Source organism: Stenotrophomonas sp. GD03958 (assembly GCF_029839005.1).
GTDB classification, from domain to species: Bacteria; Pseudomonadota; Gammaproteobacteria; order Xanthomonadales; family Xanthomonadaceae; genus Stenotrophomonas; species Stenotrophomonas hibiscicola.
The window spans coordinates 1-56,462 of record NZ_JAOBZT010000011.1; the positions used below are offsets into that span (position 1 = coordinate 1).

Annotated in this window: 50 protein-coding genes, 1 tRNA gene and 1 pseudogene; 26 read left to right on the forward strand and 26 right to left on the reverse strand. The window is 65.2% G+C overall.

Annotated elements, in window-relative coordinates:
* The 3 genes from mscL to N5C25_RS05295 form a co-directional block, all read right to left on the reverse strand.
* Positions 1-365, reverse strand: a 365-nt coding sequence (mscL, locus tag N5C25_RS05285) for a large-conductance mechanosensitive channel protein MscL (RefSeq protein ID WP_279936566.1), incomplete at its 3' end; no start/stop codon positions are given.
* A 54-nt stretch (positions 366-419) separates the two neighbouring features.
* Positions 420-1,136: a fumarylacetoacetate hydrolase family protein gene (locus N5C25_RS05290; protein ID WP_019660190.1), complete on the reverse strand. Its 717-nt coding sequence runs from the start codon at positions 1,134-1,136 to the stop codon at positions 420-422.
* Positions 1,137-1,211: 75 nt separating this feature from the next.
* Positions 1,212-1,493 carry a hypothetical protein gene (locus N5C25_RS05295; RefSeq protein WP_019660189.1) on the reverse strand — a complete coding sequence of 94 codons (282 nt, stop codon included), beginning with the start codon at positions 1,491-1,493 and terminating at the stop codon, positions 1,212-1,214.
* A 178-nt stretch (positions 1,494-1,671) separates the two neighbouring features.
* Here N5C25_RS05295 and N5C25_RS05300 point away from each other — a divergent pair, with 178 nt between their 5' ends.
* Positions 1,672-2,007 (forward strand): Rieske (2Fe-2S) protein, encoded by a 336-nt coding sequence (locus tag N5C25_RS05300; RefSeq protein WP_251103478.1) that lies wholly within the window; start codon positions 1,672-1,674, stop codon positions 2,005-2,007.
* Positions 2,008-2,462: 455 nt separating this feature from the next.
* Here N5C25_RS05300 and N5C25_RS05305 read toward each other — a convergent pair whose 3' ends face one another.
* The 4 genes from N5C25_RS05305 to thiS all read right to left on the reverse strand — a co-directional run bounded on the left by N5C25_RS05305 (position 2,463) and on the right by thiS (position 6,173).
* A complete protein-coding gene (locus tag N5C25_RS05305; RefSeq protein ID WP_019660187.1) occupies positions 2,463-4,310 on the reverse strand; it encodes an SLC13 family permease in 1,848 nt (615 codons plus the stop codon).
* 27 nt (positions 4,311-4,337) lie between these two features.
* Positions 4,338-5,072, reverse strand: a complete 735-nt coding sequence (trmB, locus tag N5C25_RS05310; RefSeq protein WP_019660186.1) for a tRNA (guanosine(46)-N7)-methyltransferase TrmB — start codon at positions 5,070-5,072, stop codon at positions 4,338-4,340.
* The gene (locus tag N5C25_RS05315) at positions 5,072-5,866 is read right to left on the reverse strand and encodes a thiazole synthase (RefSeq protein WP_019660185.1); all 795 of its coding nucleotides are present in this window, start codon (positions 5,864-5,866) and stop codon (positions 5,072-5,074) included. Before N5C25_RS05315 ends, trmB begins: the two co-directional genes overlap by 1 nt.
* Positions 5,867-5,972: 106 nt before the next feature.
* Positions 5,973-6,173 (reverse strand): sulfur carrier protein ThiS, encoded by a 201-nt coding sequence (gene thiS / locus N5C25_RS05320; protein WP_019660184.1) that lies wholly within the window; start codon positions 6,171-6,173, stop codon positions 5,973-5,975.
* Positions 6,174-6,380: 207 nt separating this feature from the next.
* On the opposite strand from thiS, the gene N5C25_RS05325 reads away from it, so the two are divergent.
* The 3 genes and pseudogenes from N5C25_RS05325 to N5C25_RS05335 all read left to right on the forward strand — a co-directional run bounded on the left by N5C25_RS05325 (position 6,381) and on the right by N5C25_RS05335 (position 10,110).
* Positions 6,381-8,234: an autotransporter domain-containing esterase gene (locus N5C25_RS05325; protein WP_058982071.1), complete on the forward strand. Its 1,854-nt coding sequence runs from the start codon at positions 6,381-6,383 to the stop codon at positions 8,232-8,234.
* Between the two features lie 115 nt (positions 8,235-8,349).
* A tRNA-Gly gene (locus N5C25_RS05330) sits at positions 8,350-8,423 on the forward strand.
* Positions 8,424-8,529: 106 nt separating this feature from the next.
* Positions 8,530-10,110 (forward strand): annotated as a pseudogene (locus N5C25_RS05335) (site-specific integrase).
* 96 nt (positions 10,111-10,206) lie between these two features.
* Here N5C25_RS05335 and N5C25_RS05340 read toward each other — a convergent pair.
* The 4 genes from N5C25_RS05340 to N5C25_RS05355 all read right to left on the reverse strand — a co-directional run bounded on the left by N5C25_RS05340 (position 10,207) and on the right by N5C25_RS05355 (position 14,999).
* Positions 10,207-10,941: a hypothetical protein gene (locus N5C25_RS05340; RefSeq protein ID WP_279936567.1), complete on the reverse strand. Its 735-nt coding sequence runs from the start codon at positions 10,939-10,941 to the stop codon at positions 10,207-10,209.
* The gene (locus tag N5C25_RS05345) at positions 10,926-11,843 is read right to left on the reverse strand and encodes a hypothetical protein (RefSeq protein ID WP_251102897.1); all 918 of its coding nucleotides are present in this window, start codon (positions 11,841-11,843) and stop codon (positions 10,926-10,928) included. Before N5C25_RS05345 ends, N5C25_RS05340 begins: the two co-directional genes overlap by 16 nt.
* On the reverse strand, positions 11,840-12,847 hold the full coding sequence (locus N5C25_RS05350; protein WP_058981966.1) for a Fic family protein: 1,008 nt from the start codon (positions 12,845-12,847) through the stop codon (positions 11,840-11,842). The genes N5C25_RS05345 and N5C25_RS05350 overlap by 4 nt, the downstream gene beginning before the upstream one ends.
* A 1,006-nt stretch (positions 12,848-13,853) precedes the next feature.
* Positions 13,854-14,999 carry a hypothetical protein gene (locus tag N5C25_RS05355; protein WP_279936584.1) on the reverse strand — a complete coding sequence of 382 codons (1,146 nt, stop codon included), beginning with the start codon at positions 14,997-14,999 and terminating at the stop codon, positions 13,854-13,856.
* Between N5C25_RS05355 and N5C25_RS05360 the strand changes: the two genes are divergently transcribed.
* Positions 14,880-15,191, forward strand: coding sequence for a conjugal transfer protein TraD (locus N5C25_RS05360; protein WP_144435363.1), 312 nt, complete (start codon positions 14,880-14,882; stop codon positions 15,189-15,191). The two genes, N5C25_RS05355 and N5C25_RS05360, sit on opposite strands and share 120 nt — an antisense overlap.
* A 618-nt stretch (positions 15,192-15,809) precedes the next feature.
* On the opposite strand, the gene N5C25_RS05365 is transcribed toward N5C25_RS05360, so the two are convergent.
* The 3 genes from N5C25_RS05365 to N5C25_RS05375 form a co-directional block, all read right to left on the reverse strand.
* Positions 15,810-16,046: a hypothetical protein gene (locus N5C25_RS05365; RefSeq protein ID WP_144435362.1), complete on the reverse strand. Its 237-nt coding sequence runs from the start codon at positions 16,044-16,046 to the stop codon at positions 15,810-15,812.
* 71 nt (positions 16,047-16,117) lie between these two features.
* Complete coding sequence (locus N5C25_RS05370) at positions 16,118-17,011, reverse strand: lipid II-degrading bacteriocin (protein WP_279936568.1); 894 nt, start codon at positions 17,009-17,011, stop codon at positions 16,118-16,120.
* 522 nt (positions 17,012-17,533) lie between these two features.
* On the reverse strand, positions 17,534-18,403 hold the full coding sequence (locus N5C25_RS05375; protein ID WP_279936569.1) for a PoNe immunity protein domain-containing protein: 870 nt from the start codon (positions 18,401-18,403) through the stop codon (positions 17,534-17,536).
* A 114-nt stretch (positions 18,404-18,517) separates the two neighbouring features.
* Between N5C25_RS05375 and N5C25_RS05380 the strand changes: the two genes are divergently transcribed.
* On the forward strand, positions 18,518-19,675 hold the full coding sequence (locus tag N5C25_RS05380; RefSeq protein WP_279936570.1) for a hypothetical protein: 1,158 nt from the start codon (positions 18,518-18,520) through the stop codon (positions 19,673-19,675).
* A 92-nt stretch (positions 19,676-19,767) separates the two neighbouring features.
* On the opposite strand, the gene N5C25_RS05385 is transcribed toward N5C25_RS05380, so the two are convergent.
* A complete protein-coding gene (locus N5C25_RS05385) occupies positions 19,768-20,133 on the reverse strand; it encodes a hypothetical protein (RefSeq protein ID WP_251102890.1) in 366 nt (121 codons plus the stop codon).
* A 164-nt stretch (positions 20,134-20,297) separates the two neighbouring features.
* Here N5C25_RS05385 and rimK point away from each other — a divergent pair, with 164 nt between their 5' ends.
* The 6 genes from rimK (at position 20,298) to N5C25_RS05415 (ending at position 25,348) form a co-directional block, all read left to right on the forward strand.
* Complete coding sequence (gene rimK / locus N5C25_RS05390; protein WP_058982194.1) at positions 20,298-21,176, forward strand: 30S ribosomal protein S6--L-glutamate ligase; 879 nt, start codon at positions 20,298-20,300, stop codon at positions 21,174-21,176.
* A gap of 243 nt (positions 21,177-21,419) precedes the next feature.
* Positions 21,420-21,896, forward strand: coding sequence for a hypothetical protein (locus tag N5C25_RS05395; RefSeq protein WP_058981951.1), 477 nt, complete (start codon positions 21,420-21,422; stop codon positions 21,894-21,896).
* Between the two features lie 93 nt (positions 21,897-21,989).
* Positions 21,990-22,463: a hypothetical protein gene (locus N5C25_RS05400; protein WP_019660177.1), complete on the forward strand. Its 474-nt coding sequence runs from the start codon at positions 21,990-21,992 to the stop codon at positions 22,461-22,463.
* A gap of 8 nt (positions 22,464-22,471) precedes the next feature.
* On the forward strand, positions 22,472-23,149 hold the full coding sequence (locus N5C25_RS05405) for a response regulator transcription factor (protein WP_005410804.1): 678 nt from the start codon (positions 22,472-22,474) through the stop codon (positions 23,147-23,149).
* Complete coding sequence (locus N5C25_RS05410; protein WP_058981949.1) at positions 23,112-24,479, forward strand: HAMP domain-containing sensor histidine kinase; 1,368 nt, start codon at positions 23,112-23,114, stop codon at positions 24,477-24,479. The genes N5C25_RS05405 and N5C25_RS05410 overlap by 38 nt, the downstream gene beginning before the upstream one ends.
* Positions 24,480-24,961: 482 nt before the next feature.
* The gene (locus N5C25_RS05415; RefSeq protein ID WP_049413362.1) at positions 24,962-25,348 is read left to right on the forward strand and encodes a hypothetical protein; all 387 of its coding nucleotides are present in this window, start codon (positions 24,962-24,964) and stop codon (positions 25,346-25,348) included.
* Positions 25,349-25,473: 125 nt separating this feature from the next.
* Here the strand turns inward: N5C25_RS05415 and coaE are convergent, their stop codons facing one another.
* The 3 genes from coaE to N5C25_RS05430 are packed head-to-tail and all read right to left on the reverse strand — an operon-like array spanning position 25,474 to position 28,228.
* Positions 25,474-26,085, reverse strand: coding sequence for a dephospho-CoA kinase (gene coaE, locus N5C25_RS05420; RefSeq protein WP_279936571.1), 612 nt, complete (start codon positions 26,083-26,085; stop codon positions 25,474-25,476).
* A gap of 11 nt (positions 26,086-26,096) precedes the next feature.
* Positions 26,097-26,960: an A24 family peptidase gene (locus N5C25_RS05425; protein WP_021204211.1), complete on the reverse strand. Its 864-nt coding sequence runs from the start codon at positions 26,958-26,960 to the stop codon at positions 26,097-26,099.
* 8 nt (positions 26,961-26,968) lie between these two features.
* Positions 26,969-28,228 (reverse strand): type II secretion system F family protein, encoded by a 1,260-nt coding sequence (locus N5C25_RS05430; RefSeq protein ID WP_279936572.1) that lies wholly within the window; start codon positions 28,226-28,228, stop codon positions 26,969-26,971.
* Between the two features lie 361 nt (positions 28,229-28,589).
* On the opposite strand from N5C25_RS05430, the gene N5C25_RS05435 reads away from it, so the two are divergent.
* The 3 genes from N5C25_RS05435 to pilB all read left to right on the forward strand — a co-directional run bounded on the left by N5C25_RS05435 (position 28,590) and on the right by pilB (position 31,250).
* On the forward strand, positions 28,590-29,033 hold the full coding sequence (locus N5C25_RS05435) for a pilin (protein ID WP_010481507.1): 444 nt from the start codon (positions 28,590-28,592) through the stop codon (positions 29,031-29,033).
* A 125-nt stretch (positions 29,034-29,158) separates the two neighbouring features.
* The gene (locus tag N5C25_RS05440) at positions 29,159-29,509 is read left to right on the forward strand and encodes a hypothetical protein (RefSeq protein ID WP_279936573.1); all 351 of its coding nucleotides are present in this window, start codon (positions 29,159-29,161) and stop codon (positions 29,507-29,509) included.
* Positions 29,510-29,522: 13 nt separating this feature from the next.
* Positions 29,523-31,250 carry a type IV-A pilus assembly ATPase PilB gene (gene pilB / locus N5C25_RS05445; protein ID WP_279936574.1) on the forward strand — a complete coding sequence of 576 codons (1,728 nt, stop codon included), beginning with the start codon at positions 29,523-29,525 and terminating at the stop codon, positions 31,248-31,250.
* 173 nt (positions 31,251-31,423) lie between these two features.
* On the opposite strand, the gene N5C25_RS05450 is transcribed toward pilB, so the two are convergent.
* A complete protein-coding gene (locus N5C25_RS05450; RefSeq protein WP_134731295.1) occupies positions 31,424-32,797 on the reverse strand; it encodes a sigma-54 dependent transcriptional regulator in 1,374 nt (457 codons plus the stop codon).
* A 60-nt stretch (positions 32,798-32,857) separates the two neighbouring features.
* Positions 32,858-34,471, reverse strand: coding sequence for an ATP-binding protein (locus N5C25_RS05455; RefSeq protein WP_019660167.1), 1,614 nt, complete (start codon positions 34,469-34,471; stop codon positions 32,858-32,860).
* Positions 34,472-34,850: 379 nt separating this feature from the next.
* Here N5C25_RS05455 and sucC point away from each other — a divergent pair, with 379 nt between their 5' ends.
* From sucC to N5C25_RS05470, 3 genes are all read left to right on the forward strand, one after another.
* Positions 34,851-36,020 (forward strand): ADP-forming succinate--CoA ligase subunit beta, encoded by a 1,170-nt coding sequence (sucC, locus tag N5C25_RS05460; protein WP_005418614.1) that lies wholly within the window; start codon positions 34,851-34,853, stop codon positions 36,018-36,020.
* 24 nt (positions 36,021-36,044) lie between these two features.
* Positions 36,045-36,920 (forward strand): succinate--CoA ligase subunit alpha, encoded by an 876-nt coding sequence (sucD, locus tag N5C25_RS05465; protein WP_005418610.1) that lies wholly within the window; start codon positions 36,045-36,047, stop codon positions 36,918-36,920.
* 241 nt (positions 36,921-37,161) lie between these two features.
* Positions 37,162-38,796: an NAD+ synthase gene (locus tag N5C25_RS05470; RefSeq protein ID WP_058981933.1), complete on the forward strand. Its 1,635-nt coding sequence runs from the start codon at positions 37,162-37,164 to the stop codon at positions 38,794-38,796.
* A 113-nt stretch (positions 38,797-38,909) separates the two neighbouring features.
* Here the strand turns inward: N5C25_RS05470 and N5C25_RS05475 are convergent, their stop codons facing one another.
* Positions 38,910-40,112, reverse strand: a complete 1,203-nt coding sequence (locus N5C25_RS05475; protein WP_058981931.1) for a lipase family protein — start codon at positions 40,110-40,112, stop codon at positions 38,910-38,912.
* A 191-nt stretch (positions 40,113-40,303) separates the two neighbouring features.
* Positions 40,304-41,191: an outer membrane protein assembly factor BamD gene (locus N5C25_RS05480; protein WP_026347042.1), complete on the reverse strand. Its 888-nt coding sequence runs from the start codon at positions 41,189-41,191 to the stop codon at positions 40,304-40,306.
* Between the two features lie 113 nt (positions 41,192-41,304).
* Between N5C25_RS05480 and rluD the strand changes: the two genes are divergently transcribed.
* Genes rluD through N5C25_RS05500 form a run of 4 tightly spaced genes read left to right on the forward strand, consistent with a single transcriptional unit; the run spans position 41,305 to position 44,003 of the window.
* The gene (rluD, locus tag N5C25_RS05485; RefSeq protein WP_021204201.1) at positions 41,305-42,294 is read left to right on the forward strand and encodes a 23S rRNA pseudouridine(1911/1915/1917) synthase RluD; all 990 of its coding nucleotides are present in this window, start codon (positions 41,305-41,307) and stop codon (positions 42,292-42,294) included.
* Positions 42,294-43,064, forward strand: coding sequence for a peptidoglycan editing factor PgeF (gene pgeF / locus N5C25_RS05490; protein WP_058981929.1), 771 nt, complete (start codon positions 42,294-42,296; stop codon positions 43,062-43,064). Before rluD ends, pgeF begins: the two co-directional genes overlap by 1 nt.
* A 20-nt stretch (positions 43,065-43,084) precedes the next feature.
* Positions 43,085-43,591, forward strand: coding sequence for a DUF4166 domain-containing protein (locus N5C25_RS05495; protein ID WP_279936575.1), 507 nt, complete (start codon positions 43,085-43,087; stop codon positions 43,589-43,591).
* Positions 43,566-44,003: a thiol-disulfide oxidoreductase DCC family protein gene (locus N5C25_RS05500; RefSeq protein WP_279936576.1), complete on the forward strand. Its 438-nt coding sequence runs from the start codon at positions 43,566-43,568 to the stop codon at positions 44,001-44,003. Before N5C25_RS05495 ends, N5C25_RS05500 begins: the two co-directional genes overlap by 26 nt.
* A gap of 95 nt (positions 44,004-44,098) precedes the next feature.
* Here N5C25_RS05500 and otsA read toward each other — a convergent pair whose 3' ends face one another.
* The 4 genes from otsA to N5C25_RS05520 all read right to left on the reverse strand — a co-directional run bounded on the left by otsA (position 44,099) and on the right by N5C25_RS05520 (position 50,626).
* Positions 44,099-45,463 (reverse strand): alpha,alpha-trehalose-phosphate synthase (UDP-forming), encoded by a 1,365-nt coding sequence (gene otsA / locus N5C25_RS05505; RefSeq protein WP_058981924.1) that lies wholly within the window; start codon positions 45,461-45,463, stop codon positions 44,099-44,101.
* A complete protein-coding gene (locus tag N5C25_RS05510; protein WP_031269310.1) occupies positions 45,460-47,241 on the reverse strand; it encodes a glycoside hydrolase family 15 protein in 1,782 nt (593 codons plus the stop codon). Before N5C25_RS05510 ends, otsA begins: the two co-directional genes overlap by 4 nt.
* A 39-nt stretch (positions 47,242-47,280) precedes the next feature.
* Entirely contained in the window at positions 47,281-48,039 is a 759-nt protein-coding gene (gene otsB / locus N5C25_RS05515; protein WP_279936577.1) for a trehalose-phosphatase, read from the reverse strand.
* Positions 48,040-48,190: 151 nt separating this feature from the next.
* Positions 48,191-50,626, reverse strand: coding sequence for a TonB-dependent receptor (locus N5C25_RS05520; RefSeq protein WP_279936578.1), 2,436 nt, complete (start codon positions 50,624-50,626; stop codon positions 48,191-48,193).
* Between the two features lie 216 nt (positions 50,627-50,842).
* Here N5C25_RS05520 and N5C25_RS05525 point away from each other — a divergent pair, with 216 nt between their 5' ends.
* From N5C25_RS05525 to N5C25_RS05540, 4 genes are all read left to right on the forward strand, one after another.
* Positions 50,843-51,325, forward strand: a complete 483-nt coding sequence (locus tag N5C25_RS05525; RefSeq protein ID WP_251102881.1) for a DUF3574 domain-containing protein — start codon at positions 50,843-50,845, stop codon at positions 51,323-51,325.
* 36 nt (positions 51,326-51,361) lie between these two features.
* Positions 51,362-52,219 carry an SH3 domain-containing protein gene (locus N5C25_RS05530; protein WP_058982187.1) on the forward strand — a complete coding sequence of 286 codons (858 nt, stop codon included), beginning with the start codon at positions 51,362-51,364 and terminating at the stop codon, positions 52,217-52,219.
* 109 nt (positions 52,220-52,328) lie between these two features.
* Positions 52,329-54,047, forward strand: a complete 1,719-nt coding sequence (locus tag N5C25_RS05535; RefSeq protein ID WP_251102879.1) for a thiamine pyrophosphate-dependent enzyme — start codon at positions 52,329-52,331, stop codon at positions 54,045-54,047.
* A 737-nt stretch (positions 54,048-54,784) separates the two neighbouring features.
* A complete protein-coding gene (locus N5C25_RS05540; RefSeq protein WP_058981581.1) occupies positions 54,785-56,395 on the forward strand; it encodes a hypothetical protein in 1,611 nt (536 codons plus the stop codon).
* Positions 56,396-56,462: the final 67 nt, after the last annotated feature.

A 56,462-nucleotide genomic window follows, 5' to 3' on the forward strand; every position in this document is an offset into this window, starting at 1 on the left:
ACTTCCTCGGCCGGTGCGGCCGGTGCAGCTTCCTTCTTGCGAGACAGGCGGTTGATCGCCTTGACCACGATGAAGATCGCGAAGGCCACGATCACGAACTGGATCAGGGTGTTGATGAAATCACCGTAGCCGATCACCACCGCCGGAATCTCCTTGCCGTCGGGGCCGATCCGGGCCGGCGACAGCGTCCACGCCAGCTGCGAGAAGTCCACCTTGCCGATCAGCAGGCCAAGCGGCGGCATGATGATCTTCTCGACCAGCGCCGTTACGATCTTGCCGAAGGCCGCGCCGATCACCACGCCGACGGCGAGGTCGATGACGTTGCCGCGCATGGCGAATTCCTTGAACTCGGTGAGCATTCCCATTGTTGTTTTTCTCCGGTGGGGAAGTGGACAGCGCGCAGGGTAGCGCAGGTGACGTCAGCCGGCGATCACGCCGTGGCGCTCGGCCACGTTTTCCAGGCGGGCACTGAAGCGGTCGCCGGGCTTCAGCGCAGCCACCCCGGACGGGGTGCCCATGAACACCAGGTCACCGGCACGCAGCTGCCACAGCTTGGACAGCTCATGCAGGATCTCCGGCACGTTCCAGATCATCTGGTCGAGCAGTGCCTGCTGGCGCACCTCGCCGTTGACCTCCAGCGACAGGTTCAGCGCAGCCAGGTCGCCGACTTCTTCGGCGTGGACGATTTCGCTGATCGGCGCGGAGGCATCGAACCCTTTCGCGGCATCCCAAGGATGGCCCTTGTCCTTGGCTGCGGCCTGCAGATCGCGGCGGGTCAGGTCCAGGCCGACGGCGTAGCCGTAGACCAGCGCATCGGCGTCGGCGACGGCCAGCTCGCCGGCGGGCGCATCGCGACCGATCGCCACCACCAGTTCCACTTCGTGGTGCAGGTTGGCGGTTGCTGGCGGATAGGGGATGGCATCGTCGTGGCCGACCACGATGGCGTCGGCCGGCTTGCTGAAGAACATCGGGCGGCCGCGGTCATCGGCCGCCGGCACCGCCGCGCCCATTTCGCGGGCGTGGTCGGCGAAGTTGCGGCCGACGCAGTAGATACGGTGCACGGGGAAGCTGCCGCCACCGGCTACCGGTACACGCGGCAGGGCTACGGCAGGGATCACATCGGAGACATCGGACATGCGGGCATCCAGGAAGGGCGTGCCCGCAGTCTAGAACGCATGGCGCCCGCCGTCAGCGGGCGCGGAAGGCCTGGATCAGCGCGAGGCCGGCAACACCGGCTTGCGCACCACGCGGTACTCGCCCTCGACCACGGTCGGGTCGACCGGACGCGCGGCGCCCGGCTTGCGCGAGGCCAGCAGCTTCCATGCCAGGCCAACCAGGATCATCGCGGCACCGACGAACACACCGATGAACACCATCGCGGCCAGGATCGCCAAGCCGAGCAGGCCCACGGCAACGCGCACCAGCGGATGACGCGGCTTGCGCGGCGCGAACAGGGTGCGGAACTGGTTGAAGGCGGATGCGCGGTTGAACATGGCGGCTCGATAGGCTGGGATCAGCGAAATCAGAGTATCGGGACGCGCCACTGTCATTGAGTGAAAAACTCGTTAAATATAGCCTGTGCTTATTACGGATCAATGACTTGTGTTCATGTCACAGCCAGTCACCTGAGCAGGCATGCGACAATTCCGGTTTACCGTCCGAGCTTTCGCCATGACTATCGCAGCTGCCCTGATCGCCCTTGATGCCATTGCCGATGGCGCGTTTGCCGAGGTCGAAGCGGTGATCAATGGCGATGCCGAATCGCTGGTGCTGTACCGCGACGGCGCGCAGGTGCGCGCATTCCTGAACATCTGCCCGCACGCCGGCCGTCGCCTGGACTGGGCCCCGGGCCAGTTCCTGAAGAGCCGCGAGGGCCACCTGGTGTGCGCCGCGCATGGCGCCTCGTTCACGCTGGACAGCGGCGACTGCATTGCCGGCCCGTGCAAGGGGGACCGCCTGCGTGCGGTGCCGGTCGATATCCGCGATGGGCAGGTCTATCTGGCTTGAGGCCGGAAGCAGTCGAGCACGGCTCGACTCTACAAAAGCCGTGTCGACCAAGGTCGACACCCACCAGCAGCACAGAATGCCGTTTCGACAGTTCGCGGAAAACTGTCGAAGGCGGGGTGGGTCCGGTTGCGGGGGCGTGAGCCGCATGGGCCCGAGGCATGCCTCGGGCGGGTTGGGCAGGACGCCCAACCCCGGTCTTGCCGTGTGCGCAGGACTGCGCACACGAGCAAGCGGCGACCGAGCTTACATGGGTGAGGGCGCTTTGCTTGCGAAGCACTGCTTCGCAAGCGCCCGAACGCACAGCCGCCAGCGGCTGGGCCGGGCCCCGGAGGGGGACTTGCAGCGTCCCCCGCCACCGGACCCACCCCGCCATCCCACGGAATGCCAGCCTTTGACGTTGACGTTGACGTTGATTCTGCGGGTGCAGGGCGCAGCCCTGCCGATAAATCCAACCCTCAGAACATCAGGTTGATCATCAACACCACCACGCAGGTGTAGATCAGCGACAACGGTCCGCCGACCCGCCACATCTCGCGCGGGGTGTAATTGGCCGGGCCGGTGATCATCGAAATCACCGGGTTGGAGGCCGTCATCAGGTTGTTGGACGCCGACAGCGCCACGATCAGCGCGAACGCGGTCGGGTTGCCGCCCGCCGCCAGTGCCAGGTTCACCGCGATCGGTACCATCACGATGGTCGCGCCCACATGGCTGATCACCAGCGAGAACGCCGTGGTCAGCAGTGCCAGCGCCACCTCCAGCACCCACACCGGGATGCCGGTCGGCAGCTTGTCGATGGTATGGCCAGCCACCCATGCCGCCGCACCACTGGAGTCCATCGCCCAGCCGAGCGGGATCAGCCCGGCCATCATGAACACCGTTTTCCAGTTGATCGAGGCATAGGCCTCGTCCATGCGCAGCACGCCGGTCAGCAGCATGCCGGCCACGCCGGTCATCAGCGTCAGCGCGACCGGCAGCTTGCTGGTCAGCGCGATCAGGATGGTCAGCGCGAAGATCGCCATCGCAATCTTGAACTTGTGCGGGCGCTGCTCGCCGGTCGGATAGTCGGTCACCACCACGAAGTCGCGGCTCTTGGCCGCCTGTGCCAGGTCGGTCCAGATGCTGTGGAAGACCAGCATGTCGCCTGCACGCAACTGCACGTCGCGCACGTCCTCGCGGATCACCTGCTTGTCGCGGTTGATCGCCAGCAGGCTGATGCCACGCTCCTTGCGCAGGCGCAGGTCGGCCGCGCTCTTGCCGATCACGTTCGAGGTCGGCGGTACCACCGCCTCGGAAATACCGGCGCGGCTCGGGTTGAACAGGTCACCCAGGTGCTTCAGGCGCGAAGACATGCGCAGGAACTGGTTCTGCGCGAAATCGTTGATCTGCTGGCGCGGGCCCATCGCACCGAGCACGCTGCCTACCCAGATGCGCATCTCCGCCGGCGGCGCCAGGCGGGTGTCATTACCGGTTTTCAGGGCCAGCAGCAGCGGGGCGTCGTGCAGGTTCTCGGCCTCGCCCAGGGTCATGCCCACCAGCGGACTTTCCGCGCTGACCACCAGCTCGAACACATCGCCTTCGATGCCATAGGTCTTGGCGAAGTAGCTCTCGGTGCGTGCTGGGGTGACCCCGTCGTTGACCAGGGTTTCTTCCTCGATCAGCTTGCGGTCGCCGTAGTAGCGGAAGTACAGCAGCGAGGCGATCAGCAGTGCCACGCCAATCGGCAGCGGCGCGAACATGCGCAGCGGCTCGATGGTGGCCAGGCCGGAAGGCAGGTTGTTGTTGGCCGAGGCCAGCAGATCGTTCAGCAGGATCAGCGGCGAATTGCCGACCATGGTCAGCGCACCGCCCATCACGATCGCCGCCGAGATCGGCAGCAGCAGGCGCTGCATCGTCAGCCCGGTGCGCGCTGCCAGTCGCGAGGCGACCGGCAGATACAAGGCCATCACCGACGGGTTCTGCATGAAGGACGAGTTCAGGCCGGCGATGGCGGTGGTCATCATCAGCAGCCGCTGTTCGACGCCGTGGCCGCGCCGCAGCAGCCATGCGGCCAGCCGGTTCAGCGCCCCGGTGCGGTCCAGGCCCGCACCGAGGATGGTGGTGGCGATGATGCTCATCACCGCGTTACCGGAGAAACCGCCGAAGATCTCCTCCGGCGCGATCAGGCCGGTGACACCGAGTACCACCAGCACCACCAGCGCGACCACGTCGGCGCGGATGCGCTCGAACAGGAACATCGCCATCGTGAAGCCGACCAGCCCGAGCACGAGCTTCATGTCGTTGGTCAGCGTCAGCGCGGTATCCATGTGGGGCGCGGCGTCCTCAGGCGATCGTCAGGTGCGGTCGTACAGCAGGTCCCAGACGCCGTGGCCGAGTTTCTGGCCGCGGGTCTCGAAGTGGGTCTGCGGGCGCCAGTCCGGACGCGGCACGCTGCCACGCGGGCCGGCGCGGTTGACCAGGCCGGCAGTCGCGTCAAGCACGTCCCACATCTGCTCGGCGTAGTCTTCCCAGTCGGTGGCGCAGTGCAGGCGGCCACCCGGGCGCAGCTTGCGCACCAGCAGCTCGGCAAATGCCGGCTGCAGCAGGCGGCGCTTGTTGTGGCGCTTCTTGTGCCACGGGTCCGGGAAGTAGATGCGCACTTCATCGAGCGCGCCATCGGCGATCTCGTTCTGCAGCACTTCCACCGCGTCATGGTGGTACAGGCGCACGTGGTCGGCATTGTCCTCAGCCAGCGCGTTCAGCAACCGGCCCACGCCGGGGGCGTGCACTTCGATGCCGATGTAGTCGCGCGACGGATCGTGCTGGGCGGCGAAGCGCAGCGCGGCACCGTTGCCGAAGCCGATTTCCAGCACCTTGTGTGCCGGGCGGCCGAAGGTGGCATCCAGGTCACGCGGCTGGCCGGTGTAGTCGAGGCCGAAGCGCGGCCAGCGTTCGTCGAACGCGCGCTGCTGGGCGGGGGTGAAACGTCCCTGGCGCAACACGAAGCTGCGCACCTCGCGGCGGCCCTCGCTTACGGTGAAGGGCTTGGGTGGGGCCTTGGAGCCGGCGCTGTCAAAAGGATTGGTCATCAGCCGATCAGCCCGTCCACCGGAGAGGATGCGCTGGCGTAGCGCTTGCGCGGGATGCGCCCGGCCAGGAAAGCCTCGCGGCCGGCCTCGACTGCCTTGCGCATGGCAGTGGCCATCAGCACCGGGTTGCGCGCACCGGCAATGGCGGTGTTCATCAACACGCCGTCGCAGCCCAGTTCCATCGCGATCGCCGCATCCGACGCGGTGCCCACGCCGGCATCAACAATGATCGGCACCTTGGCGTCTTCGATGATCTGCAGCAGGTTGTACTTGTTCTGGATGCCCAGGCCCGAACCGATCGGCGCGGCCAGCGGCATCACTGCGGCGCAGCCGATCTCTTCCAGGCGCTTGGCCAGGATCGGGTCGTCGGAGGTGTAGACCATCACCTCGAAGCCGTCCTTGACCAGCTGCTCGGCGGCCTTGAGGGTCTGCACCACGTCCGGGTACAGGGTCTTCTGGTCGCCCAGCACTTCCAGCTTGGTCAGGTTGTGGCCGTCCAGCAGCTCACGGGCCAGGCGGCAGGTACGCACCGCGTCTTCGGCGGTGTAGCAGCCAGCGGTGTTGGGCAGGATGGTGAAGCGCTCCGGTGGCAGCACGTCCAGCAGGTTCGGCTCGCCCGGGTTCTGCCCGATGTTGGTGCGGCGGATGGCCACGGTGACGATCTGGGCGCCAGCAGCCTCGGTGGCCAGGCGGGTTTCTTCCAGGTCCTTGAACTTGCCGGTGCCGGTGAGCAGCCGCGAGCCATAGGTCTTGCCGGCGATCACCAGCGAATCGGGGGAGACGTGAACGTTCATGGCGCGATTATCGCCTATCCGCCTGAAGATGGGATCACGCAATGGCGTGCCGGCCGTGGATCGGCATGGGTAGTGCCGGCCGCTGGCCGGCAAACCCGGACAGGCCTCAGCCCCCACCCAGCGCGTGCACGATCTCGACAATGTCGCCTTCAGCCAGGACATGCTCGCGATGGCGGCTGCGGCTGACGATCTCGCCGTTGACCTCCACTGCCACCCGGCGCTGCAGCAGCTGCTCGGCCTCGAGCAGGTCGTGAAGGGTCGCCGAGGCGGGCAGGGTGCGGGGTTCGCCGTTGAGCTGGATGTTCATTCCTGCATTGTCGCTTATAGCCCTTCGTGATCGGAACGTTTGCAATTTGATCGGGGCGCCAGCTCCAGCACAGCAGGCTTCGGCGTGCTCAGGCGACAATCCATGCGGCGGCGCAGCGTGAGCAAACGGCGGCCCGGTGAAACCATTGACCGTGCGCCGGCGTACGTGTGCCGGATTCCAACCTATTTTCCCCACAGGAGTTCCTAGATGCAGCTCAGCAAACACCCGATCCGCTCCCTGATGGCGGCTGCGATCGCACTCGCCGCGCTGCCGGCCATGGCAGGCGAAAGTCCGTATTCCAAGGCCGTGTTCTTCGGCGACAGCCTCACCGACGCCGGCTATTTCCGGCCGCTGCTCGATCCGGGCGTGCAGCCGGTCACCGGCCAGTTCACCACCAACCCGGGTTGGGTGTGGGCACAGCAGGTCGCCAACTACTACGGCCTCAACGGGGGTGCCAACGGCAACGGCCAGAGTGGCGACAACTACGCCGTGGGCGGTGCCCGGGTATCGGTGGACGAGGCCGGTGGCCTGGGCGTGATTCCGTCGCTGAAGTCGCAAGCAACCCGCTACCTTGCCGCGAACGGTGGCAAGGCTGACGGCAACGCCCTGTACACCGTATGGGGAGGCGCCAATGATCTGTTTGCGGCCACCCGTGCGGCGGCAGGTGGCGCGTCGCAGGCCCAGGTGCAGGGCATCATCGGCGCAGCGGTCACCGACCAGATCGCGCTGGTAGGTGCGCTGAAGCAGGCTGGTGCCCAGTACGTGCTGGTACCGAACCTGCCGGATGTGGGCATCACCCCGCAGTTCCGCGGCCCCAATGCCGCCGCCGCCACCGCACTGTCGGCCGGCTACAACAAGGCGCTGTACGGTGGCCTGAAGCAGGCAGGCATCGAGTTCATTCCGCTCGATACCTTCAGCATCCTGCGCGAAGTGACTGCCAATCCGGGCATGTACGGCTTCACCAACGTCACCAGCACCGCCTGCAGGATCGATCCGAACAACTCCACCGCCAGCATCATCGGCTGCAACCCGACCAGTTACGTCAGCCCGGATGCAGCCAACACCTACCTGTTCGCCGACGGCGTGCATCCGACCACCGCCGGCCATCAGCTGCTGGGCCAGTATGCTGTCTCGGTGCTGGAAGGCCCGCGTCTGCAGCAGGTGCTGAGCCACTCGGCCCAGACCATCGGCCGTTCGCGTGCCGACCAGGTCAGCATGCACCTGGGTGGTCGCCCGGCCGATGGCCTGTCCTGGTGGGGCGGCGTGCGCGGTGACCTGCAGCGTTATGACCATGCCGACCTGTACGACGGCCTGGCGCCCGCCGGCCTGTTCGGTATCGACTGGGCACGCGACGGCATGGTGTTCGGCGGCTTCGCCGGCTTCGGCCGCCTCAACGCAGACTTCGGCAACAGCCGTGGCGACTTCACCCAGAAGGACACCACTGCCGGTCTGTTCGCCGGCTGGTATGGTGACCGCATCTGGATCAATGGCCAGGTCAGCTACACTTGGCTGTCCTATGACGTGAACCGCAAGGTCCAGCTGGGTCCAGCCACCCGCGAGCACGGTGGTTCGCCGGACGGCAGCAACCTGACCGCCGCGCTGAACGCCGGCTACGAGTTCGGCACCGAAGGCGGTTTCCGCCACGGCCCGATTGCTTCGGTGATCTGGCAGAAGGTGAAGATCGATGGCTACACCGAAAGCGCCGCGACCGGCACCCTGGCCACCGCACTGGGCTACGACCGCCAGAACGTCGATTCGACCGTCGGCCGCATCGGCTGGCAGGCCCGCTTCGATGGCGGCACCGTCAAGCCGTACGCGCAGGTGACCTACGACCACGAGTTCGAAGACACCAAGCAGGCCAGCGCATGGCTGCAGACCCTGCCGGAACTGGGCAGCTATCGCGTGCCGGGCCTGAACTTCGACAAGAACTACGCCACCGTGGTGCTGGGTGCCCGTACCGAGCTGTTCGGCCTGCAGAGCAACTTCGGCCTGAGCGCTTCGGCCGGGCAGAAGCGTGCCCAGGACGCGACGCTGTTCGCCAATTTCAGCGGCAGCTTCTAAGCAGAAACCAGGCGGGGCCGGATCCCTTTCGGGAACGAAAGGGCGCCGGCCCCGCTCTGATGCGGGGGCACCATTGCGCAACACCGCCCCCAGCGCATAGACTTTCCACCGCAACGCGGGCGTAGCTCAATGGTAGAGCTGTAGCTTCCCAAGCTACTGACGTGGGTTCGATTCCCATCGCCCGCTCCAATCAACACCGAGATCCGCGCTAAGTGTCTGGAGGCGCGAGGGTTTTTGGATTGGATAACGGCCTCTCAAACGACCTTCCTGGGTATCGTTTGAGGTATCGCCAAACATGCCAAAGCCATTGCTTTTGGCCAGACCAAGCGGGGTCTATGCCCGTTTTCTCGTCCCGAAAGACTTGCGAGCATTGGTTGGCTCGCGCTTCCTCGTTCGTCCGTTGCACGCTCCCTTCGGAGACGTGGCCAGGCTGGTCGCTGCCCGCATGGGCATGGCACTCTCTCAGGCATTCCAAGCATTGAGACAGGGGCAGGCGGTGGACATCGACGAGGTGTTACGCAGGGTGCGGCGGAATGGCGTTCAACAGCTGATCTTGAAAGGGATCACGTTCCCCAACGGCGCGGGCGTGACCGAGGTGTAGATCAAAACGCCGGAAGACATGGCGTTCTGGCGCGAGACCCTCGAAAAGATGGCCAGCGCCGATCCAGTAGAAAGCATCGGCCTGCTTCCTGAGCATTTTCTGCTCAAGCAGCAGGAGACGCATGCGAAGAGGGAGGCGACAGGTCGTTCGGTTGGACTGTCACTGTCTAAGGCCATCGAAAACCACCTGACGGATCTGACCAACGCGAAGTTGCAGCCAAAGACGATTCTGGAGAGCCGTCACACGTTGCGGTTGTTTGCTGGCGCGGTAGGGGAAGATCTGCCTGTGTCCGAGCTTGCGCAAGATCACGTGCGCGAGTTCTTCAGCGCAATTCGATGGTGGCCTTCGAATGCATCCAAGCGGCCTGCTTACCGAGGAATGCCGGTGCTGGAGGTGATGGCCTTGGCAAAGGCCAACGATGAGCCCGAGCCGGCCGCCTGGACCATCAAAAAGCACCGCCAGCGTCTGTCGGTGTTCTTTATCTCCTTGGTCGAGGCCAAGCGAGTGGAGGTCAATCCATTGGCAGGCGTTCGAGCGGTGGCGACCCCAGACGAAGAAGACAGGGGATCTCCCTTCACCGACAGCGAGTTGGGCGCCATTTTTGGAAGCGCGTTTGTTCCCTGGGCGTCGAAGTATCCGCATCGGTGGTTTGGTCCGATGCTCGGGCTCTACAGCGGTGCTCGGGTCAACGAAGTGGCTCAGTTGCAAGTGGATGACATCGCAACGGTCGATGGCGTTCCCGGATTCTACGTCCGGGTGGTGGCCAGGGGCCAACGGATCAAGGGCAAGCATTCGCGCCGTTTTATTCCCTTGGCGCAACCCGTGCTGGAGGCCGGGTTCCTGGACTACGTGCAGGAGGCCAAGGCCGCAGGCCATGTGCAGTTGTTCCCCAATCTCCCGAACAGCACCGGTCTGGGATTTGGCAGGCAGCTGTCACGCCAGTTTTCCACCTACATCAAGCGGCAAGGCGTCGAGGAAAAGGGGCAGGGCTTTCACGGTTTTCGCCACACCTTGGCCGATCGCCTCGACGCCGCAGGTGCGTCGCCAGCGGCCATCGGCGCGGTCACCGGACATGCTGCGGGGCAGACGGTTTTGGAGAAGCACTACATTCACCGCTCCACCCTGCCGGACCGCGTGGCGACGTTGGGCAGGTTCTCGCCTCCGGTTGTGTTGCCGCGCTATCAACCGGGGCAGTTTGACTTGGCGTTGCGCTCGGCCGAGCAGAAGCTGCGGGAAGTTGGTCGGCGTGGAGGAAAGAAAAAGGCCCCCAGCTGAGCGGGGGCCTTCCTGAAGCTGAACTGGAACTTCTACTCACTTGCTGGCGCTGGCGCTGGCGTTGAGCAGAGCGGTTACCGCTCTACAAGCCCATGCTTACTCCAGCGGGCGAGGAGAGCGCTCCACGCCGCCTGAGAACGTCTCCAGCAGCCCTGCCGCTCGCTTGTCTGCTGACAACAGTTCAGCGGTGCCAAGTTTCGGACGATCCAGCAGTTCCGAGGCCCTTGAGTCACCCAGCAGGTAGGCAACCTTGAGATACGCGGCGCTATCCACCAAGGAGCCGTGGCTGGGGTCGTCATAGTAGATCTTGGAAAGCCCGTAGTAGGCGAACAGGTTGCCTGATTTGGCTTGCTCATAGAGAAGCACGGAGCCTTCCGTGAACTTCCCGGCTTCCAGAGCAATTCTCTCCGCGTAGACAACGGCGGCCGGCCTATTGCCGGACGCTGCCATCTCTTGGAGGGATTGCAGGCTGGCGGCATGCAACTTGGCGTTCTCCTGTTCAGAGGGATAGCCATGCTGAATCAACCACTGGGCCTCGGCTGGAGAGCGGGCGCTCAGTGGGCCGGCGCTCGCACAGGACGGATCCACCGCAGGGCACAGCCTCTGCTGAATTTCGGCAGATCGATCGGCCGCGTTTACGCCGGCGTTGGAGGATGGCGTGGGCCGTGACGTCTCGCCTTCTGGTGTCTGGTCGCCCTGCTGGGCTTTCTGTTCAGTCGTTTGAACGTCCGCTGCGGGGGAGGACTTGTCCGCGCAAGCGGAAAGTGCGCAGGCAAGCATGGCCACGATTGCGAAGTTTTTCATGCGCTCACCTGTCAAGGAATTGAACATTGCTGTTGGTCCAGTTGCGTCCACCATGTTGAGCACTGGGCATCTTCAGAGACATATTTCCATTTCTCTTTCAGGGATTTCTCCAGCTCAACCGCACCTGCCCCTTGCGGCGTGATGTATTCCTCCACGGGCACGCCGTAGCGACGTGCCCATTCTACGAAGGTCTCGACGAGGCCTGGTGCCCCCACCTCATCGTCTATCGCCTTAAGGATGCCGAGACAGTATGACTCAGGAATGGTGATGTTTATGCCCGCCCTGGTCGCACTCGATGCTTGAAGCTGCTGTTCGCATGCATGCATAACCGCGTAGCGAAACTCCCCGGTCGCGCTGTCGAAGTCCTTTGTCAGGTTGGCGTAATTCTGGGTCTGGCGTTCCAGGGCGTCCTTCATAGAAGCCTGAGCGTTCGGATCAGGCGGCACGGTTCGACCAAACCCGTGCGTTCGGCCTTCGCTGAAGGAAATCGCCATCAGGACAGTGGACTTTGCCCCCCAAGAAGCGCCAGGCAAGCGATCTTTTGCGTAGCTGGCCCCCGATGGGAACGGGATGCGCGCAGGGCAGGAGGCGGGCTTCCTGGCAATGTGTTCTGCACAAACCCGCTGTTTCCAAGTGTCTGCTGAGGGGGGAGAAGAGTTGCCCCCACCACCACCTCCTTCGCCTGGGTCGTAGCCCCCAACTCCGGGAAGTGAGGGGGGATCCATGGGGGGGATGTAAGGAGGCGGTATCGCATCAACCGGAGGAAGGTTGGTCGTTCCTCGATCGTTGGTGGTGTCGGCCATGCCTGATTGGGCTGCGAGCAACGACCCGCCCACGATCAGCGATATGCGAAGAATGTCGCGGATCTGGCGTTTGAGGTTCTGCGATGTGGAGATGTCTTCGGGAGTTAACGTCGGTTTGTTCTTCATGAATCACCATCAGTCCTTGGGGGCTTCAAAGCGGGCGATGCGAGCTTCTTGCACGTTCCAATGCATGTTTGAATGGCTTCTTCGAGGTCTCTTTGGGAGGGGAGGGAGGATGCGGCGTAGGTCGAGGCAATTCGCCGGGCCAGCGGTGGGGAACAGTTCTCGCTGACGGCCCGCACGGCGTCTTCGGTCACGGCTCCTGTGAACAGCAGGGCGTCAGTTGCCCTGACGTCTAATTCTTTTCGTGCTTCTTGCCACACGGAGACTAGGGCGCGCGCCGCTGCCAGCCACCGCTCCATCCTTGCGGGCTCGGGCGTGTGCTGCCCGGTGAGGGAGGCGTCGTTCCACGAAGCAACGGTTGCCAACTTGTCAAACATCAGCAGCCAGCAAATGTAGAGCGGGAACAAACTGCGTTTGCGAGCGGCGAGCTTGATCAGCAAGGAACGTGTGATCCGTCCGTTTCCATCGGCCAATGGGTGGATCGTCAGCAGTTGGTGCGCCAGCGCCTCGTCGAGGTGCTCATTGCAGTTGGATTGGTGCTGGGAGAGGGTGGTCAGGAGATTGGCGAGCAGTGGATCGACGACCGCGACCGGTGGCAGCACGAGCACCGCCTCCTTGGGGCCTCGTCCTGCCACCCATGCGCGATCTGATCGAAGCGAGGGTGCCTGGAGGCCTGCTGCGGACGTCAGTGAGGCGATCAAGGCGTCGGTTGTGCGCAGATCCGCTGGGCTCAGGGGCGCGATTGCCTTGTGGGCTTTTTCAACGGCGCTGACGGGCAGCAGGAAGTCCCCGTTGTAAGCTTGGGAGTGAACCCGATTCAGTCGTGACGAAAGCAGCAGGAGCGGGTGAAGGTCCGGCTCCAGGAGCTTGGGCTCGTAAGCCTGCCTCAGCTCAAATGCTTCGGAGCGCAGTGGTTGGGGTTGCGAGACCACGACGCCGTGGGTGCCCCAGATCTGTGCTTCGCCCGCTGATCGGATCAGGGGAGGAGGAATGTAGTGCAGTGTCACGGCGCGTTCCAGGCGAGTGAGGTCCAGCGCGTGAGCGTGCACTGCCGTTCGTTACAGTCGTCACCGTCTTGGCTGAGGTGTCAGTGGTTTGCTTCTCCGCGCAAGAGATCGCAGGCCACGCTCAGCCGAGCTGCATGGCTCAAGGGGCGGGCGGGTGAAAGCGGAACTTGGGGAGAAATTTCGCCCGATCTGCTTTTCGAAAACGGGAAAAGCGTGCACAAGCTTTTCCTTAAACCCCAATAGCTTTGCCAAAGCCCCCCTGCTTTGCCCTTCGGCTGTCGGGTCCCCTCCGAGTCCCCTCCAGCCGAAGGGCAAAGTCTCCCCTGACCCCGCTGACTAAAGCGGTGGGGTGACTTGGCCCGTGCGTCGGTCCCGTGGCGGCGACCCCCAGCACTTCAGGGCGCGGTGATTCCCTAATCTGCACCGCTTCGACAGGTTCACGCGATCAGTCGCGCCGGGTCCGGGTCCTGTCACCCCCATGCGAGGGCGTCTCTCCGGTGTTGCTTTACTTTTCCCGTGCCCAGGCGCGTTTTTCCTGGGGCTTCTCCTAGCAACGAACCATTGGTAACGGGACCGCGAATGGGAGACGCTGCTGGGGCCAGATTGAGCACTCCCCAGTTACCATCGACATCTGCGTTACCTGGCTGGCGCGAGTTGCCAGGCCATACCGCGCCCTGTGTCCCCTCGCATTAAAACCGGTGCACGCTGGTGATGGTCAGTCCAAGCCCGCACTGGGCTCCCAGGATTGCGTTGTGCACCGCCGGTCACTCCACCGGCACCGTGATACGGCTACCAACGGCCTTTGAGCTGGACAGACTGTGAGGAGAGAAGGAGGAGAGGCTTGCGGTCCATCCAAGGCTTGCTAATGTGTGCTCAAGGGGCACTGCCTGGGCATGTCGTAGAGCTACCTACCTTGCTCGCCTCCGAGTCGATCAAACTCGGGGGCCGTGAACTCAAAGTAAAACGCCCCGGAGCTTTGTCAAGTCCGGGGCGTTTTCTTAGAAGATTACTCAGCTGCTTCTACGGCCCCCTCAGGCAAGCTAGCCGAATTCTTTGATCTTCTACCAGCTTTCAGGTTGATCTTCGCAAAGGTCGTTCCTAGATCTGGAACCTTGTCTACCGCGGCCTTAAAGGCATCAGAGTTGATGAGCTCATGCCATGGGCTTCCATGGGTTACATCTTCAACCAATCGCAAGGGCGCTTCCTCCAAGCGAGTTAGAGCGGAATTGAACAGCCTATTCTCGAAGTCCTCGTCGATGCGAGCTGCTTCCTTGCGATATCCTTCGTAAGCCTTCGCAACGGAGGATTTGTATCCGTAATCTTCTGCGATTCGGAAACGCTGACCGATCTGCTTTGTTGCGAGCCAAGCAAACCATAGTGGCGCTCCAACACTGACGACAGAAAGAATTATGTGAATCCAAACAATTCCCCAGTTGGGTGAACTGGAGCTCAGCGCATCGGTCAATACCCTTACCCGACTTGCACCAATTGCGGTGCCGCCGCCGAGCGCAACCAACAGGCCGACTACCCAGAACCTCATCGACCAAGCCATTGATTTGGATCGCTGGTCGAAAGCCCCTGCAAGTCCAATCGAGGTTGCGACGCGATAAGCCTCCTCCGTCTGCTTGACCAACTTATCTGCCTCAACAGATTTTTCGCTCATCGTCAGTAGCAACTTCTCTATCTCGTCCCATCTCTGCTGGATCTTTCCTTGCGTTGTGGCTGATTCCGTTGATAGCTTTTCGATCTGACTGCGCGCTTTGCGGAGTTCTTCCAGGTCTGTCGGCAAGGCGTCGGCTGCGTCTGACGCTTCATTGATTAGCGATATCTTTTTCTGAATTGACTCCATTTCTGGTGTCACCTCATCAAGACGCGCTTGCATTGCGCGCACGCGGCGCGCAATTTTTGGAGGCATTAGGCTTGGATCCGTAGCCTCCTGCCAAGAGAGCACAGGCTCCAGCGCCGTTTCAAGCCACGCAAGAGCAAGCGAGCTGTGGGGAACGTTGAGAAGCAAAAACTGAAGTTGGAGCGGATGATCGGAGCGCTGGCCAAGGAGCAAGCCAAGCTGCTGCTCGTCGAACGCGAAGAGCAACGCAAGCGCCGACGTGCAGAACTGAAGCAACGCGAAGCGGATCGCCGTGCTGATGCTCACCGGAAGATCGAACTGGGTGGTCTGGTTATCGCTGCCGGGGTGGACAGTTGGGATCCGGCAGAAGTTGTCGGAGGATTGTTGGTTGTAAGCGAGCAGCTGTTGCTACAACCGACCCGACGCAACGCTCTGCGCGAAAAAGGCATCGCCCATTTGGAGGCGAGGGCTGCCACTCGAAGGGCAGGGCAATCATGACTTGGACGCCATTACACGAGGCCGTGGTCATGGACGATGTTGCCGCGCTCAACGCTGCACTGGCCGCGACCATCTTTCCTGATCCGCGCGATCGCCACGGTCAGACACCGCTCCACATCGCCGCCCATCTGGGAAACGTTGAGGCAGTGTCCGCGCTGTTGCTGGCCGGTGCTTCCCCGAATGCACGTGATCGCCATGCCCAGACCCCGCTTCACTTGGCAGCACGCTCAGATCATGTTGGGTCTTCCGGACCCGCCGCGGCGGCTCTGGCGGCGCTGGCCGATGGGCGCCCCTGGACGTCCGTTCACGCCACTAGGTTCCTGGAGGCGTGGGAACGGCGTGACCCTGCCGCCACGTGTGCGACGCTCCTTGCCGTAGGCGCCGAGCCAAACGCTCCAAATTGCCGACACGAGACACCGATCGGTCTTGCTTATCCGCGGGCCATGAAGGCCTTCGTTCCCCGAGCCAACGGCAGTCCATTGGATCCCGCTTAGATGAGGTCATCCCGTGCGCTTCCGGCGATGCTCATAACGGCTTTGACAGCCCTGCAAGCCAGAGCGATGGCCGCTGAGAACGTCTCAGCGGCCATTGTGCCGACGGCCCCGCAGGAGGTGGTCGCTACGGAGAAAGGGCTTCCTTTGCTATGGAGAGCTCAACGCTGCCGTCGCAATCGATGAGGGCAATGTATTCTTTTCCGTTCGCTTGGAAGTTCCATCCCCACAAGCGGCTGTCCGCGTTGTAACGACGGGTGCCGTCGAGGAACGTTATGTCGCTGCGTGCTACGTCTTTGAGGGGAGGGAAAGTGTTGCCAAGAACGTAGTGGACGACCTGCTCTCTCTGCTCTTCACTGCTCATGTTGGGACAGTCTGCACGTGAGCAACCGGCTAACGCGCCTGCCAGGAGAGTGAGGAGAAGGAGCGGGGTCTTCACGGTCGGATGCCTTGGAAGTGCACGGTATTGCGACCCGTGAAGTTGATCTGATAGTTGGTCGTGCCAATCACATTGCTGATGGCTTGCAGGAACGAGGTGAGTGCTTCCTGGTAATGCGGGCGATTTGCTGGGTTTGCGTCGTAGGTATCTGGGTTGAGGCCGTAGTTTCCATCGAACGTGTAGGACCCGCCGTTGATGGTCAGCGTTCCCGTTAGTGTTCCTGAAACCCGACCAATCAAGCCTGCTGCATGGACATTGTTCGTGACGTGGTCAAAGGTGTTGTATATAAAGGGCGCCTCACTGAATTGATAAGTTCCGTCGCCCTTGCTGTGATCACGCAGGATATCCATGATCGGTGAGAAATCCGTGACTTGATTGAACAGGCCAAGGTTCTCAAGAGACACGGTCATTGGCTCCCCCTTACCGAAGATCCAGTGCGCTACGCCTTGGACGGCAAGAAATTGCGTGTCAAAGAGGTTGCCGCGCCAAGCCGGAGGCCAGCGCATCCCGTCCTCTACCCACGCCTGAACGGGATCAAGGAGGGGAACGCCGTTCTGCGACGTGGGAGTAGAGCCAGGCAATGCCCATTCTCTGTTTTCGCCAAGCCATCCACAGTAGGCACCGTAGCGGAAAATCTGCGCCCGCACGAAGTCTCCCGGCCGGTTGCTCATCACCTTGCAGAGCTCGTTCAACTGATCCGTGCCTTCGGTTGCCCAGATTCCATCGGAGTTGGCGAAGTGTGCTCGGATGATGATGGGCGGGGGAGTGCCTTCCTGCAAAATTGGGGAGCTTAAGGCGATCTCGTATTGGATGCCGCCAAAGCCGTAATAAGGGTCTGGCTGCGGGGGCGCAAACAGGGGAACGGTCGGAAGGGTAGGAATGTTTGACACGTCACAAGTCCATTTGGGAATGAGTCGCAATCGTATATCGGCGGGTGTTAATGGGATGTTGCAACGATTTAACGATCTCCTGCGTGCTCTTGCGAACTTGGTGCGTCATGCACAAGTGACCGGCCACTCGAACACGCTCGCTTTGGCGGTGTCGGCGGTTCTGGCACAGGGGGAGGGGGCTAGGCGTTCGCTACGTCAGAGGATCGGTTGCTGCTACGGACCGCTCGGAATCGAGACGCATTACGTCGACACTTGATAGCCCTTCTGCAACCCTGCTAGCCTTTCAGGTATCGTTTGAGGTATCGTTTTTTCAGTCGATTGTTTCATGGATTTCCTTTTGAAACAGTCGGTTGGGTGGGTTTGGGTTCGATTCCCATCGCCCGCTCCATGTCTCCAGGGTATTCACCCACGGCAGACGCGGCGTACTCGATGCACCACACCCAGCTCGAGCGTGTGGCAGCAGCGCCGCAATCTCCTCCTCAGTGTTGGGCTGTGGCCCCTTCGAACCATAGCTCGAGTGGCTTATGCGCCCGCTTGCGGCCGGGCGAAGTCCACCAGGTCGGAAGGATAGTGCGGGCAGGTGCGCAGCGCGGCATCGTCGCCGCCATACAGCACCACCAGCGCTGCTACCTCCAGCGCCCAGTAACCCCATGCATGCGGTCCGGTCAGCCGTCGGGTCCGCTTCTGAGCCTGGGGCGACAGTAGAAAGAAGTCACGGTAGTGCACCTGCAGGTAGCCGGTCAGCAGGGATGGAACGAACGCTTCACCGTCGCGCAACGGCGCGAACAGCTCGGCGAACGGGCGCGGATGGAATATCGCATCGCTGGCTTCGGCAAGGCCCAGTGCCGGTGCGCTGAGGTAGTCCAGCACGCGGTCGGTGTCGAAGCAGAGCACCTTCTCCACCAACGCTGGAAGACGGTCCTGCGCATCCAGCAGCACGCCCAGTGACAACAGCTGCAGGGCGTACTCGTAGTGCTGCGTTGTGCGCGGTTGCAACGGCGCGGCCAGCGCGATGTCGTGGCCCTGCTGTTGCAGGCTGTTCCGGGCAATGGCCAGCAAACGTGCATGCTCGAGCCAGAGTTCTGCAACGTCGGCATGCATCTGCTGCAATGCCGTGGGGGCGAATCCACGGTCGATGCCTTTCAGCAGCAGGTTGCTGCCGGTCTGGGCAACCGCTTCCCAGCCGTACGCATGTTCCAGCGCCGCATGCCCCTGCAGCGGTTCCTCCGCAGGGTCACCGCCCTTGCGCGCATGACGCGCAAGCAGGGCCATGCCCGCGTTCCAGTCTGCCTGCCAGTCCGGCAGGCGAAGCATGCGGCGCGGTACTCCCGGATCCTTGGCCAGTGCTCTCCATCGCGGTAGTACGTCCAGCAGCAGACTCCGGCGGTTCACGTCAGTCATCGTTCCATCATCAGGGAAAGTCTAGCGGCAATGCCGGTTCGACCCCCATTGCCTGGCACCGCGTTGAAGGTTTGAATGGTGCGCAATCGCAGTCACCATGCCCGCATGACCGTTGATCGAATCGCCCTCCGCCGTTTCACCCAGTGGCTGCCGTTCCTGGTCCTGGTCGCCATCTGCGTGGCCTGGTGGTCGCCGCTGGGCGTGGTTGTCGCCCTGGCCGCGTGCCTTGCAGTGGGTGGTGTGCTGCAGCGCCTTGATCTGGTCGGCGATACCGTAGGCGGCGCACTGCTGCGCTCGCGGGCGACGCTGCCCTTTGCTACCCGGCCGCCCACGCATGATGTCCTGTTGGATTGGGGCGAACTGGGCATGGGAGGTCCGGCCTACAGCACCCAGATGCTGCGCGATGGCGCCATTGTCGAGGGCGTATCCACTGGAGGCAGCCACGACGCCAGTGGCGAGTGGCAGACGCTGGCGGGAAGCGGGCTGCGTGTGGCCAGTGGCTATGTTGATCGCAGCGAAGCGGTGATCGTCTACGACGAAGCGGACAAGCGGGTGATGCACCTGCAGGCGATTGTTCCCAGCCTGTTCTGGCAGGAACTGCACGAGCGCCGGCAGCTTGGCGGGGATGCCGAAGCCGCAATGTGGTTGCGGGATATCCCCTGTCGATCGACCACGCTGCGGCCCTGCCGGGGTCTATGGCTGGAACCGGAGCATCCCGCGCTGGCCGCCGGGTTGCCGCAGGCATTGCGGCATGTCCTGCCGGATGCCCGGGTGCTGCAGGCCATACCGCTGCTGCCCGACGATCTGCGCCTGACCGCGCATCCGACGCTGTTCGCGCGCGTCTGCCCGTACGCGCTCTGTCTTGATGGCGAGCCCAGTGACCGTCACGCCTGCGATCTGGAAACGGTGATCACCAGCCCGTCCGGACGGTGCGTGGCGGTGGCGGGCAGCGTGCTTGATGGGGATCTGCGTCCCATCGAGGGCGTATGGCTCGTCCACTGGCAGGGGTGTTGGCAGGCCATTGGCCGCCGTGCGACGGGCGGCAGCGGCAAGGCCCGCAGTGGTGCCTGGATCGATGTGATCGAGGCCGGCGATGACGGTTCGCTTCGCTGCGAAGCCTATGAGGAACACTGGACGTTCGACGCGATCACACGCATCCCCACGCCACACACGGCGCTCGCCCTGCCTGTGGAATGGCGGGAAACCGCGCTGGCCGTGCGTGTCCGCGATGGGCACTTCTCGCTGCGCCTGCCCCCGCGCTGATCAGCGGCGGCAGGCATCCCTTGGATGAGCCATGAGGATGTCCCCGGCGACGGTGCGGTCATCGCCGGAGACGGTGCGGCGGCTATCGGCTGTCAGTCTGAGTAGAAGCCGTTGCCAAGGGTGCCGGGCAGGCTGGGTTCCGGCCACGGCATCAGTGATGTGCAGGCGTCATACAGCGTGCAGAAGTCCTGCCGCAGTTGCGCAGGCACCCAGCTGCCGTAGGACACGTCGGTCGAGTCGCCCTGGCAGGCGTAGGAAACATCGATCCAGCGGGTATTGGCGTGTGAGGCAACGCCTTGGTGCTGTGTCTTGCCCGTGCAGTAGCGCAGGCCCTGGCCGATCAGGGTGTTGGTGGCATCGAAGTAGAGCCGGGAGACTGCGTGGGTCGGCGCAGCCCGTACGTCTGCGGCGCCTCCCACCAGGCCAAACAGCAACAACAGCGGAATTCCCATTCGCATCTGTGGTTCTCCTTGGATTGTGTAGCCGGCCGTTTATGTCCATCAGCCGGCAACGGCATATTCGCACAGCCCCGGCAGGCATGCAGATGCGGTGGCCTGCGGGGCATCATCCACCCGCCACACGCCCGCGCTATGCTGCGCGCCTGCCGCCCGATCCTGCCGCGATGAAGCTCGCCATCCTGTCCCGCAACAGTTCCCTGTATTCCACCCGCCGGCTGGTCGAGGCGGCACGCACGCGTGGCCATACCGTTCGCATCCTCGACCCGCTGCGCTGCTACATGCGCATCGCCGCCGATGGTTTTTCGATGCACTACAAGGGCCGGCCGATGACCGGCGTGGACATGGTCATCCCGCGCATCGGTGCCTCGATCACCCGCTATGGCACCGCCGTGCTGCGGCAGTTCGAGCTGATGGGCGCACGCACCCCAAACCCCTCCGACGCGATCCTGCGTTCGCGCGACAAACTGCGTGCGCACCAGCTGCTGGCCGCCAAGGGCATCGACATGCCTGTCACCGTGTTCGGTGACAACCCGGATGACACCGTCGACCTGTTGTCCATGCTCGGCCCGCCACCCCACGTGGTGAAGCTCAACGAGGGCACCCAGGGTCGGGGCGTGATCCTCACCGAAAAGGCCAGCGCATCGCGCGGTATCGTCGAGGCCCTGCGCGGGCTGTATGCCAATTTCCTGATGCAGGAGTTCATCGGTGAGGCCAAGGGCGCCGACCTGCGCTGCTTCGTGGTGGGCGACCAGGTGGTGGCCTCGATGCAACGCCAGGCGCCGGAAGGCGACTTCCGCTCCAACCTGCATGCCGGTGGCACTGCGGTGGCGGCCAAGGCCAGCCGCGCCGAACAGCAGGTGGCGGTGCGTTCGGCCAGGGCGCTGGGCCTGTCGGTGTGCGGGGTGGATCTGATCCGCTCCGCGCGCGGCCCGCTGGTGCTGGAGGTCAACTCCACGCCGGGGCTGGAGGGGATCGAAGCCGCCTGCGGGGTAGATGTGGCCACGCGCATCATCGAGCACGTCGAGAAGCTGAAAAAGCCATGACAAATCAATGGCTTGAGATTCTCATGGGCAAATGAGGCCGGCTTTAACATGCCTTTAATCGGCGCCGGCGTAGCCTTCAGCGAACCGCAGCTCTGCCTCTCAGCAGGATCGGTATCGGGATACGACTTCAGACCCAGGCGGGCCACCGCCTGGGTCTTTTTTATACCTGCCGGAAGTCCCTTGTGGAGGCCGCGTGACGGCCGTAGAGTGGCCATCGTTCCTGGATGGATCCGGAGGCTGGCGATGTACCGCATCACGATGATCGCGTTGTTGCTGGGGTTGTCTGGCACTGTCTCCGCCAAGCCGGAGAAGACCGCCATACAGATGGACGGGCAGGCACCGGTGGCCGAGCAGGTCCGGCGGGTTGAAAGGGCCCTTGATGACGGCGAATACAGCGAGATTTCCGCTGAAGACCGCGCCCAGGTGCAGCAGGCCTTGGCGCGCATCACCCAGCGCATGGGGGACCACAGCACGCTTCAGGAGCTCCCGCCGCAGGTCCAGGCAGAGGTCTTCAACGACCAGGAGCGGATCAACACCGTTCTTGTCCGCGCCCACGAAGACAGCCGCCAGATCTGCCAGCACACCCGCACCACGGGCAGCAACATGCCCAAGAGCCGCTGCCTGACGGTGGCCGAGCGCCGCCGGATCGAGGAAAAGGGCAAGGCCCTGCTCAACGACCAGCGCACCTTCAACAATCTCACGCCTCCCAGTAACCGCTAGCCGGGCCGATTGCCGCCCGAGCGACCGGCACTTGCTCGCGTGAAGGCGGTGCGAATACAGTCAACCCTCAACTCAAACAAGGATTCGTTTGTCATGAAGTCCCTCCTGATGTCGGCGGTCCTGGTCTCGGGCCTGACCCTGGCCACCGCCGCCTCCGCATCCAACCAGGCCGGTGAGGTCTTTATTCCGGGCAAGCCGCTGCAGCAGCAGATCGAGCGCATCGAAATCGAACTCAACGATGGCGAGACCTACAGCGAGCTGAAACAGGCCGACCGCAGCCGCGTGCGCGAGGCGCTGGTGCGCATGCGTACGGCCGTCGAGCAGCATCCCGACCGCGATTCCATGCCTGAACAGGTACGAACCGATGTCTTCAACGACCAGCAGATCGTGAACACGGTTTTGACACAGGCCCGTGAAGATAGTCGTCTAATATGCCAACGTGAAAAGGCCACGGGTTCGAACCGGTCCACGACGCAGTGCACGACCGTAGCCGAGCGCGCGCGACGGAAGGACAAGGCACAGCGTGATATGGGCCAGGCCCAGCGCGTCGGCAAATTCGTCAATTAGAGGTGACAGTGAGAATCCTGGTAATCGAAGACAACAGCGACATTGCGGCCAACCTGGGCGACTACCTGGAGGACCGGGGCCACACCGTGGACTTCGCGGCTGACGGGGTTACCGGTCTGCATCTGGCCGTGGTGCACGAGTTCGACGCGATCGTGCTGGATCTCAACCTGCCAGGCATGGACGGCATCGAGGTCTGCCGCAAGCTGCGCAACGAAGCGCGCAAGCAGACCCCGGTACTGATGCTCACCGCCCGCGACTCGCTGGACAACAAGCTGGCCGGCTTCGATTCCGGCGCGGACGACTACCTGATCAAGCCGTTCGCGCTGCAGGAAGTGGAAGTGCGTCTGAACGCCCTGTCGCGACGCGGCAAGGGCGTGCAGACCCGCGTGCTGGAAACCGGCGATCTGGAATACAACCTGGATACGCTGGAAGTGCGCCGCCAGGGCAAGCTGCTGCAGCTCAACCCGACTGCACTGAAGATCCTGCAGGCGCTGATGGAAGCGGCCCCGGCCGTGGTGACCCGCCAGGAATTGGAAACCCGCGTATGGGGCGAAGAACTGCCCGATTCGGATTCCCTGCGCGTGCACATCCACGGCCTGCGTGCGGTGGTCGACAAGCCGTTCGAAGTGCCGCTGATCCAGACCCGCCATGGCATCGGATACCGCATCGCCACCCCGGAAGCCTGATTCGGTGGCAAGCAAGGGGGAGCGCCGGCGCACGCCGTATCGGCGGCGCCTGCGCAGCCGCATCATCGTTTCGTTCGTGTTGTTGGGCTTCTGCCTGACAACGCTGTTCGCGTTCGCCACCAACTGGGCCCGCCTGCGCGTGGAAAACCAGCTGGTGGAAGAGCTGATGAACCGCAACATCGACGAGTATGCGCGCCGCTATTACGAGCACCCCGGGCATAACCCGGATGCACCGGTGCTGCAGATCAGGGCTTATGCCTATTCGAAGGACAAGTTCGACCGGGTGCGCGAAGAACGCGCGCAGTGGGCGGGCTTCTCCGATGGCATCCACAGCGTCAGCGGTGATGAGCACGGCGAGCCGTACTCCTACAAGCTGGCCGTGCGCAAGACGCCGGACGCCTGGTTCTTCCTCGCCTATGACATGACCGACAGCGTGCGCGGCGGCAAGCAGCTCAACCGCGCGCTGGTGCTGTCGGTGCTGGTGTTCAGTCTGCTGTCACTGGTGCTGGGCTGGTGGTCGGCCTCGAAGGTGATGAAGCCGGTATCGGACCTGGCCGCACGGTTGCGCGCCTACCGTGGTGGTACCAGTGACCCTGAGCCGCTGGCGCCGCGTTTCCCCGATGACGAAGTGGGGCAGCTGGCACAGGCACTGGACGACTATTCCTCGCGGCTGACCGAAGTTGTGCAGCGCGACCGTGAGTTCAATGCCGACGTCAGCCATGAGCTGCGCACGCCGCTGGCAGTGATCCGTGGCGCCACCGAACTGCTGCTGACCCGGCCCGGCCTGGACGAGAAGGTGCTGCAGCGCCTGCAGCGCATCCAGCGTGCCGAACAGCAGTGCAGCGATCTGATCGGCGCGTTGCTGCTGCTGTCGCGCAACGAACGCGGTCAGGGCACCAGCAACGTGGCCCGCGTAGCCGAGCAGCTGCTGGATGCGCACCGTGCGCAGTTGGGCGGCAAGCCGCTGGAGCTGGTGCTCGAAGGTGAGCGCAACCTGGTGGTCGACGCGCCCGAGGCAGCGCTGTCGGTGGCACTGGGCAACCTGATCGGCAATGCGGTGAAGTACTCGCAGGATGGCGAGGTGCGCGTGTTCGTCGGCGCCAATTCGGTCTCGGTGACCGACAGTGGCCCGGGCCTGAGCGAGGAAGATGCCGCCAAGCTGTTCCAGCGTGGCTACCGCGGCACGCATGCTGGCCATTCGCAGGGCGGCGGCATCGGCTTGTCGATCGTCAGCCGCCTGTGCGATCTGTACGGCTGGCAGGTGAGCGTGCGCCCCGGTGGCGAGCGTGGCGTGATCGCCACCCTGACGTTCTCGCCGAAGCCGTTGTAAGGGCCCCTGCTTTGGTGGGTGCCGACCTTGGTCGGCACGGACCCTGCCGACCTTGCATCGCGCTCTGTGTCGCTTGTGCCACTGAATTACCCTCGCGCGATGATCAGGCATCAGGCCCAACGCGACACCACCGTGATCGCTGCCGCGCCCCGCGCGTGTTCCAGTGCACGCATTGGCAAGCCCGCGCCGCACTTGAGAATTTCCTTACAGATCGCCGCGTGCGGCGATGGCCTGATGACCTGGCCGGGGCAGGTGCCTTGGCCGGGATTGGCGTCCTGAAATCAACTGTTAGATGGAAAGCTTCCGATGCCTCGCGCGGCATCGCGGACAATGCACTGTGCCCGCTTCACGGCGGGCGGTGCGTGGGGATTCCCGGGAATCCGCCGGAGTTTCCATCCATCTGGGAGTTGTCCGGTACGCCAACCCGCACCGTCCGCCACCTTGCATCTGCAGGTGGCCTGCCGACTGCGAGGAGCTCCACCATGTCCAATCGCCCGCTGTTCCCCCAGCTGCACGCCCTGATCGGCGACGCCGCCCACCTGCTGCCTGCCGACGTCGCCGAGCGTGTCGAAGTGCTGCTGGATGACCCCAAGGACCTGCTGCCCGCCCTGCTGGCGCGCATGGATGGCCGCGACGCCGCCGACGGCCAGCGGCTGGACGTGCAGGGGGCCAGCCCGGCGCAGGCCGCCACGATGGCCGGCCTCAGCCGCACGCTTGCCGGTCTGAACACCCTGATCCAGCTACTGCACGCCGCCGAAATCGCGCGGGAGCAGGGCGGTGCCCGTCAGCAACTCAATCCCGATGTCGTCGACGGCCTGCTGCTCGGCGCCCGCGAACTGGCCCGCTACGCCCGCCTGCAGCTGGAGTAGATCCGCGCCACGCGTGGATACGCTTCGGTAGTGCCGGCCGCTGGCCGGCAACCTGGTCGTCCAGTAGATCCACGCCATGCGTGGATACGCTTTGGTAGTGCCGGCCGCTGGCCGGCAACCCGGCCTCATCCCCCGGCCAACCCCAGATACCGCGCGTGCAGCTGTTCCACCTGCACCTGCAGGTCCTCCGGCTGCCCATCATTGACCACCACGTCATCGGCCAGCGCCAACCGCTGCGCGCGGCTGGCCTGCGCAGCAATCATCCGGTCGGCCAGCGCTGCATCAGTGCCATCGCGCTGCATCAGCCGGGCATGCTGCACGGCCTCCGGCGCGTCCACCAGCAGCACCCGGTCCAGCCATGGGTAGGCCTTCCGCCCACCCACCTCGGTCAGCAGCGGAATGGCGGCAACCGCATAGGGGCTCTCAGCCTGCTCGCACTGCTGCTGCATCAGCAGGCGGATAGCCGGGTGGGTGATCGCTTCCAGCGCCGTCCGCTCGGCCGGGTCGGCGAACACGTGAGCGCGCAGGCGGGCCCGGTCCAGGCTGCCATCGGCCAGCAGCATGTCGGCGCCGAAGCGCTCGGCGATGCGGGCCAGCGCCGGGCTGCCGGCGGCCACTACGGCCCGTGCGGCCAGATCGGCATCGGCCACCACAATGCCCAGCGCCTCGAAGCGCCGGGTCACTTCGGTCTTGCCGGAGGCGATGCCCCCGGTCAGGCCAACCACATAGCGGCTCATGGGGACTCCCCTCAGCGCAGCCCGCTCATCATCAGGTACTGATCCACCAGCGGTGCGCCCCACATGAAGTACAGCCAGCCGGCGATGGCCAGATACGGCCCGAAGGGAATGGGCGTGGCGCGGTCACGGCCCCGGCTGTACAGCCAGATCGAGCCGATGATGGCGCCCAGCACCGACGACAGCAGGATGATCGGCAGAATGCCCTTCAGCCCGCACCAAGCGCCGAGCGCGGCCAGCAGCTTGAAATCACCGTGGCCCATGCCTTCCTTGCCGGTCAGCTGCTTGAACAGCCACCAGACCATCCACAGCGACAGGTAGCCCACCGCCGCGCCGACCAATGCAGGCTTTGCCGGCATGTACAGGTTGTCGATGTTGCCTATCAGGCCCAGCCACATCAGTGGCAGGGTCAACTGATCCGGCAGCAGCTGGGTGCGCAGGTCGATGCCGGACAAGGCGATCAGGAAGCAGGTCAGCACGATGGCGCCGAAGCCCTGCCAGCCGAAGCCGAACTGCCAGACGCAAGCCAGCACCAGCACCGAGGTCAGCGCCTCCACCAGCGGGTACTGCAGCGAGATCGGTGCCTTGCAGTGGCGGCACTTGCCGCCCTGGATGATCCAGCTGAACAGCGGGATGTTCTCGTACCAGCTCAGCTTGTGCTTGCAGTGCGGGCAGTGCGACGGCTCCACCACGATCCCCGGTGGGGGGGGCTCATAGAAGTCCGGTTCCTCCAGGACTTCGCGCGCATCGCGCTTCCACTGCCACTCCAGCCGCTTGGGCAGGCGCAGGATGACCACGTTCAGGAAACTGCCCAGCAGCAGTCCCAGGGCGGCCGCGGCGGGGTAGCCGAGGCCGGGGTGCTGGTCGAGAAATGCCATTGATACCTTTAGCCGACGACGGCGCCGAGTTTGAAGATGGGCAGGTACATTGCGATGACCAAGCCACCGACAATGGTACCAATGAACACCATGATCATCGGTTCCAGCAGGCTGCTCAAGGCATCCACGGCATTGTTGACCTCCTGCTCGTAGTATTCAGCCACCTTGAACAGCATGGCGTCCAGCGCGCCAGCCTCTTCGCCGATGCCGGTCATCTGGATGACCATGTGCGGGAACAGGTTCAGCTGCTTCATGGCCATGTTGACCGGATAGCCCACCGAGACGTCGTCGCGCATCCGCATTACCGCCTCGCCATAGACCTTGTTGCCGGTGGCGCCAGCGACGATGCCCAGTGCCTCCACCAGCGGCACGCCGGCCTTGAAGGTCACCGCCGTGGTCCGTGCAAATCGGGCGATCGAGCTGTTATGCATGATCTGGCCGATCACCGGCACCTTCAGCACCAGCCGGTCGACCGTATGCTGCATCTTCTCCGAGCGCCGGTAGGTCATGGCGATGGCCACCACCGATCCGATCATGACGATGGCCATCAGCCACCACCAGGACACCATGAACCGGGACAGGTTCACCACCATCTGGGTGAAGGCCGGCAGGTCGGCGCCGAAGTTCTTGAAGACCTCCTCGAACTGCGGCACCACCCAGACCAGCAGGACGGTGCTGACCAGGAACGCCACCACCAGCACCATGGCCGGGTAGAACAGCGCCTTCTTGATCTTGCCCTTCAGCGCTTCGATGTTCTCTTTATAGGAAGCGATCGTATCCAGCACTGTTTCCAGTACGCCGGCGCTTTCACCAGCGCGTACCAGGTTGCGGTAGAGCTCGTCGAACTGCACCGGATGCCGACTGATCGCTTCATGTAGCGAAGAGCCGCCTTCGATGTCGGTACGGATATCATCCACCATCTTCTTCATGCGCGGGTTCTTGTGCCCACTGCCGATGATCTCCAGCGCCGAGACGATCGGCACACCGGATTTCATCATTGTGGCCATCTGCCGGCTGAAGAAAGCGATGTCCTTGGCATTCACCGGCTTGCCGGCCGCGCCGAACAGCGGCTTCGGCTTCGGCTTGACCTGACCGGGGTTGATTCCCTGCTTGCGTAGTTCGGCGCGCAGCAGATTGGCGTTCTTCGCCAACTGCTCGCCCTTCATCTTGATACCCCGCTTGTCGGTCCCCTCCCAGACAAACGGCTGCAGCTCCATGGTGCTACGCGCCACGGGCTCTTTCTTGATCGCACTGCGACTGACAGACATGTTGGCTCCCCAAGGCCCGCCATCCCCAGGCGGGCATCCTGACCGGCGATGGTAGCCGGTTCAGGGCCATCCGGGGAGCCTGCTGGCGTGACGCCGCGCAGGGTTTTCGACCTGGCGAGACGAAAGGTGACGTACCGCGTCACATTGCCGCGTCCATCGCAGATTCGCTTCTGGGGGGTTCCCATCCGCGAAATTGCTGCCATCATTGGCGCGGGGAAATCGGGGAGACGCTGCCATGGGAGATTGGCACGTAACCTGCGTTGATCCACCCGCGGGGACGGGCAGCCTGCTCATCCGGCCATCTGGCCGGTCGGCAGCCACCCCCGACATCAACCACCACTTATCTTGGGGATGTACCACCATGAAGAACCAGAAGGGCTTCACCCTGATCGAACTGATGATCGTCGTTGCGATCATCGCCATCCTGGCCGCCATCGCGCTGCCGGCGTACTCGAACTACACCAAGAAGGCCAAGGTCTCGGAAGTGATCCTGGCGGCTTCTTCGCTGCGTACTGACGTGTCGGAATACGTGGCCAGCAACAACAAGCTGCCGCCGGCTTCTTGGACCCCGGATGTGCAGAAGACCCAGTATGTTTCGGACCTGACCTGGGATTCCACCAACAAGAAGATCACTGCCACCGCTCAGGGCATTTCGTCCGACATCGATGGCAAGAACATCACCCTGCTGGCTGATGACAGCAACGTCGCCAACGGCGTGATTCCGAAGTGGACCTGCGAAGGCTCCATTGAGTCGAAGTATCGCCCGGGTTCGTGCCAGGGTGCCGCTGCGCCTGCTCCGAAGTAAGCTCTGATTCTGAGTGCGAAGAAGAAAGGCCCCGTTTGTACGGGGCCTTTTTGTCGAGTGCGATTTTGGGCTAGAGATGCATCATGGGTGCATTGGCGGTTCTGGTGCCCGAAGCAGGGTTCGACTTGGCGTTGCAGCTTAGCGCGGCCCTGTCTGCCAGCCTGGCGCTGGTCGCTGCGGCGGCCACCGACGATCACCACACCGTACTAACGGAAGGACGTCGATTGTTGCAGGGCGAGCATGGCCCGGCGCTGCTGGCCGATGCCGGCTCGGGCTATTATCTGTTCGGTGCAATGCAACATGCCGCACGGTCGCTGGGGGATACCGCAGCGTCGCGGCAGCTGACGGACCAGTGCTGGCAGGCGCTTGCGCCTGACGCTCCAAGGAACGGGCCACTACGCCTGCTGAGCTACCTGGCCTCCACCGGCCCGGTTCCGGCTGCAACCGCTGATTCCCAGCCGTCAGGGCAAAAGTGATACGAGGAAGACCATGAGCGTTGTTTCCACCCCCAACCTCGTCGGCATCACCGGCCTGGCCCGCCGCCTGGTCCAGGACGGCGCCCTGGACGAGGCCTCCGCCCGCGATGCCATGGCCAAGGCCACGGCCGCCCGTCAGCCGCTGCCTACCTGGTTCGCGCAGAACAAGCTGGTCAGTGCCTCGCAGCTCGCCGCCGCCAACGCGGTCGAGTTCGGCATGCCGCTGTTCGACGTGTCCACGTTCGACGCCAGCCAGAACGCCATGAGCCTGGTCAGCGAGGAGCTGCTGCGCAAGCACAACGTGCTGCCGCTGTTCAAACGCGGCGGCAAGCTGTTCGTGGGTACCAGCAATCCGACCCATGCGCTGGACGAGATCAAGTTCCATACCAACCTGGTGGTGGAGCCGATCCTGGTCGATGAGGACCAGATCCGCCGCACGCTGGAACAGTGGCACGCCAGCCATGACACCATCGGCGACGCGCTGGGCGGCGACGACGAGGGCATGGCCAACCTCGATGTCGGCCTGGGCGACGACGAAGGCGCGGGCACCGACGCCGGCATCGACGCCAAGGGCGACGACACCCCGGTAGTGAAGTTCGTCAACAAGGTACTGGTCGATGCGATCCGCAAGGGGGCCTCGGACATCCACTTCGAGCCCTACGAAGACGATTACCGCGTGCGCCTGCGCATCGACGGGCTGTTGAAGATGGTCGCCCGCGCGCCGGTTAAGTTGAACCAGCGCATTGCCGCGCGCCTGAAGGTGATGGCGCAGCTGGACATCGCCGAAAAGCGCGTGCCGCAGGACGGGCGCATCAAGCTCAACCTGTCCAAGACCAAGCAGATCGACTTCCGCGTCAGCACGCTGCCGACCCTGTTCGGTGAAAAGGTGGTGCTGCGTATCCTGGATGGCAGCGCGGCCAAGCTGGGCATCGACAAACTGGGCTACGAGCCGGACCAGCAGAAGCTGTTCCTGGATGCGATCCACAAGCCTTACGGGATGGTGCTGGTGACCGGCCCGACCGGTTCGGGCAAGACCGTTTCGCTGTATACCGCGCTGGGCATCCTCAACGACGAGACGCGCAACATTTCCACCGCCGAAGACCCGGTGGAAATCCGCCTGCCCGGCGTCAACCAGGTGCAGCAGAACAACAAGCGTGGCATGACCTTCGCTGCGGCGCTGCGCTCGTTCCTGCGACAGGATCCGGACATCATCATGGTCGGCGAAATCCGCGACCTGGAGACGGCCGAGATTGCGATCAAGGCGGCGCAGACCGGTCACATGGTGCTGTCCACGCTGCATACCAACGATGCGCCGCAGACCATCGCGCGCCTGATGAACATGGGCATCGCGCCGTACAACATCACCAGCTCGGTGACACTGGTGATCGCGCAGCGCCTGGCACGCCGGTTGTGCCCGAACTGCAAGCGCCCGGCGAACCTGCCGGAGCACGCACTGCTGGCCGAGGGCTTCACCCAGGCGCAGCTGGATGCGGGCATCCAGTTGTATGAGGCGGTGGGCTGCGATGAGTGTACCGAGGGCTACAAGGGCCGAACGGGTATCTATCAGGTGATGCCGATGACCGATGAGATCGCCACCATCGTGCTGGCCGGTGGCAATGCACTGCAGATTGCAGAGGCGGCGCAGCAGATCGGGGTGAACGACCTGCGGCAGTCTGCGTTGATGAAAGCCGCGGCCGGGATCACCAGCCTGGCGGAGATCAATCGCGTTACCAAGGACTGAGGTAGAACCGAGCCCATGCTCGGCTGAGGTACCGAAGAGCAGCCGAGCGTGGGCTCGGCTCTACAGTAGATCCACGCCATGCGTGGATGATCGGCCACGGATCCCATAGTAGTTCCACGCCATGCGTGGATGGCGCGGTCCCGACCACCGCGCAGCCGGGCATGGGCTCGGCTCTACTCCATCCCCAGCTTCTTCAGCTTGTAGCGCAGCGCGCGGAAGGTAATCCCCAACTGCGCAGCCGTGCGGGTCTTGTTCCAGCGGTTCTCTTCCAGCGCGCGCTGGATGGCGCTGCGCTCCAGCTGCTCGATATAGGAGGGCAGGGCGGCACCGCCCGGCTGCAGGTCGGCCACGGCTTCGGCGGGGGCCGCGCTGCCGGGCGTGCGTGGGGCGTGCTGCGGCAGGCGCAGGTCATCGGCGCCGATGCGGTCTTCTTCAGCCAGTGCCAGCGCGCGTTCCAGGATGTTCTCCAGCTCGCGCACATTGCCCGGGAACGCATAGTGGGCCAGCGCTTCCAGCGCCGACGGCGCCAGCAGCGGGGTGGCGCGGCCGTGGCTGCGGGCCAGCCGCGCCAACACGGCGGCGGCCAGTTCCGGCAGGTCCTGGCGGCGCTCGCGCAGTGGCGGCACCTTCAACTCGATCACGTTGATGCGGTAGTACAGATCGTGGCGGAAGCGCCCGTCCTCGACCAGCTCGGCCAGGTCCTTGTGGGTGGCCGAGAGAATGCGCACATCCACCGGTTCCTCGTTGGCCGCACCCACCGCACGCACCGACTTTTCCTGGATCGCGCGCAGCAGCTTCACCTGCATCTGCAGCGGCAGCTCGGCTACTTCGTCCAGGAACAGGGTGCCGCCGTGCGCGGCCTGGAACAGGCCGGGCTTGTCGGCATGGGCGCCGCTGAAGCTGCCTTTGCGGTGACCGAAGAATTCGCTTTCCATCAGCTCGCCGGGAATGGCGCCGCAGTTGACCGGCACGAACGGCCCGGCCGCGCGCGCGCCCTGGGCGTGGATGGTGCGAGCAACCAGTTCCTTGCCAACCCCGGATTCACCGAGGATGTAGACCGGCGCCTGGCTGCGCGCGACCTTGCTGATGGTGGTGCGCAGTACGTCCATGGCCGGCGAAGCGCCGAGCAGGCGTGCTGCCTGTTCGGTGGCGGGGCCGGGCGCAGGGCGTTCGCTGTTGTTGAGTTCCAGCGCGTGCTTGACCAGGCCACGCAGCACCGAGATGTCCACCGGCTTGCTGACGAAGTCGAAGGCACCGGCCTTCAGCGCTTCCACGGCCAGGTCCATGCTGCCGAACGCGGTGATCATCGCCACCGGCGTGCGCGGGTAGTGCTGGGCGATCTCGCTGACCAGCTCGATACCGTTGCCATCCGGAAGCCGCATGTCGGTGATGCACAGATCGTACGGATTGCTGGCCAGCAGCTCGCGGGCTTCGGCCAGGTTGGCGGCGGTACTGATGCGCAGGCCCATGCGGCCAAGGGTCAGTACCAGCAGTTCGCGGATGTCGCGTTCATCGTCGACGACGAGGGCGCTGCGGGTTTCGTTCATGGGCGTGAAAGATAAACGAGGGGGCTGGAAGCGACAAATGTTTGACGCACAGATCTGCAATCAGGTGGGCAGCAGCGTGTGGGGGCCGGGCAGCACCAGGCGGAAGCAGGAGCCGCCGGCGGGCACGGGAATGTAGTCCAGGCGTGCCTGGTTGGCCCGGCACAACTCGCGGGCGATATACAGGCCCAGCCCGGTGCCGTGCTCGGAGGTGGTGAAGAACGGACGGAACAGCTGCGCGGCCACGCTCTCGGGAATGCCCGGGCCACGGTCCATCACGTCAATCACCGCGCTGCGCTCGTGCTGGGCCACGCGCAGGCGCACCCGCGCCGGCTGCTGGCCGATGCGGCCGTACTTCAATGCGTTGTGCACCAGCACGGTGAGCACCTGGTACAGGTGCTTGGTGTCGACCTGCGCCATCACCGCCGTATCGCTGATGATCGGTTCGATGCTGTCGGTTTCCAGCGTCTGGCCTTGTTTGTACTCCAGCACGAAGCGGCGCACGAAGGCGACCAGGTCGACGTTCTCGGGCGTGGCGCGTTCGCGCCGTGCCAGCCCCAGCACGCTTTCGACGATGCCATTGGTGCGCTGGCATTGCTGGCGGATGATCTGCAGCAGGCGGCGGTCGCTTTCGTTGAAGCCGGTGCCTTCTTCCAGCAGCTGCACGGCATAGTTGATCGCCGCCAGCGGGTTGCGGATTTCATGGGCGAGGCTGGCCGAGAAGCGGCCCATGGCCGACAGGGTGAGCGATTCGGCGCGCCGCGAGACCACGCTGGAATCGTCCAGGAACACCAGGGCCAGCTCGCTGCCCGCCAGCAGGCGGGCGAAGCGCGGTTGCACTTCCGGCTGGTCGGGGTTGAGCTGCAGCGGCAGTTCGTCCTGCGCCCAGCCGTTGCGCCAGCGCTGCAGGCGGCGCGCCAGCTCCGGCGCGGCACTGGCCAGATCCAGGCGTCCTGTCTCACCGATGCCGTCATTGTCACCGAGCAGCATCGAGGCCGCTTCATTGGCCAGGGTGATGCGGTTGTCGGCGTCTACCACCAGCACGCCAGTGCGCATGCGGCGGATGATCAGTTCGTTGATCTGGAACAGGTTGGCTACTTCGTCGCCGCGCTGGTTGGCCAGCTGCTGGTTGCGGCGCGCGCGGCTGCCCACCTGGTAGCTGATGAAGGCCAGCGCCAGGTAGCTGGTGGCGAACATGGCCAGCTCGGCCAGCGTGCGGGTGGGATCGCCGCCTTCCAGCACTTTCCACAGGTATTCGGTACCGGTGGCCAGGCTGGCCGCGACTGCCAGGCCCAGCCCCCAGCTCAGCGGCAGCAGGGTGGCGGCCGCGGCGATGTTGAACAGCAGCGACATCGAGATGCCGGCGCTGGCGCCGGGCAGGGCGTGCGCCAGCAGGGTGGCGGCGATGATATCCACCAGCACGCTGGTGACCACGATGGGGCGCAGCCAGCGTTCGTTGCGGCCGATCGCCAGGGCCAGCAGCGACAGCACCAGATAGATGGCCGCAACGGTATCGGCCAGGCGCGGGTGGTGGGCCTCGCCGACCATGCCGGACAGGGGGCTGTAGAGCAGGCCGGCGATGACTGCGGCGATCAGCACCCGGTACAGCGCGAAGAAGTACAGCTCACGCCGCGGAATCGATTCGATGCGGTCGATCAATGAAGCACTGGGTGACACGCCGGAACTCCCCTTCTGGCTGCCTGGGTCTGGAATCTGCGGCGGGCCTGCCTGGCATCCCCTGAGGCCGGGCGGGCACGTCGCGTCGATGTAGTGTCGAGCGTGCTCGAGAGGGCCAGTATAGGGCCCCTGCGCTGGCGCCGCGGGACCGCCCCGCATCGCGCATTTGGCCCGCCGCGGAGACCGGAGGCCAGCGCCAGGGCGGGCGCAACTGCCTGAATGACCGCGAAAATCCGCCCGCGTCTGGCGTTTTGTACAGACTTCTTTGCGCCCCGGCGCCGGCTCGGCCACAATAGTGGGCCCGCCGCGGTCCGTGCCGGTGCCTCTTCCAGGGGCCCTGAGGAATTGCGTGCGGTCGTTCCTATTCCCACGGTGACGCATGAATTTCCACGAATACCAGGCAAAACAACTGCTTGCCGAATACGGCATCCCGGTCCCGGCCGGCAAGGTCGCGGCGACCCCGGACGAGGCGGTTGAAGTCGCCCAGTCGCTGGGCCAGGGCCCCTGGATGGTCAAGGCGCAGATCCACGCTGGCGGCCGCGGCAAGGCTGGCGGCGTCAAGTTCTGCAAGACCGTCGATGATGTGAAGGCCGCAGCGGCCAAGATGCTCGGCACCAAGATGGCCACCTACCAGACCGCCGGCGTCGAGCTGCCGATCAACCTGGTGCTGGTGACCACCGCCGGTGAGATCGTCAAGGAGCTGTACCTGTCGGTCCTGGTGGATCGCGGCACCCGCACCATCAGCTACATCGCCTCTTCCGAAGGCGGCATGGAAATCGAGCAGGTCGCTGCCGAGACCCCGGACAAGATCCACACCCTGAACGTGGACTTCGTCGAGGGCGTGCAGGGTTACCACGGCCGTGACATCGGCTTCAAGATGGGCCTGACCGCCAAGCAGGCAGGCCAGTTCGCCAACATCATGGTGAACCTGTACCGCATCTTCAACGAAAAGGACCTGGCGCTGGTTGAGATCAACCCGCTGGCCATCCTGGACGATGGCAACCTGTACGCGCTGGACGGCAAGTTCAACAGCGACGACAACGCCAACTTCCGCCACAAGGAACTGGTCGCGATGCGCGACAAGTCCCAGGAAGACGAAACCGAAGTGACTGCTTCGGAGCTGGACATCAACTACGTCACCATGGACGGCAACATCGGCTGCATGGTGAACGGTGCCGGCCTGGCCATGGCCACCATGGACGTCATCAAGCTCAACGGCGGCGAGCCGGCGAACTTCCTGGACGTGGGCGGCGGTGCCAACAAGCAGCGCGTCATCGAAGCGTTCAAGCTGATCCTGTCCTCGGACAAGGTTGAAGGCATCTTCGTCAACATCTTCGGCGGCATCGTCCGCTGCGACATGATTGCCGAAGGCATCATCGCCGCCGTGAAGGAAGTGGGCGTCAAGGTTCCGGTCGTGGTGCGCCTGGAAGGCACCAACGTGGAAGAAGGCAAGCAGCTGCTGCGTGACAGCGGCATGGCCATCATCCCGGCTGACAACATCAACGACGGCGCCAAGAAGGTCGTTGAAGCGGTCAAGAACGCCGCCTGATCCACGACACCGAAGGAAATTCCCATGTCTGTTTTGATTAACAAGAACACCAAGGTGATCGTGCAGGGCTTCACCGGCCAGCAGGGCACCTTCCACGCCACTCAGATGATCGAGTACGGCACCCAGGTTGTTGGCGGCGTGACCCCGGGCAAGGGTGGCACCACCCACATCGACCTGCCGGTCTTCAATACCGTTGCCGACGCCGTGCAGAGCACCGGCGCCAACGCGTCGGTCATCTACGTGCCGCCGCCGTTCGCGGCCGATGCGATCCTGGAAGCCGCTGCTGCCGGCATCAAGGTCATCGTCTGCATCACCGAAGGCATCCCGGTGCTGGACATGCTGCGCGTCAAGAACGTGCTGACCCGTTCCTACCCGGACACCGTCCTGATCGGTCCGAACTGCCCGGGTGTCATCACCCCGGGTGAGTGCAAGATCGGCATCATGCCGGGCCACATCCACAAGCCGGGCAAGATCGGCATCGTGTCGCGTTCGGGCACCCTGACCTATGAAGCGGTCAAGCAGACCACCGAAGTCGGTCTGGGCCAGTCCACCTGCATCGGCATCGGTGGCGACCCGATCAATGGCCTGAACTTCGTCGACTGCCTGAAGCTGTTCAACGAAGACCCGCAGACCGAAGGCATCATCATGGTCGGCGAAATCGGCGGTGACGCCGAGGAAGCCGGTGCCGAGTACATCAAGAACCACGTGAAGAAGCCGGTCGTCGGTTTCATCGCCGGTGCGTCGGCTCCGGCCGGCAAGCGCATGGGCCACGCCGGTGCGATCGCCTCGGGCGGCAAGGGCACTGCCGAAGGCAAGTTCGCCGCCATGGAAGCTGCTGGCGTCGTCACCGTCCGTTCGCCGGGCGACCTGGGCGCTGCCATCGCCAAGCTGGTCAAGTAAGACCGCTGGGCGGGGGATTGTAGAGTCGACTGTTAGTCGACTGCTCTTCCCACCGGCTGCTGCTAAACAGAAAGGCCGCCTCCGGGCGGCCTTTCTGCGTCTGGCGCCCTGACGATTCGGGTAACCCCATCCACGCATGGCGTGGATCTACTGAGCCGGGGCTGTCCACGCAGTGAACGCCCCCGGCGCGCGCACGACGCGGCGCTACAATGGGCGCATTGCAACCACAGGCTGGATTCCCATGGCTTCGATCCGCATCGCGATGGCGCAATTCGATTTTCCGGTCGGCGATGTCGCCGGCAACACCGAGCGCATCATCGAGATGATCGGACAGGCGCGCGACGAGTATGGCGCCGAGCTGGTGATGTTCCCCGAGCTGGCAGTGAGCGGTTATCCGCCGGAGGACCTGCTGCTGCGTCCCGGCTTCCTGTACGAATGCGAGCAGGCGATGGGCCGTATCGCTGCTGCCTGCCGTGGCATCACCGCCGTGGTCGGCTGGCCGCAGGCGGCTGGTGCGGTGGTCTACAACGCCGCCAGCGTGCTGCGCGATGGCCTGCTGGAGCAGACCTACCGCAAGCGCGAGCTGCCTAACTACGCGGTGTTCGACGAGCGTCGCTACTTCGATGTCGATCCGGACGGCGGGAGCTGTGTGTTCGAGGTCAATGGCATTCCGGTGGGTTTGCTGATCTGCGAAGACCTTTGGTTCGCCGAGCCGCTGGCCGACACCGTGCGCGCGGGGGCGCAACTGGTGGTAGTGCCCAATGCCTCGCCGTACGAGCGGGGCAAGCACGCCCAGCGCGACGCGGTGCTGGCCGCACGCACCCGCGAGAGCGGGGCGGCCATCGCCTATCTCAACGTGGTCGGTGGCCAGGATGCGCTGGTGTTCGACGGCGCGTCGGTGGTGGCCGATGGTGACGGCACGGTACACCCGGCTGCCGCTGCCTTCGTCGACCAGTGGCTGGTGGTGGAGTACGACGGTGAGACCCGCCGCTTCATGCCGCACGTGTGGATGGACGATGGCGACGAGAGCATGGACGCGCTGGCCTGGCGTGCCGTGACCCGTGGCATCCAGGACTACTGCCGCAAGAACGGCTTCAAGAAGGTGTGGCTGGGGCTGTCCGGTGGCATTGATTCGGCGCTGGTACTGGCGCTGGCGGTCGACGCGCTCGGCGCTGAGAACGTTACCGCCGTGCGCCTGCCGTCGCGCTATACCGCCGGCATGTCCAACGACCTGGCCGCCGAGCAGTGCCAGGCGCTGGGCGTAAAGCTGGAAGCGGTCTCGATCGAGCCGGCGTTCAAGGGCCTGATGGAATCGCTGGCGCCGATGTTCGAAGGCACCGCGCCGGACGTGACCGAAGAGAACCTGCAGTCGCGCAGCCGCGGGGTGATCCTGATGGCACTGGCCAACAAGTTCGGCGGCCTGTTGCTGACCACCGGCAACAAGAGCGAGTACGCCGTCGGCTACGCCACCATCTACGGCGACATGTGCGGTGGCTATGCGCCGTTGAAGGACCTGTACAAGACCGAGGTGTTCGGCCTGTCCAAATGGCGCAATACCGTGGGCGGCGCGCCGGTGATTCCGCCGGCGGTGATCAGCCGCCCGCCATCGGCCGAGCTGCGCGAAAACCAGCTGGACCAGGATTCGCTGCCGGCCTATGACGTGCTGGACGGCATCCTGTACCGCTACATCGATCAGGAACAGTCGCGCACGGAGATCGTGGCCGCCGGCTACGACGCGGCCGTGGTTGACCGCGTGCTGCGCCTGGTACGCATCAGCGAGTGGAAGCGGCACCAGGCCGCGCCGGGGCCGAAGGTGTCGCGCCGGGCGTTCGGTCGCGAGCGTCGCTACCCGATCAGCAACGGCTACAGGGGCTGAGGCAACGGTGGGTGGGCAGTGCCGGCCGCTGGCCGGCAACCCGTCGGCCCTCTCCGGTGGGTGCGGACCTTGGTCCGCACGGTGGTCGAAGATCATCCACGCGTGGCATGTATCTACGGGACTTCGTCGAGCAGCTGTTCGATGCCGGCAGTTTCCGCAGCGTCGCTGAAGTGGCCATCCTCAAACCGCGCACGTACGAACGCCAGGCCATCCGCCGCCGCCGCGTCCAGCGTGCCGCGGTGATCGACCGGATAGCGCCGGAACGCGACCGGCTCGCCTCGCAGGGCCAGGCCTGCGGCATACAGCAGGGTGGTCAGATAGGGCACATCGCGGTCCTCGCTGCCGTGGCCCAGCATCAGCGGTTGGCTGAAGCCGCGGCGCGGTACGCCAAGGTAGTCGTACAGCACGGCCCAGATGCCCGGCACGTGGGTCAGCGGTGCAGTGAACATGCTGCCGGTGTCCGCGCCGTCCAGGGTGACGGCCAGCTCGCCCAGGCACTGCTCGCGTGCCACCGCCACCCGCGCGCGGCCTTCATCGCTGAGGACGCGGTCGATCTGCGGCGCGGCCTGCAGCAGGCCATCGAGCAGATACGCGTGATACGCGTTGAGCGCGCCCGGATTGGCGGCGCGGTTGTCCGGCTTCATCACCAACGCAGTCAGTTCGACTGCGGTGGGCGTGCCGGTGGTGAAGCTGCCGCGGTACTGCAACGACGGTCCACCATAGGAGGAGGCGATGTGGCCCGCCGTGAGCGCGGCGGCACCGCCCTGCGAATGGCCGACCGAGACCCAGCGCGGCGACAGCGTCCCGTTGCCGAGGTACTGGCGGCTGGCCTTGATCATGTCGATGGCGTTGCGCGCGGCAGTTCGCACATGCAGATAGGCATGGCTGCCTGGACTGCCCAACCCCTGGTAATCCGCCGCGACCACGGCGTAGCCCTGCGCCAGGAACTGATCGAGGAAGCGCCCGTCGCGCGCGGGCTGGTACGGGCCGGAGACCGAAGGCGCACAGCGATCGGCGATGCCCTGGGTGCCATGCGCCCAGGACACGACCGGCCAGCCGCCCGCCGGCGCCGTGCCGGCGGGCAGGTACAGCAGGCCGGTGCCTTCGGCCAGCTGGCCGCGATGATCCGGGGTACGGTAGTACAGCTTGTAGGCGTGCGCGGCCTTGGAGGGCACCCACGACGCGCGATAGGGGGCTGCAGACAGCAGATCGCCCGGTGCTGCCGGTGCGGCAGCCAGGGAGGCCGAGGACAGCGCCAGCAGGGCAGTGGCGAGGAGGCAGGCGCGGGGACGGAAATGGCGTGGCGGTGGGGTCATGAGGCGCTCCTTCACGGCCGGGATGGCCGTTGGGCCGCAGTGTGGAGGGGCTCGCCCGCGCCGATTGGGACCGGCGTCGCATCCGCCGGGGATTCGTAGAATTCCTAGTGCCGTGGTCCATGGGCGCACGAACCATCCACGCATGGCGTGGATAACCGACAAAGAAAAGGCCCCTTGCGGGGCCTTTTTTCTTATTTCTTTTCCAGTCGCGCGTTGCGCTGGCCGGTGCTGGCGGACTTCTCGCCAGCGAACGGGTTCAGCTTGCGGATCATCCACGGGTACTTCGGCCACTTGCCTTCCAGCCACGGGTGGTCCGGCTGGTTCAACTGCAGGACGCGGCGCGCATCATCGGCCAGGGTCTTGTTGCCCAGGTGGGTGTAGGAATCGGCCAGGACAGCGACGGCGTCGTACTGGAACGCGCTCTGCGGATAGGTTTCCAGCAGGTAGTTGGCGCGGCCGGCGGCCGAGACCCAGGCGCCGCGGCGCATGTAGTACAGGGCGTTGTCCAGTTCGTGCTGGGCGAACACGTCACGCAGTTCCAGCATGCGCTGGCGCGCATCGGCGGCGTAGCGGCTGTTCGGATAGCGGTCCACCACGATGTTGAAGTCCGAATACGCCTGGTGCGGCGTGGACAGGTCGCGGCGGCTGGCATCCAGCGACCATACGCGACGCAGGAAAACCGTACTGCGGTTGGAGTTGGCCAGGCCGCGCAGGTAGTACAGGTACGCGATGTTGCGGTGGGTCGGGTAGGTACGGATGAAGCGGTCGATGCTGGACACCGCGTCATCGTGCTTGCCGGCCTTGTACTGGGCGTAGGCGGTCTCGATCATCGCCTGCTCGGTGTACGGACCGTACGGATACTGGGCCACCAGGCGGCGGAAGCTGGCCTCGGCGCCGCTCCAGTTGCCGCCCTGCATCAGCTTGTGGCTTTTCTCGTACAGCTGTTCGACCGGCACGCCTTCATCGGGGCGATCACCCTTCTTGGCGCCGCGATGGCAGCCGGTGGCGGCGATGACCAGCACCAGCAGCAGGGCGGTGAGGCGGACGGGCGCGGAGAGCATGGCGGAGCGTCGGATCATGGGGTCGAGGCGGGACGCGGCTGGAATACGAAGGGTCGATGATAGCCTAGTGTCCTGTCCAGCGACTGAAACCGGCCGCCGGGACCCCAAAATTTCAAAGAATGCCCCCTGCCATGTCTGAACAACCCTCTGAATCGGCCCGCCAGGCCATCGTCCCCGACACCGCTGCCGGGCGCCGTTTCGACGCCGTCGTGGCCGAACTGTTCCCCGAATACTCGCGTTCGCGCCTGACCGAATGGATCAAGGCCGGGGAGGTGCTGCTGGACGGTGCCCAGGTGCGCCCGCGCGATCCGCTGCGCGGCGGCGAGGTGGTGACCCTCAACGTGGTACTGGAAACCCAGACCGACGCCCAGCCGGAGGACATTCCGCTGGACGTGCTGTTCGAGGACGAGCACCTGCTGGTGATCAACAAGCCGGTCGGCCTGGTGGTACACCCGGGTGCGGGCAACCACAGCGGCACCCTGGTCAACGCCCTGCTGTTCCGCGACCCGTCGGTGGCGGTGCTGCCGCGCGCGGGCATCGTGCACCGCCTGGACAAGGACACCAGCGGCGTGATGGTGGTGGCCAGGACCCTGGAAGCGCAGACCGCGCTGGTCGAGCAGCTGGCGGCACGTGACGTGCACCGCCAGTACCTGGCCATCGTGATGGGCGCGCTGGTGGCCGGTGGTACTGCCGATGCCCCGATCGACCGCCACCCGCGCGACCGCCTGAAGATGGCCGTGCGCGAGGACGGCAAGGAAGCGGTGACCCACTACCGCCTGCGCGAGCGCTTCCGGGCACACACCGCGCTGGAGTGCCGCCTGGAAACCGGCCGTACCCACCAGATCCGCGTGCACATGGCGCACGTGCGCCATCCGATCATCGGCGACCCGCTGTATGGCGGCGCGCTGAAGCTGCCCAAGGGCGCCAGCGACGAGCTGGTGGCGGCGCTGCGCGGCTTCAAGCGCCAGGCCCTGCACGCCGAGACCCTGGAGTTCATGCACCCGATCACCGGTGAACCGGTGCGCAACACCGCGCCGGTGCCGGAGGACATGCTGCACCTGATGAAGGTGCTGCGCGAAGACAGCGAAGCCTTCGCCGCACGCGAGCGGGACCGCTGGTGATGGCCGCCGCGCTGCCGTTGCTGCAGGCCGACTGGCCGGCGCCCGCAGGCGTCCACGCGCTGACCACGCGCAGGCACGGCGCGGGCATCTCGCCGGCGCCGTTCGCGCAGTTCAACCTGGGCAACCGGCACGCGGCAGATGGTGATACCCCGGCGAACGTGGAGCACAACCGCCAGCTGCTGCAACAGGGGCTGGCGCTGCCGTCGGCGCCGCACTGGCTGCGCCAGGTGCACAGCAGCACCGTGCTGCGATTCGATGCACCGCCGGTGCCCGGCGCGAGCGAGCCGGTGGCCGACGCGGCGGTAACCTCGGTGCCGGGCGTGGTGCTGGCGATCCTGACCGCCGACTGCCTGCCGGTGGTGTTTGCCGCCGCCGATGGCAGCGAGGTGGGCGCGGCCCACGCAGGCTGGCGTGGCCTGGCCGACGGCATGCTGGAAGCCACGGTGGCCGCCATGCAGACGCCGCCGGCGCAGCTGCGGGCCTGGCTGGGCCCGGCGGCGGGGCCGGCCGACTACGAAATCGGCGAGGAGGTCTACCACGCCTTCGTCGGTCACGATCCGGCGGCCGAAGCAGCGTTCGTGGCGACGCGCCCGGGTCACTGGAAGGTCGACCTGTTCGCGCTGGCCCGCCAGCGCCTGCAGGCGGCGGGCATGGACCCGGCGCAGGTCCATGGCGGCACAGTGTCGACCATGGCCGATCCGGACCTGTATTCGCACCGGCGCGACCGTCGCACCGGGCGCATGGCAACCCTGGCCTGGATCGCGCCCTGACTCCGCCGCTGTTCGCGCGTGTGCTGGGGCCGGCCTTCGCCACCCTGGCAGGACCGGTGCAGGCGCTGCATACCGCGCCGTTGCCGTGCCGCTATGGGGGGCAGGCGCGCATCGTGAGGGGGAGGCACTGGCTGGTGCCGCTGCTGGCTGCGTTGGCGCGGTTGCCAAACGACGGTGAAGCCCTCCCAACCGAAGTGGCGTTCAGTGCACACGGGCAGGGCGAGCAATGGGCGCGGCGTTTTGGCCGTTGGCCGATGGTGTCGCGGCTGTGGGCGCACGAAGGGCTTCTGCGCGAGCAGTTGGGCGCGGTGCGCTTCGAATTTGATCTGCAGGCCCGCGAGGGTGGCATCGACTGGTCGGTGCGGCGGGTCTGGGCGTTCGGGCTGCTGCCGCTGCCGACGCGTTGGTTTGGCGGTGTGCGCTGCCGTGAAACCTGGCAGGGCGAGCGCTACACTTTCCTGGTCGATGTGACGCTGCCCTGGGCCGGAGCCCTGATCCGCTATGAAGGCTGGCTCGAACCACAGTGACGGCGCCGCCGAGACTGGCAGCGCGGTGATCGTGTTCGACGGCGTGTGCGCCCTGTGCAACCGGTGGGTGCGCTTCCTGCTGCGCTTCGACCGCAGGGGGCGCTATCGCTTTGCGGCGATGCAGGGCGCACAGGGCAGCGCGATGCTGCGCGCGCACGGGCTGGATCCGCAGGACCCGATGTCGTTCCTGCTGCTGGACGCGCAGGGTGCCTGGACCGATACCGATGCGATCCTGCGCGTACTGGCCGGGCTGGGCGGCGCATGGCGCCTGGCCGGCGTGCTGCGGCTCGTGCCGCGCGGCTGGCGTGATGCGGCGTATCGCGCGCTGGCACGCAACCGCTACCGCTGGTTCGGGCGGCATGACACCTGCCATCTACCAGCACCGGAGCAGGCCGCGCGGTTCCTGGATTGATCGCCTGTCTTTTGTAGAGTCGAGCCATGCTCGACTTGCTTTTTTCTCCTGCCAATAGCAGTCGAGCATGGCCCGGCTCTACAGGAACGCGTGCTTCAACCCTCCAGCGCGTCCAGGTAGCTGCGGCGCCAGTGGTTGATGTCGTAGGTGCGCAGGTGCTCCATCATCGCGTGCCAGCGCTCCTTGCGCCTGCTCAGCGGCATCGTCGCTGCGGTGGCGATGGCATCGGCCACGCCGTCCAGATCGTGCGGGTTCACCAGCAGTGCCTGCTTCAGTTCGTCGGCGGCGCCAGCCAGCAGTGACAGCACCAGCACGCCCGGATCCTCCGGGTCCTGCGAGGCCACGTATTCCTTGGCCACCAGGTTCATGCCATCGCGCAGCGGCGTGACCAGGCCGACCGCCGCCGCCCGGTAGAAGCCGGTGAGCGTGGCATGGGTGAAGTTCTGGTTGACGTACCGCAGCGGCGTCCAGTCCGGCTCGGCATGGCCGCCGTTGATGTGGCCAGCGATCTGCTCCAGCTGGCTGCGCAGCTGCCGGTACTCGGTGACATCACCGCGCGAGACCGGGGCGATCTGCAGGTAGGTCAACGAGCCGCGCTGGTCAGGGTGGCGCTGCAGGTAGCGCTCGAAGCCAAGGAAGCGCTCGGGGAGGCCCTTGGAATAGTCCAGGCGATCCACGCCGATTGCCAGCTGGCGGTCGCGCAGGCTGGCGCGAAGATTCTTCACGGCGGTCTTGGTGGCGGCTGTGCCGGCCTGGCGTGCGATCAGCTCGGTGTCGATGCCGATCGGGAAGGCTGCTGCACGGAAGCGGCGCCCGCCCGGCGCTTCCAGCTCGCCGTTGTCGAGCACGCGCCCGCCGCCGAACAGGCGCAGGTAAGTCTGGAAGCGATCGGCATCGCGCTGGGTCTGGAAGCCGACCAGGTCGTAGGCGTACAGCGCGGAGAACAACCGCAGATGATCGGGCATCGCCTGCAGCAGGTCGGCCGACGGCATCGGGATGTGCAGGAAGAAGCCAATGCGGCAGCCGATGCCGCGCTCGCGCAGCAGTGCGCCGAGCGGGATCAGGTGATAGTCATGGATCCAGACGATGTCATCCTCGCGCAGCAATGGCGCGAGCTTGTCGGCGAACAGCGCATTGACCTTGTGGTAGGTCTCGCGGGTACCGCGGTCATAGTCGACCAGATCCAGGCGGAAGTGCAGCAGTGGCCACAGCGTGCGGTTGGCAAAGCCGTTGTAGTAGCCATCGACCTCGCGCTTGCTCAGGTCCATGGTGACGTAGTCGATGTCACCGTCCTTCTGCCGGTGCAGCGTGCCGCTGCCTTCCTTTACGGTCTTGCCGCTCCAGCCGAACCACAGGCCGCCGCGCTCCTTCAGGGCGGCCAGCAGGCCGACCGCCAAGCCGCCTGCGCGGTTCTCGCCGGGCACGGCCACACGGTTTGATACCACGACCAGACGACTCACGATGCCTCCTGCCAGGACCGCGACAGGCGCATCGCGGCGGTGATCAGGCCGACATGCGAATAGGTCTGCGGGAAGTTGCCCCAGGCCTCGCCGCTGTCGAAGGCCAGATCCTCCGACAGCAGGCCCAGGTGGTTGCGCTGCTTCAGCAGCAGCTCGAACATCTCGCGTGCTTCATCCATGCGCCCGATCGCCGCCAGCGCATCGATGTACCAGAACGTACAGATGGTGAAGCTGGTTTCCGGTTCGCCGAAGTCATCCGGCGCGACGTAGCGGTACAGCGAATTGCCGTGCTTGAGGTCGCGGCCGATGGCATCGACGGTGGCAATGAACCGTGCGTCCATTGCGTCGATGAAGCCGATGTCGGCCAGCAGCAGCAGCGAGGCATCCAGGCGATGGCCGCCGAAGGTATCGGTGAAGTGGCCCAGCTCCTCGCTCCAGGATTCGGCCATGATGCGGGCGTGGATGGTGTCGGCGCGCTCGCGCCAATAGTGTGCGCGGTCATCACGCTTCAGGCGCACGGCGATCTTGCACAGGCGGTCGCACGCAGCCCAGCACATCGCGCTGGTGTAGGTGTGCACTTCGGTGCGGCCGCGGAATTCCCACAGGCCGGCATCGGGGACGTCGTGCAGGGCGAAGGCCTGTTCGCCCAGGGGTTCCAGGCGGGCAAACGTGTGCGCGTCGCCGGGATCCTGCAGGCGACGGTCAAAGAACAGCTGCGTGGACGCCAGCACCACGCTGCCGTACACGTCGTGCTGGCGCTGAACCCAGGCCAGGTTGCCGCGGCGCACCGGGCCCATGCCGCGGTAGCCGGACAGGCTGGGCACTTCGTCTTCGTCCAGCTTGGCTTCAAAGCCGATGCCATACAGCGGCTGCAGCGTGCCGTCGGTGGTGGCCAGGTTGAAGATGTAGCCGAGGAACTGTTCCATCGTGCGCGTTGCGCCGAGACGGTTCAGCGCCCGCACCACGAAAGCTGCGTCACGCAGCCAGCAGTAGCGGTAGTCCCAGTTGCGCACGCTGCCGGGCGCTTCCGGAATGGAGGTGGTCATCGCCGCGATGATCGCGCCGCTGTCCTCGTACTGGCACAGCTTCAACGTGATCGCACTGCGGATCACCGCGTCCTGCCATTCCAGTGGAATGGACAGGTAGCGCACCCATTCGCGCCAGTAGTCGCGGGTGCGCTGGAAGGCTTCCTGCACGTAGCCGCTGATCGAGCGGTTGAGCGATTCGTCCACGCCCAGGATCAGGTGGACGGGATGGCTGAGCACGAACGGCAGGCCGTCGCGCACGAAGCGCACCGGCACGTCGGTGGTCAGCCGCAGCACGTGCTCGGGCAGGATCCAGCGCACATGGTTGCTGCCCCAGGTGGACTCCGGCACGCGCGCGCCCCAATCGGCCAGCGGGCGGGCGCGTACGGTGATGCGTGGGCTACCGGCCAGCGGGCGCACCTGGCGGATCAGGCTGACCGGCCGGTAGAAGCGGTCGTTCTGGCGCCAGCGGGGCGCGAAGTCGAGGATCTCCAGTTCGCCGCCGTGCGTGTCGCGCAGGACGGTGCGCAGGATCGCCGTATTGGTCAGGTACTCCTGCTCGCTGCTGGCGAAGTCTTCCAGCTCGATGGCGAAGTCACCACCGGTCTGCTGGTTGGGGCCGAGCAGGGCACAGAAGGTGGGGTCGCCGTCGAAGGTGGGCAGGCAGCTCCAGACAACGCGGGCACGTTTGTCGACCAGGGCGCCGAAGCTGCCGTTGCCGACCACGCCCAGATCAAGATCGGGTTGGGTCATCACGCGGTACATCTCGGTTGCGGCCGTGGGGGGGCCGGGTCAATAGGCATTCTCACGCAGCCAGGCGTGCACGCTGCGTATGTCGGGCAGCGCGAACACGGCCACGCTGGGTTCGCGTTCGCCCACCAGCACGCTCCAGCCATGCTGGCCGTTGGCAGCGTCGAAGCCGAATTCGTCGGTGAGGTCGTCACCGAGGAAGACGGGCAGGCGGCCACGGAAGGGCAGGTACTGCATCATCCTCCGCACCGCACGGCCCTTGTCGCTGCCAACTGGGACGAACTCGACCACGTGGTCGCCGGGTTGCAGGCGGTAACTGGAACGGCCGCGCACGTGGCGGTCGGCGAAGGCGCGCACATCGCTGGCGGCGTGCGGCGCGCCGCGCCAGTGCAAAGCCAGGCCGACACCCTTGTCTTCCACCAGCACGCCGGGGTGGCCATGGGCGAAGCGCATCGCCTGGTGCTGCAGCGCGTGCAGCCACTCGGCGGTGTCGTCGTCGTGCTCCTCGCGCAGCACACGACCGTCCTCGCCGCGCAATTCATGGCCATGCAGGCCCGCGGCAGGCAGTTGCAGGGGAGCGAACAGTTGATCGAGCTGCTCAAGCGGGCGACCACTGACCAGTGCCACGGCACCTTCCAGGCGGTCGCTGATGCGGCCGATGGCGTCGCGCACATCCGGCAGCAGCTGCACGGCATCCGGGCGTGCAGCGAATTCGATCAGGGTGCCATCGACATCGAGGAACAACGCACAGGCGTCGTCCAGCAATGGCGGTGGCGGACGCAGGGGGAGCGGTTCAGCCATGCGGCCCACCTTGCCAGCGTGGGCGTGTACGTGGGGTCGAGGGCAGGCTACGGATCAGCTTCGGTGGGTGCCGACCGTTGGTCGGCTCGGCAGGTCAGCCTGCATCCAGCCCAAACAGCGCGGACCAACGGTCCGCACCCACCCAATGCGATCAGAACGTATAGCGGACGCGGCCGTAGTAGTACGCGCCGTTGCTGCCGATCGGCGACAGCACGTCATACGGCAGGTTGCCGAAGTAGTGGATATCGCTGTTGGATCGATCCGGGTAGTTGTCGGTCAGGTTCTGGCCGCCGATGGCCACGCTCCAGCGCGGAGTGATGCGGTATTCGACCTCCGCGTCCAGCTGCCACTCGGCCTGGTAGGTCTGGCGCGGGATGTAGCCATCACCGAAGTTGAACACGCGGGTGGCGCTGCCGTAGCGGTTCACCCGGCTGCTCAGCGACCAGTGGTCGTTGCTCCAGGCAGCCGAGAAACTGCCACGTGTACGCGGTGTGGCATCGGTCAGCGTGTTGGTCTCTTCAATCGCGAACAGCACATAATCCGGGTCCAGCGCCTGCAGCTGGGCCGGCGTGGCCAGCACGTTCTTCAGCGTGGTCTTGGTATATGCATAGGTGCCGGTCAGCAGCAGCTGGCCATCGCCCAGCGACTGGCGCCAGTTGGTGACCAGCTCGGCGCCGCGGGTGCGGGTATCGGCGGCGTTGACGAAGAAGCTGGCGCTCTGCAGGCCGCTGACGCCGTAGTTGGCGGCCACGTAGTCGGTCAGTGCATCGCCGGTGATGCTCTCCGACAGCGCGATGCGATCGTCGATGTCGATCTGGAAGAAGTCCAGTGACAGGTCGAAGTGCTCGCCAATTCGGCTGGTGAAGCCCAGCGAGGTATTGATCGACTTTTCCGGTTTCAGGTTCTGCGCACCCAGGCCACGTGCGATCGGATTGTTGACCGACAACAGGCGGCCCTGCACCAGCTGGCCGCCAGCGTTGTAGCCGGTGGAAGTGGATTCGTAGCCGATCTGTGCCAGCGACGGCGCACGGAAGTTGTTGGAGATGGCACCGCGCAACGCGAACGCCGGGGTGAATTCGTAGCGCAGGCCGAGCTTGCCGGTCAGTTCGCCACCGAAATCGTCGTTGTGCTCGTAGCGCGCGGCCAGATCGGTGGAGAACTTCTCACCGAACTGGCTGGACAGGCTGGCGTAGGCGCTGGCCACGTCGCGCGACAGGGTGGCGGCGTCCTGTGGGGTCAGGCCGCCACCGGCCTGCGAACCGGTCGGGCGGTCGGTGTACGGGCCCGCCGCATAGCTGGCCGGGTCGCCGGGGCGGGTCTGGTAGCGCTCATGGCGCGCTTCCACGCCCAGGCCCAGCGTGTGGCTGATGCTGTCGCTCTGGGTGAACACGCGGCTCAGGTCGAGGTTGCCCACGGTCTGCGCGTACTCGTAGTCGGCGGTCTTGAAGCGGGTCGGGCTGGTCGGGCCCAGCGACGCGTTGAGCGAATCACGCAGGCGGTAGGTGAAGTCGTTCTGGCCGTAATCCAGGCTGCCGTCGTAGCTCCACTCGCCCCACTGGCCGCGCACGCCGGCCACGGCCTGTACGTCGCGGTTCTCGCCTTCGGAGATCGGTCGGTAGCCGTTCGGATAGACCTGCTTCCAGTTGGCATCGCCATCGGGATAGCGGAAGTAGTTGGCGCCTTCGGTATCGCGCTGGTTGAAGGTGCCGAACGCGTAGAACGTCGAGGTCTGGCCCACCGGAATCTCGGTGTTCAGCCACAGGTTGATGTCCTTGCTCTTGCCATCGCCCAGGACGTAGTTGCGCTTGCCCTGCAGTGCCAGGTTGCCCGGGGTCTGGTCCCACGGCGGAATCTGGTCGAAGCCGGCGCGGTTGGTGCCGTTGCGGTGCTTGTATTCCAGGCCGACGCGCAGGAAGCCACCGTCTTCGCCCAGCGAGGTGCCGACCTTGGCGCTGATGTTGCCGGTCTGGCCATCGGTGAGGGTGCGGCCGATCGGCTGGAGGTCGGTGTGGTTGGCCCCGTAGCTGGCCTCGATCTCGCCACCGTCGCCGCCGTTGTCGAGGATCACGTTGATCACGCCGGCCACGGCGTCCGATCCGTACAGCGCACCGGCGCCGTCGCGCAGCACTTCGATGCGCTTGATCGCGCTGACCGGGATCGCATTGAAATCGACCGGGGTGGTGCCCTTGCCGATCTTGCTGTCGGTGTTGACCAGTGCGGTGTGGTGGCGACGCTTGCCGTTGACCAGTACCAGCACCTGGTCCGGCGACAGGCCGCGCAACTGCGCGGCGCGCACATGGTCGGCGCCACCGGAGTTGGACTGGCGCGGGAAGTTGAACGACGGCAGCAGCGCCTGCAGCGCGCTGCCCAGTTCACCGTTGACCACGCCGGCCTTGCGGATGTCCTCGGCGGTGAGCACGTCCACCGGCGAGGTGGATTCGAGCACGGTGCGGTCGGCGGCACGGGTGCCGGTGACGATCACCGTGTCCAGGTTGGTGGCGTCCTGGGCCAGGGCCGGGACGGCGGCGGAGGAAAGCGCGAGGGCGATGGCGAGGCCGAGCGGCGACGCGGGCAGGCGGGCGGACATGGGGTCTCCAGCAACAACGACGGCGGGGAAGGGGGGAGATAGTTTCACTTACATCCATCCGGATGAAGCGATATATTATCTTCGCGTGATGGCCGGTGCCGATGCAAGTCCCTGCCGGTCCGGCATGAGCAGATGCCCAGTTGGCATCAGCACGCCGGGCCAGTGGCGCTGTACGCTGCCGGCTCGCCTTGTCCCCCCTTCCCCGGAGCTGTACCGATGAAACACCTTGGCCTCGTCTTCGCCGTGCTGCTGGCCACCAGTGGCTGCGCCAGCCTCTCTTCGCAGGCGCCCAGCGCCTATGCCACGGCCACTACCGCCGAACTGAAGGGCGATGCTGCACGCCCGTCCGCCGGCCACGGCTGGGTGCGCAGCGAGCTGTACTTCGGCGTGGGCGAGGAGCAGGGCGCCGGCAACCGCCCGCAGGCCGATACCATCAGCGAGGCGCAGTGGCGCACCTTCCTGGACAAGGAGGTGACCCCGCGCTTCCCGGATGGCCTGACCGTGTTCGATGCCTATGGCCAATGGCTTTTCCGCGGTGATGCCTCGCCCAACCGTCTGCGCACCAAGGTGCTGGTGGTGCTGCACGAGGACACCCCGCAGCGCCGCGTCGACATCGAAGCGATCCGCCTGGCGTGGAAGCAGCAGACCAGGCATCAATCGGTGCTGTGGTCGCGGCAGCCGGTCGAGGTATCGTTCTGAGTTGAAGGTGCCGCCGCGGTGCCGCAGGGAGCAATGATGAATTGCAGGGAATGCGTGCTGGGCCTGGTGCTGGCGGGAGTGCTGGCACCGTCGGCGCAGGCAAGTGGCGACGACGGCGAAACGCTGCGGTTCCAGGTGGCCGCGCACGTGCAGGCGCATGCCGATCCGCAGCAGGACGGCAGCATCGTGGTGCAGCTGTCGCCGTCGGGAAAGCGCCAGACGCTGGCGGGCGCGGCCGATGCCGACGGCAATTCGCGCTGGTCGCTCGAAGATGTCGATTTCGATGGCTACCCGGAACTGGTCGCGCGCGCCTCGGTGGGCATGGTCAACGAAGCGGTGACGGTGTACCGCTTCGATCCGGCCAGTGCAGGGTTCCGCGCGCTGCAGGCCGACACCCACGGCAAGGACAGTTGCGGTGACCTGATGGGGCTGACGGTCGATCGTCCGAGCCGTACCCTGACCAGCAGCTGCCGCAGTGGCCCGATGTGGTACACCGACCAGTACCGGTTTGCAGGCGCGAAGCTCCATCTGTACCGCTCTGAGAGCGTGCTGATGCTGGGCGATACCTTGAACGCCGCGCTGCAGTGGGAACAGACCGATGAGCAGGGCCCGCTGGCGGTCTGGCGCACCTACGATGCCGCCGGCCGTGTGCTGGAAAGTGCCATCGCCGATGGCCTGGGTGCACCGCCGGATGGGCCGCTGCGTGGCCAGCAGGCCACCGTGGTACCCGCGCGGCTGTTCCTGTTCGACCGGCCCGGCGCATCCAGCTCCAGGCGTTACCTGGTGCAGGGAGACCGCGTGGAGATGCTGGATGAACAGGAGGGTTGGCTGAAGGTGCGGTATCACAACCCGAAAAGCGGCGCGGTGGAGGGCTGGATCAACGTCAACGATTGACGAGACGTCTACCCGCAGTTTGCACATCGAGGCAATGGGCAACTTGCCCACGGGGGCATCACTTCATCAGGTCTAGCCTCGGACGTTCCCCCGTTCGAGGATGTATCCGATGAGCAAGCGCGTGGCCGAAATCGTGGTGGACGCCCTGCAGCAGGCTGGTGTCCGCCGTTGCTACGGCATCGTGGGCGATACGCTCAACCATGTGACCGATGCGATGCATGGCAGCGAGATCGCCTGGGTGCACGTGCGCCATGAAGAAGTGGCAGCGTTCGCCGCCGGCGCCGATTCGCTGGTGAGCGGCGAGTTGACCGCCTGTGCGGGCTCCTGTGGTCCCGGTGGCCTGCACTTCATCAACGGTGTGTTCGAGACCAACCGCAACCGTGCACCGATGGTGCTGATCGCCAGCCAGGTGGTGACCAGCGAGCTGGGCATGGAATTCCCGCAGGAAGTGGATTTCAAGGCGGTCTATGGCAGCTGCACGGTGTTCTGCGAGCAGGTGCACAGCCCGGAGCAGGCGCGACGCGTGGTGGCCCTGGCCTGCCAGGCGGCGATCAGCCGGCGTGGCGTGGCGGTAGTGATCCTGCCGGCCGACATCAGCCAGGCTGAGGTGAAGCACGATGTGCCGTTCTCGGTGCACTATGCCCAGCCGGTGCTGCGCCCGTCCGACGCCGAACTGCAGCGCATTGCCGAGCTGCTGGGGCAGGGCAAGCGTATCGGCATCTATGCCGGTGCCGGTTGCCAGGGCGCGCACGCGCAGCTGCTGGAACTGGCCCGGCGCCTGCAGGCGCCGGTTGCGCATACTTCGCGCGCCAAGGATTTCGTCGAGCCGGACAACCCGTACAACATGGGCATGACCGGCATCTTCGGCATCGAGTCTGGCTTCCACACGCTGATGGAGTGCGACACGCTGCTGCTGCTCGGCGCCGACTTCGCCTGGGGCCAGTTCTACCCGGACAAGGCCACGATCATCCAGGTCGACCGCGATGGCAGCCACCTCGGCCGCCGCCACCCGGTGAACCTGGGCGTGGTCGGTGACATCGCCCCGACGCTGGATGCGTTGCTGCCGATGTTGCCGCCGCGCGAGGACAGCAGTTTCCTGGACGAATGCATCGAGCATCGCGACAAGGCGCTGAAGAAGCGCGAGCAGGAAGAACAGCCGGGCGAGGGCGAGCTGATCCACCCGCAGCATCTGACCGCGCTGCTGTCGAAGTACGCCAGCGACGATGCGCTGTTCACCGCTGACGGCGGCTCGCCGATGGTCTGGGTGCTGCGGCATATCCGCGTCAACGGTCGCCGCCGCACGCTGACCAGCCTGCTGCACGGCACGATGGCCAATGCAATGCCGCAGGCCCTGGGCCTGCAGAAGGCGTTCCCCGGCCGGCAGGTGATTTCGCTGTCCGGCGATGGTGGCCTGGCGATGCTGCTGGGTGACCTGCTGACCGCGGTGCAGGAAAACCTGCCGATCAAGGTGGTGGTGTTCAACAATCGCTCGCTGAACTTCGTCGAGCTGGAGCAGAAGGTGGAAGGCCTGCTGGACAACTACACCGACCTGAAGAACCCGGACTTCGGGCGCCTGGCCGAGGTGATCGGCTTCCACGGCCGCACGGTGACCCGTAGTGAGGATCTGGAGGAAGCGGTGCAGGATTTCCTGGCCCAGCGCGGCCCGGCACTGCTGGACGTGCACACCAGCCGCGCAGAGTTGGTGATGCCGCCGCAGATCGAGGCCAAGCAGGTCGCCGGCACGGCGCTGTACGCGGCCAAGGCGGTGTTGAATGGCCGCTTCGACGACGTGAAGCATCTGCTGGTGGACAATTTCCTGAAGAAGTAGGGGGGGAGTCGATGCAGGGCTGCGCCCTGCACCCGCCGAAACCACGGCAACCGCCGATGCAAGGTCAAAAGCAGGTTTGCCGTGAGTAGGCGGGGTGGGTCCGGTTGCGGGGGGCGCTGCAAGTACGTCCATGCAAGCTCGGTCGCCGCTTGCTCGTGTGCGCAATCCTGCGCACACGGCAAGACCGGGGTTGGGCGTCCTGCCCAACCCGCCCGAGGCATGCCTCGGGCCCATGCGGCTCACGCCCCCGCAACCGGACCCACCCCGCCTTAGACAGATCATCGCGATCTGCCGGTAGATCCACGCCATGCGTGGATAGCGTGGAAATGATCGAATTGTTCTTGTAGAGCCGAGCCATGCTCGGCTCAGAGGCTTGGCGTACAGCAGCCGAGCATGCGCTCGGCGCTACAACGAGAGCCTGCCTTTGCTTTTGATCTTTTGATTCTTTCCGTGGCTGGCACGCGCAGGAAATTGTCAGGGGCCGGTCGGGTAGGCTGCGCAGGGGCGTGAGCCGCAAGGATGCGGCGACCGAGCTTACAGGGACGTACTTGCAGCGCCCCCTGCGTAGCCTACCCGACCGGCCCAACTGGCAATGCCAGTCGACTAACAGTCGACTCTACCCGCGCCCAGCCACGAGGGGCCCCGCCGTTGGCTGGAACCCATCATTCCACGACGGAATTGGCGCGCCGGCCCCGCTGGGCCTACCATCGGCGGTCCCCACCCCCACCGCCCCTTCCATGTCCGCTCCCGCTTCCGCCGCACCGCGTCGCTGGTTCGTCGCCGGTGACTTCAACGGCTTCTTCGGCCTGGTCGTCGACAACCTCTCCATCCTCGGCTTCATCGCCATGGCCCTGGTCGGGATCTTCCAGTTCCCCGCCGACGTGGTGTTCGGCCGCATGTTCCCCGGCACCGCCTTCGGCGTGCTGGTCGGCAACCTGCTGTACACCCTGATGGCACGCCGGCTGGCCGCGCGTACCGGCCGCGACGACGTCACCGCCATGCCGCTCGGTCTGGATGCACCGACCAGCATCGGCATGGCGCTGCTGGTGCTCGGCCCGGCCTTCATCGCTTTCAAGCAGCAGGGCATGGACCCGCACGCGGCGGGCATCGCCACCTGGCAGCTGGGCATGGCGGCGCTGGTCATCATGGGCGTGCTCAAGTTCGTGCTGTCGTTCTTCGGTGAAGCGGTCACCCGCGCGCTGCCGCGTGCCGCGCTGCTGGGTTCCATCGCCGGCATCGCGCTGGTGCTGATGGGCCTGCTGCCGCTGCTGGAAACGCTGCGCTCGCCGCTGGTCGGCTTCACCACGCTGGGCCTGCTGCTGTATGTGCTGATCGCCAAGGGCAAGTTGCCGGTGCGTGGCCCGGGCGTGCTGCTGGCCTTCGTGTTCGGTACCGTGCTGTATTACGGCCTCGGTCTGGCCGGGCTGGGTGCGCCGGGCTTTCATGTGCCGGCGTGGGTGCCGCCGCAGGTGGTGCTGCCGCTGCCGACGCTGGGCTTCCTCGACGGCCTGCCCACCGCGATGACCTACCTGCCGCTGCTGCTGCCGTTCGGCCTGCTGATGGTGGTCGGTGGCATCAACGTATCCGAAAGCGCGCGTGCGGCCGGCGATGACTACCGCACCCGCGACATCCTGCTGGTGGAAGCGGTGGCCACGCTGGTGGCCGGTGTGTGTGGCGGCGTCGCGCAGACCACGCCGTACATCGGCCAGCCCGCCTACAAGCACATGGGCGCGCGCAGCGGCTATACGCTGCTGACCGGCCTGTTCGTCGGCATCGGCGGCATGCTCGGCATCATCTCCGGGCTGGTGCAGTGGCTGCCGCTGGCGGTGCTGGCACCGATCATCGTGTACGTGGCCATCGACATCACCACCCAGGCCTTCCAGGCCACGCCGCGCCACCATACCGGCGCGATGGTGTTCGGTTTCCTGCCGTCTGTGGCCTACCTGCTGGCGATCAAGGCACCCGGCTGGATCGCGCCGGACCAGCTGCCGCAACTGCTGACGAAGCTCGACGGCCACGGCCTGCCGGAGCTGGCGGTGATCTTCACTCTCGGCAACGGCTTCATCATCACGTCGATGCTGTGGATCTCGGCCGTGGCGGCGATGGTCGATGGCCGCCTGCGCCGGGCCTGCGGGTTCCTGCTGGTGGCGGCGTTGCTGACGCTGTTCGGGCTGATCCACTCGGTGGATCCGCGCGGTGGCATCTATCTGCCGTGGGAACTGGAAGGATTGGCGCGCATCATCAGCTGGCAGTTCGCGGGCGCCTACGTGGCGCTGGCGGTGCTGCTGGGATTGTTGTCACTGCAGAAACAGCCGGTGAAGCCGCTGGGCGATCGCACCGATCATTGACCGGTGACGCCGGGCATGGCCCGGCGCTACCGCTCCTTCCACTTCTGGTGCTCTGTAGAGCCGAGCC

Coding starts and splice junctions, on each gene's coding strand:
- N5C25_RS05290 (WP_019660190.1), bottom strand. CDS start 1,136: ATGTCCGATGTCTCCGATGTGATCCCTGCCGTAGCCCTGCCGCGTGTA.
- N5C25_RS05295 (WP_019660189.1), bottom strand. CDS start 1,493: ATGTTCAACCGCGCATCCGCCTTCAACCAGTTCCGCACCCTGTTCGCG.
- N5C25_RS05300 (WP_251103478.1), top strand. CDS start 1,672: ATGACTATCGCAGCTGCCCTGATCGCCCTTGATGCCATTGCCGATGGC.
- N5C25_RS05305 (WP_019660187.1), bottom strand. CDS start 4,310: ATGGATACCGCGCTGACGCTGACCAACGACATGAAGCTCGTGCTCGGG.
- trmB (WP_019660186.1), bottom strand. CDS start 5,072: ATGACCAATCCTTTTGACAGCGCCGGCTCCAAGGCCCCACCCAAGCCC.
- N5C25_RS05315 (WP_019660185.1), bottom strand. CDS start 5,866: ATGAACGTTCACGTCTCCCCCGATTCGCTGGTGATCGCCGGCAAGACC.
- thiS (WP_019660184.1), bottom strand. CDS start 6,173: ATGAACATCCAGCTCAACGGCGAACCCCGCACCCTGCCCGCCTCGGCG.
- N5C25_RS05325 (WP_058982071.1), top strand. CDS start 6,381: ATGCAGCTCAGCAAACACCCGATCCGCTCCCTGATGGCGGCTGCGATC.
- N5C25_RS05340 (WP_279936567.1), bottom strand. CDS start 10,941: ATGTTCAATTCCTTGACAGGTGAGCGCATGAAAAACTTCGCAATCGTG.
- N5C25_RS05345 (WP_251102897.1), bottom strand. CDS start 11,843: ATGAAGAACAAACCGACGTTAACTCCCGAAGACATCTCCACATCGCAG.
- N5C25_RS05360 (WP_144435363.1), top strand. CDS start 14,880: ATGATCGGAGCGCTGGCCAAGGAGCAAGCCAAGCTGCTGCTCGTCGAA.
- N5C25_RS05365 (WP_144435362.1), bottom strand. CDS start 16,046: ATGAGCAGTGAAGAGCAGAGAGAGCAGGTCGTCCACTACGTTCTTGGC.
- N5C25_RS05380 (WP_279936570.1), top strand. CDS start 18,518: ATGACCGTTGATCGAATCGCCCTCCGCCGTTTCACCCAGTGGCTGCCG.
- N5C25_RS05385 (WP_251102890.1), bottom strand. CDS start 20,133: ATGCGAATGGGAATTCCGCTGTTGTTGCTGTTTGGCCTGGTGGGAGGC.
- rimK (WP_058982194.1), top strand. CDS start 20,298: ATGAAGCTCGCCATCCTGTCCCGCAACAGTTCCCTGTATTCCACCCGC.
- N5C25_RS05395 (WP_058981951.1), top strand. CDS start 21,420: ATGTACCGCATCACGATGATCGCGTTGTTGCTGGGGTTGTCTGGCACT.
- N5C25_RS05400 (WP_019660177.1), top strand. CDS start 21,990: ATGAAGTCCCTCCTGATGTCGGCGGTCCTGGTCTCGGGCCTGACCCTG.
- N5C25_RS05410 (WP_058981949.1), top strand. CDS start 23,112: ATGGCATCGGATACCGCATCGCCACCCCGGAAGCCTGATTCGGTGGCA.
- N5C25_RS05415 (WP_049413362.1), top strand. CDS start 24,962: ATGTCCAATCGCCCGCTGTTCCCCCAGCTGCACGCCCTGATCGGCGAC.
- coaE (WP_279936571.1), bottom strand. CDS start 26,085: ATGAGCCGCTATGTGGTTGGCCTGACCGGGGGCATCGCCTCCGGCAAG.
- N5C25_RS05425 (WP_021204211.1), bottom strand. CDS start 26,960: ATGGCATTTCTCGACCAGCACCCCGGCCTCGGCTACCCCGCCGCGGCC.
- N5C25_RS05430 (WP_279936572.1), bottom strand. CDS start 28,228: ATGTCTGTCAGTCGCAGTGCGATCAAGAAAGAGCCCGTGGCGCGTAGC.
- N5C25_RS05435 (WP_010481507.1), top strand. CDS start 28,590: ATGAAGAACCAGAAGGGCTTCACCCTGATCGAACTGATGATCGTCGTT.
- pilB (WP_279936574.1), top strand. CDS start 29,523: ATGAGCGTTGTTTCCACCCCCAACCTCGTCGGCATCACCGGCCTGGCC.
- N5C25_RS05450 (WP_134731295.1), bottom strand. CDS start 32,797: ATGAACGAAACCCGCAGCGCCCTCGTCGTCGACGATGAACGCGACATC.
- sucC (WP_005418614.1), top strand. CDS start 34,851: ATGAATTTCCACGAATACCAGGCAAAACAACTGCTTGCCGAATACGGC.
- sucD (WP_005418610.1), top strand. CDS start 36,045: ATGTCTGTTTTGATTAACAAGAACACCAAGGTGATCGTGCAGGGCTTC.
- N5C25_RS05470 (WP_058981933.1), top strand. CDS start 37,162: ATGGCTTCGATCCGCATCGCGATGGCGCAATTCGATTTTCCGGTCGGC.
- N5C25_RS05475 (WP_058981931.1), bottom strand. CDS start 40,112: ATGACCCCACCGCCACGCCATTTCCGTCCCCGCGCCTGCCTCCTCGCC.
- N5C25_RS05480 (WP_026347042.1), bottom strand. CDS start 41,191: ATGATCCGACGCTCCGCCATGCTCTCCGCGCCCGTCCGCCTCACCGCC.
- rluD (WP_021204201.1), top strand. CDS start 41,305: ATGTCTGAACAACCCTCTGAATCGGCCCGCCAGGCCATCGTCCCCGAC.
- pgeF (WP_058981929.1), top strand. CDS start 42,294: ATGGCCGCCGCGCTGCCGTTGCTGCAGGCCGACTGGCCGGCGCCCGCA.
- N5C25_RS05500 (WP_279936576.1), top strand. CDS start 43,566: ATGAAGGCTGGCTCGAACCACAGTGACGGCGCCGCCGAGACTGGCAGC.
- N5C25_RS05510 (WP_031269310.1), bottom strand. CDS start 47,241: ATGACCCAACCCGATCTTGATCTGGGCGTGGTCGGCAACGGCAGCTTC.
- otsB (WP_279936577.1), bottom strand. CDS start 48,039: ATGGCTGAACCGCTCCCCCTGCGTCCGCCACCGCCATTGCTGGACGAC.
- N5C25_RS05520 (WP_279936578.1), bottom strand. CDS start 50,626: ATGTCCGCCCGCCTGCCCGCGTCGCCGCTCGGCCTCGCCATCGCCCTC.
- N5C25_RS05525 (WP_251102881.1), top strand. CDS start 50,843: ATGAAACACCTTGGCCTCGTCTTCGCCGTGCTGCTGGCCACCAGTGGC.
- N5C25_RS05530 (WP_058982187.1), top strand. CDS start 51,362: ATGAATTGCAGGGAATGCGTGCTGGGCCTGGTGCTGGCGGGAGTGCTG.
- N5C25_RS05535 (WP_251102879.1), top strand. CDS start 52,329: ATGAGCAAGCGCGTGGCCGAAATCGTGGTGGACGCCCTGCAGCAGGCT.
- N5C25_RS05540 (WP_058981581.1), top strand. CDS start 54,785: ATGTCCGCTCCCGCTTCCGCCGCACCGCGTCGCTGGTTCGTCGCCGGT.